This is a genomic window from Nocardioides ferulae, assembly GCF_003660455.1.
GTDB lineage: Bacteria > Actinomycetota > Actinomycetes > Propionibacteriales > Nocardioidaceae > Nocardioides > Nocardioides ferulae.
This window is the reverse complement of the sequence record NZ_QZVR01000015.1, coordinates 1-54,597: the sequence shown is the minus strand read 5'-3', so window position 1 is coordinate 54,597 and position 54,597 is coordinate 1. Positions and strand designations below refer to the sequence as shown.

The window sequence follows — 54,597 nt, the reverse complement described above, 5'->3', positions numbered from 1 at the left end:
TCGTGGAGCACGTTGTCGATCTTGATGCTGGTGACGGCGGCACCGGGGATCGACGACAGGAGGGTGCGACGCAGCGAGTTGCCGAGGGTGTAGCCGAAGCCGGGCTCGAGCGGCTCGATCACGAACCGGGAACGGAACTCGTCGACGGACTCTTCCGACAGGGTGGGGCGCTGTGCGATGAGCACTGGTTCTTTCCTTTCCGGGCCCACCCGCTATTTGACAGGCCCAGAGTGCAGTGGTGACGGAAGGAGCTGAAGCATCCCGCCGGGGCTTCTCCTGCGACCCCGCCGCGGACGGGTCCACGTGGACCGGTTGCCCGGATCGGGGTCTGGGGCGGAGCCCCAGCGGGGGTACACGGGGGCGGAGCCCCCGTGGGGTTACTTCTTGGAGTAGAACTCGACGATCAGCTGTTCCTGGACCGGGAGGTCGATCTGCGCCCGGGTCGGCACCTGGTGGACGAGGATCCGCATCCGGGAGGGGATGGCCTCGAGCCAGGCCGGGACGACGCGCTCGCCGTGGGTCTCGCGAGCCACGATGAACGGGGTCATCTCCAGCGACTTCTCCCGGACGTCGATGACGTCGTGGGCGGTCACCTGGAAGGACGGGATGTCGACCTTCTTGCCGTTGACCCGGAAGTGGCCGTGGGTGACCAGCTGGCGGGCGTGGCGGCGGGTCCGGGCGAAGCCGGCGCGGTAGACCACGTTGTCGAGGCGGCACTCCAGCAGCTGGAGCAGGTTGTCACCGGTCTTGCCGGGACGCCGCGATGCCTCGACGTAGTAGTTGTGGAACTGGCGCTCGAGCACGCCGTAGGTGAAGCGGGCCTTCTGCTTCTCCTGGAGCTGCGAGCGGTACTCGCTCTCCTTGATCCGCGCGCGGCCGTGCTGGCCGGGCGGGTAGGGGCGGCGCTCGTACGCAGCGTCGCCACCGACGAGGTCGACACCGAGGCGGCGCGACTTGCGGGTCATGGGTCCGGTGTAGCGGGCCATGTCAGTCTCTCCTTCTGCTCTCGGTGGTCAGACGCGCCGGCGCTTGGGCGGGCGGCAGCCGTTGTGGGGGGTGGGGGTGACGTCCTGGATGGTGCCGACCTCGAGGCCGATCGCACCCAGGGAGCGGATCGCGGTCTCGCGGCCCGAGCCCGGGCCCTTGACGAAGACGTCGATCTTCTTCATGCCGTGCTCCATCGCCCGTCGCCCGGCGGCCTCGGCGGCCATCTGCGCGGCGAACGGGGTGGACTTGCGCGAGCCCTTGAAGCCGACGGTGCCGGCGGAGGCCCACGAGATCACCGCGCCGGTGGGGTCGGTGATGGTGACGATGGTGTTGTTGAACGTGCTCTTGATGTGGGCTTCGCCCTGAGCGATGTTCTTCTTCTCCTTGCGGCGCACCTTCTTGGCGCCGGCCGCGGTGCGGCTCTTGGGAGGCATTCAGTTACTCCTGAGGGTCTGGTCTGGGGTGCTGCGAACGAGACGGTGAGCCGCGCCGGGGCGCAGGATCACTTGGCCTTCTTCTTGCCGGCAACCGTGCGCTTGGGGCCCTTGCGGGTGCGCGCGTTGGTCTTGGTGCGCTGTCCGCGGACCGGGAGGCCCATGCGGTGCCGGCGACCCTGGTAGCTGCCGATCTCGATCTTGCGGCGGATGTCGGCCTGCACCTCACGGCGCAGGTCACCCTCGATCTTGAAGTTGCCCTCGATCTCGTCGCGGAGCTTGACCAGCTCCTCGTCGCCCAGCTGGTGGACGCGCAGGTCGGGGTTGACCCCGGTGGCCTGCAGCACCTGCTGAGCGCGGGTACGGCCGATGCCGTAGATGTAGGTGAGTGCGATCTCGATGCGCTTGTCGCGCGGGAGGTCGACACCAACGAGGCGTGCCATGGAGGCGGTGTCCCTTCGGTTGCTCGCAGAGGTTTCTGGTCGTGCCGCGTCCCGTCCCTCGTCGGACGGGCTCCGGCCTGCTGCTCCGGAGGTGGTTTGGCGGGTCGTCCGGCTGCTGCCGGCGAGCCGCTAAGCGGTCACGTGGTCGATGTTCAGTTGTGCCTGCCGGGGCGTTCACACGCTCCGGCGGCGACTAGCCCTGGCGCTGCTTGTGACGCGGGTTCTCGCAGATCACCATGACGCGGCCGTGGCGACGGATCACCTTGCACTTGTCACAGATGGGCTTGACGCTGGGGTTGACCTTCACGGGAGGTCCTTTCGGGTGTCGGCTGCGCGGCACGCACCAGGACCCGACCCGAGGGCCGAGCCACTGTGCGGCTGCCTACTTGTAGCGGTAGACGATCCGGCCGCGAGTCAGGTCGTAGGGAGACAGCTCCACCACCACACGGTCCTCGGGGAGGATCCGGATGTAGTGCTGGCGCATCTTGCCGCTGATGTGGGCGAGGACCTTGTGCCCGTTGCTCAGCTCCACTCGGAACATGGCGTTGGGAAGGGCCTCCACGACGGTGCCCTCGATCTCGATCACGCCTTCTTTCTTCGGCATGTCCTCCGCAATCTGTCGGTTGGTTGTCTACCTTTGGTGCTCCGCCGGCGGAGCCGGCGGGTGGCCCGGGAACCTCCGGCCCGCTGGACCGGTGGACCTCGTGCGGCCGCTTGGGCACCTCATCCCGAGCGCACGACTCATCCGCTCACTTCAGCGTTGGAGGCGTGACTCGAGCAGCCGCGAGGCACCACGAAGCAGACCCACGTTGGGCCGACACGCCAGTTTAGTGGCATTCGTCGCTGAATCTCTAATCGGGCGGCGCGGCCCGGTGGCGGCCGCTCAGCCCGCGAGCAGCCGCAGCGTCTCCTCGCGTGCCGCGCTGGCCGCCGGGTCGGCGCCGCTGAACGCACCCGCCACCGGGTGCAGCATCACCTCGTCGACTGCGTACGCCGAGGCGAGCTCGCCGATGCGGGCGCGGGCCTCGTCGGGGGCGCCGATCACCCACCGCTGCGCCATCGCCTCGAGCAGCGGCTGGTGCTGTGGCGGCACCGGGAGGCGCTCGGCGTCCTCGACGAGGTGCTGCGGCAGCAGGGGCGCGCCGGTGCGCAGCGAGAGCATCGCGAGCAGCTGGGGCAGGGCCAGCCGGTCTGCCTCCGCGTGGGTCGGCGCGACGACCGCGTTCACGGTGAGGAAGGTGCGCGGCTCGGCCAGCTCGGCCGAGGGCTGGAACCGCGACCGGTAGAGCTCCAGCGCCTCCGCGGTGCCCTGGCCGGAGAAGTGGTGGGCGAACACGTAGGGCATCCCCTTCTCCGCGGCCAGCCGTGCGGAGTAGTCCGAGGATCCGAGCAGCCAGATGGTCGGGACCGACGAGGCGACCGGGGTCGCCCGGAGCGGGTGCGTGCGCCCTGCCACGGACAGCCCCACTCCGCCGGGCTCCATCATCGCCAGCACGTTGTCGACGTACTCCGGGAACCGGCTCACGGCCTGGTCGTCGACGCCGCCGGCTCCGTGTCGCAGCGCGTAGCTGGTCACGGGGTCCGACCCGGGCGCCCGGCCGATGCCGAGGTCGATCCGGCCCGGGTGCGCGGCCTCGAGGAGGGCGAACTGCTCGGCGATCACCAACGGGGCGTGGTTGGGCAGCATCACCCCACCCGAGCCGACCCTGATCCGCGACGTGGCCGCGGCCACCATCGCGATCAGCAGGGGCGGGTTGGTGGCCGCGACCGCCGGCATGTTGTGGTGCTCGGCCAGCCAGTAGCGGCGGTAGCCGAGCTCGTCGGCGACCCGCGCCAGGCGGACCGTGGCTGCGAGCGCATCGGCGGTGGTCTGGTCGCTGCGGACCGGGACCAGGTCGAGCACGGAGAGGGTCGGCGTCGTCACCCCGACCTCAGCAGTCAGCGCTCGTCGGATATTCCGTGCTCGGAGTCTGCCGGCTTGGGTGCCGGCGGCGTGGAGTCGGTGGCGGCGACCTCGACCTTCTCGTCGCGCTTGGTCTTGGCCAGGCTGGCGAACGCGGTGAGACCGAGGGTCACCAGGATCACGACGAGACTGATCTCGGTCGGCACCTCCCAGCTGAGCACCTCGCTCTTGTAGAGCGCGTGGATGAACAGCTTCACGCCGATCCAGGCCAGGATGAACGCGAGTCCGAGCGAGAGGTAGACCAGGCGCTCGAGCAGCCCACCGATGAGGAAGTAGAGCTGCCGCAGGCCCATCAGCGCGAACACGTTCGCGGTGAAGACCAGGTAGGGCTCCTGGGTGATGCCGAAGATCGCCGGGATGGAGTCCAGGGCGAACAGCACGTCGGTGGTACCGAGCGCGATGATCACGATCAGCATCGGCGAGGCGAAACGGACGCCGTTGTCCCGGTAGAAGAGCTTCAGGCCCATCCACTTGTCGCCCACGTTGAGGTGGTTCTGGGCGAACGTGACGACCCGGGAGTCCTCGGGGTGCTCCTCCTCGTGCTTGCGGTAGGAGCGCACCAGGTTCACCGCGGTGTAGACCAGGAACGCACCGAAGATGTAGAAGACCCAGCTGAAGTTCTCGACCAGCGTGTAGCCGATCGCGATGAAGATGCCGCGGAAGACCAGCGCCAGGATGATGCCCACCATCAGGGCTTCCTGCTGGTACTTGCGGGGCACCTTCAGAGCTGCCATCAGCACGATGAACACGAACAGGTTGTCGACCGAGAGGCTCTTCTCGACGACGAAGCCGGTGAAGTAGTCCAACCCGTAGGTCGAGCCGTGGAACCAGATGGTCCACAGCCCGAACGCGCCGGCGGCGGCCATGTAGACGATGAACCAGATCGTCGACTCCCGCATCGTCGGCTCGTGCGGGTTGCGGGCGATGACGATCACGTCGAAGAGCAGCACCGCGCAGGTGACGGTGAGCGTGATGGTCCATTCGAGACCGGAGACTTCCACAGGGTTCCTCCTGAAGGGGACGGCAGCGCGCCAGAGGTCTCTCCCGCCGCGATCGCGACCCGCGGTGCCGGACCGGCTCAAGGCACCGGACGTGCTGACGACTCCGCGACGGTAGGGATACTCCCCTCCTGCGGCCACCATCCTTGCACGGCGCTCCCAACGGCTCGCCGGCGCGGCGCCTCCGGCGGGGTCAGCCGCCGTACGCCGCCCCGAGCTCGCGGAGCCGGGCCTCGCCGCCGTCGAGCGCGGTGAGCACCCACGCGCCACGCTCGGTGAGCACGAAGGTGTGCTCGTAGTGGGCCGCCCAACTGCCGTCGCGGGTGACCACGGTCCAGTCGTCGTCGAGGAGGTCGGTCTGCTTGCCGCCGAGCGTCACCATCGGCTCGACCGCGAGCGCCAGCCCGCGCACCAGCTTGGGGCCGCGGCCGGCCCTCCCGTAGTTGGGCACGTCCGGCGGCTGGTGCATGGCGGAGCCGATGCCGTGGCCGGTGTAGTCCTCGAGGATGCCGTAGCCGCCCTGGGAGCGGACGTGCTGCTCGACGGCGTGGGAGATGTCGGAGACCCGGCCTCCCAGCCGCGCGGCCGCGATGCCGCGCCACATCGCCTCCTCGGTGACCCGCATCAGCTCGGTCACCTCGGCGGGCACACCGCCGACGGCGACGGTGATCGCGGCGTCGCCGTGCCAGCCGTCGACGATCGCTCCGCAGTCGATCGAGACGACGTCGCCGTCGGCCAGCACCCGGTCACCGGGGATGCCGTGCACCACCTCGTCGTTGACCGAGGCGCAGATGGACGCCGGGAACCCCTGGTAGCCCTGGAAGGAGGGCGTCGCGCCCCGGGAGCGGATGCTGTCCTCGGCCAGCGCGTCCAGGTCGGCGGTGCTCACTCCGGCGCGGACGGCGGCACGCAGCGTCTCCAGGGTCTCCCCCACGACCAGCCCGGCGCGGCGCATCGCCAGGATCTGCTCCGGGGTCTTGATCTCGATCCCTCGGTCACGCAGGCCCACGGCGCCGCCCCGCTAGCTCTCGGGGACGGCGTCCAGCGCGTCGAGGAGGCGCCGGGTGACCTCGGCGACCTCGCCCATGCCGTCGATCTCGTGGCAGATGCCGCGCTGCCGGTAGACCTCGATCAACGGCGCGGTCTGCTCGGCGTAGACGTCCTGCCGGTGCCGCACGACGTCCTCGGTGTCGTCGGCGCGTCCCTCGACCTGGGCGCGCTGGATCAGGCGCGTGACGACCTCGTCCTTGTCGACGGTCAGGCACAGCACGGCGTCGAGGGCGTGCCCCGCCGCCGAGAGCATGTCGTCGAGCTCCTCGACCTGGGCCAGCGTGCGCGGGTAGCCGTCGAGCAGGAAGCCGTTCGCGGCGTCCGGTTCGGCGATCCGGTTGCGCACCATCAGGTTGGTGACCTCATCGGGCACGTACTCTCCCGCGTCCATGAACCGCTTGGCCTCGACCCCGAGCTCGGTGCCTTCGGAGACGTTGGCGCGGAAGATGTCGCCGGTGGAGATCGCCGGGATGTCGAAGTGCTCGGCGATGAACTTCGCCTGGGTGCCCTTCCCTGCCCCCGGCGGGCCCATGATGATCAGTCTCATTGTTACCGCAGGAATCCTTCGTAGTTGCGCTGCTGGAGCTGGCTCTCGATCTGCTTCACCGTGTCGAGCGCGACGCCCACCATGATCAGGATGGAGGTGCCGCCGAACGGGAAGTTCTGGTTCGCGTTGATCAGCACCAGCGCGATGAGCGGGATGAGCGAGATGAGACCGAGGTAGAGAGCGCCTGGCAGCGTGATGCGGGACAGGACGTAGGACAGGTAGTCCTCGGTCGGCTTGCCCGCCCGGATCCCGGGGATGAAGCCGCCGTACTTCTTCATGTTGTCGGCCACCTCGTTGGGGTTGAAGGTGATCGACACGTAGAAGTAGGTGAAGAAGATGATGAGCGCGAAGAACGTCGCCATGTAGAGCGGGTGGCTGCCGTCGACGAAGTACTTGCTGATCAGCCGCACCCAGTCGGCGCTGCTGTTCTGGTTGAACTGGACGGCCATCGCCGGCAGGTAGAGCAGCGAGGAGGCGAAGATGACCGGGATGATGCCGGCCTGGTTGACCTTCAGCGGGATGTAGGTCGAGCTGCCGCCGAACATCTTGCGGCCCACCATCCGGCGGGCGTACTGCACCGGGATGCGGCGCTGTGCCTGCTCGATGAAGATGACGCCGGCGATGATCGTCAGACCGATCGCCATCACCACCGCGAACACGAACCAGCCCTGCTGCTGCTGGACGTCCCACAGCGAGGCGGGGAAGGTGGCGACCACCTGGGTGAAGATCAGCAGCGACATGCCGTTGCCGACACCGCGCTCGGTGATCAGCTCACCCAGCCACATGATCACGGCGGTGCCCGCGGTCATCGTGATGACCATGACCATGAAGGTCTGCGTGCCGTCGTCGTGGAGCAGCGGGAAGCGCTCGGAGTCGCAGTTCTGCAGCAGGTTGCCCGACCGGGCCAGGGCGACGATGCCGGTGGCCTGCAGCAGCGCGAGCCCGAGGGTGAGGTAGCGGGTGTACTGGGTGATCTTCGTCTGCCCGGCCTGACCCTCCTTCTTGAGGGCCTCGAGCCGGGGGATGACCACCACCAGCAGCTGCAGGATGATGCTCGCGGTGATGTAGGGCATGATCCCCAGCGCGAACACCGTCAGTTGGAGCAGTGCGCCACCGGAGAACATGTTGATCAGGCTGTACAGGCCCGAGTTCTCCTGCTGGTTCAGGCACTCCTGGACGTTCGCGACGTGGACGCCCGGCGCGGGGATCTGGGATCCGGCGCGGAAGATCACGAGGATCATCAGGACGAAGAGCAGCTTGCGCCGGAGGTCCGGAGTCCGGAAAGCGTTCGCGAACGCGCTCAGCACGGGATCCTCTTTCTACAGCGGTTACAGGTCCGCGGCGCAGCGGCCCGGGACGCCGGGAAGCCTAACAGGACCTGTCGGACGGTCGTGATGCGCCACAGGGGCGCGGCCGGGACCACCTGTCGGCGGTCCGTCCGCGCCCCTGGCGCACTACATGCGGGAGGTGGCGTCACACGACCGTGGTCGTGCCGCCCGCCTCCTCGATCTTCTGCTTGGCCGAGGCCGAGAACGCGTTCGCGCTCACCTCGACCTTGACGGTGATGTCGCCCTGGCCGAGCACCTTGACCGGCTGGTTGCGGCGCACCGCGCCGCGGGCCACGAGCTCGTCGACGGTGACGGCGCCACCCTCGGGGAACAGCTCGTTGATCCGGTCCAGGTTCACGACCTGGAACTCGACCTTGAACGGGTTCTTGAAGCCCTTCAGCTTCGGCAGCCGCATGTGCAGCGGCATCTGGCCACCCTCGAAGGCGGCCGGCACCTGGTAGCGGGCCTTGGTGCCCTTGGTGCCTCGGCCCGCGGTCTTGCCCTTCGAGGCCTCACCGCGACCCACACGGGTCTTGGCGGTCTTGGCACCCGGGGCGGGTCGCAGGTGGTGCAGCTTGAGCGTCATGTCACTCGACCTCCTCGACCGTCACCAGGTGACGGACGGTGTTGACCATGCCGCGGATCTCCGGGCGGTCTTCCTTCACGACAACGTCGCCGATCCGCTTGAGACCGAGCGTGCGCAGGGTCTCGCGCTGGTTGGCCTTGATGCCGACCGTGCCCCGCTTCTGCTTGACCTTGAGCTGCGCCATCAGGAAGACACCCCCGGAGCGGTCGCCGGCACCTCGGCCCGCGCCTTGAGGATCGCCGCCGGCGTGACCTCCTCGACGGTCAGCCCGCGTCGCGCGGCGACCTGCTCGGGCTGCTCGAGCATGCGGAGCGCTTCGACGGTCGCGTGCACGATGTTGATCTGGTTCGACGATCCGAGCGACTTGCTCAGGATGTCGTGGATGCCGGCACACTCGAGCACCGCACGCACCGGACCACCGGCGATGACACCGGTACCGGGCGAGGCGGGACGAAGCATGACGACGCCGGCCGCCTTCTCGCCCTGCACGGGGTGCGGGATGGTGCCCTGGATGCGGGGAACGCGGAAGAAGTGCTTCTTCGCCTCCTCCACGCCCTTGGCGATGGCGGCCGGGACCTCCTTCGCCTTGCCGTAGCCGACGCCGACGAGACCGTCACCGTCACCGACGACCACGAGGGCGGTGAAGCTGAAACGCCGACCACCCTTCACGACCTTGGCGACACGGTTGATCGCAACGACGCGCTCGATGTAGGCGGTCTTCTCGGCGCCCTGGCCACGACGATCGTCGCGGCCGCCTCGGCGCTCGCCACCGCGCTGTCCGCGCTGGGCTCCGCTCATGAGACTGTTCCTCTTCTCTTCAATGCAGTAAGTCGGGGGACCACGGGGGTGTCCCCCGTGCGCCAAGCGATCAGAAGCTGAGGCCGCCCTCGCGGGCGCCGTCGGCCAGGGCCGCGACGCGACCGTGGTACTTGTTGCCGGCGCGGTCGAAGACCACGCCGTCGATGCCGGCGGACTTGGCGCGCTCGGCGACGAGCTCACCGACCCGCTTGGCCTTGGCCGACTTGTCGCCCTCGAGGGAGCGCAGCTCCGACTCCATGGTCGAGGCGGACACCAGGGTCCGGCCGACCAGGTCGTCGACGACCTGCACGGAGATGTGCTTGGCGGAGCGGGTCACGACCAGGCGCGGACGCTCGGCAGTGCCGTGGACGCGCTTGCGGCCACGAGCCTGCCGGCGCAGCCGCGCCTTGACACGGGAGGCGGTGTGCTTCCGGTTGGACAGCGAGATCGCCATGATCACTTACCAGCCTTTCCGACCTTGCGGCGGATGTGCTCACCCGCGTAGCGAACGCCCTTGCCCTTGTAGGGCTCGGGCTTGCGCAGCTTGCGGATGTTCGCGGCCACCTCGCCCACGAGCTGCTTGTCGATGCCCTGGACGCCGAGGCGAGTGGGGCCGTCGACGGTGAAGGTGATGCCTTCGGGGGCGTCGAAGGTGATCGAGTGGGAGTAGCCGAGCTGGAACTCCAGCTGGGTCGGGCCCTTGGACAGGACCCGGTAGCCCACGCCCACGATCTCGAGACGCTTCTCGTAGCCGTCGGTCACCCCGACGACCATGTTGTTGACCAGCGTCCGGCTCAGACCGTGCAGCGCCTTGCTGCGGCGGTCGTCGTCGGGCCGCTTGACCTCGAGGACACCGTCGCCCTTCTCGATCGTGATCGGGGCGGCGATGGTGTGGTTCAGGGTGCCCTTGGGCCCCTTCACGGTCACCTGCTGGCCCTCGATCGAGACGTCGACGCCGGACGGGACCGGGACGGGGAGCTTGCCGATGCGCGACATGCTTATCTCTCTCCTTCTCGGTCTCTCGTCACCAGACGTAGGCGAGGACTTCCCCACCCACGCCCTTCTGGTTGGCCTGTCGGTCGGTCAGCAGGCCCTGGCTGGTCGAGATGATCGCGACCCCCAGGCCGCCGAGCACCTTCGGGAGCCCCGTGGACTTGGCGTAGACCCGCAGGCCCGGCTTGCTGATGCGGCGCACGCCGGCGATGGAACGCTCGCGGCTGCGGCCGTACTTGAGGGTGATCGTGAGCGTCTTGCCCACCTGGCCCTCGGTCGGCTCCTGCACCTCGAAGGAGGTGATGTACCCCTCCTGCTGGAGGATCTCGGCCACGCCCTGCTTGAGCTTGCTGTAGGGCATCGACACCGAGTCGTGGTACGCCTGGTTGGCGTTGCGCAGACGGGTGAGCATGTCTGCGATCGGGTCAGTCATCGTCATGAGTGGTTCTTTCCCTGCGGTTTCGACTCGTTCGCGACGAGCCGACCTGCAGCTATCGAGTTCATCGGACCGCAACCACGGTCCGGGGGGTAGTCGGGGGACGGAGCCCCCCGCCGTTTACCAGGAGGACTTGGTGACGCCGGGCAGCTCGCCGCGGTGGGCCATCTCCCGCAGGCAGATCCGGCACAGGCCGAACTTGCGGTAGACCGCACGGGGACGGCCGCAGCGCTGGCAGCGGGTGTACCCCTGCACCTTGAACTTCGGCTTGCGAGCAGCCTTGACCTTCAGGGCAGTCTTCGCCATGTCAGTTCTCCTTGAACGGGAAGCCGAGCTGCTTGAGCAGCGCCCGACCCTGGTCGTCGTTGGTGGCCGTGGTGACGACCGTGATGTCCATGCCCCGGGAGCGGTCGATCCGGTCCTGGTTGATCTCGTGGAACATGACCTGCTCGGTCAGCCCGAACGTGTAGTTGCCCCGTCCGTCGAACTGGTTGGGGTTCAGGCCACGGAAGTCACGGATGCGCGGCAGCGCCAGCGACAGCAGCCGGTCGAGGAACTCCCACATCCGGTCGCCGCGCAGCGTGACGTGTGCGCCGATCGGCATCCCCTCGCGGAGCTTGAACTGCGCGATGGACTTGCGGGCGCGGGTCACGGTCGGCTTCTGGCCGGTGATCGCGGTGAGGTCGCGCACCGCGCCCTCGATCAGCTTGGAGTCGCGAGCGGCCTCGCCGACACCCATGTTGACCACGATCTTGGTCAGGCCGGGCACCTGCATGACGTTCTTGATGTCGAAATCGGCCTGCAGCGCGGGGAGGATCTCCTCGCGGTAGCGGGTCTTCAGACGCGGTGCGACACGCGTCGTGGAGGTCTCGGTCATCAGATTTCCTTGCCGGTCTTGCGCGAGATGCGCACGCTGCGCTCAGCCTTGTACGTCGAGCCGTCCGGGCGGCGCTTGGTGACCTCGTCGCGGCGGAAGCCGATCCGGGTCACGCCGTCGCCCTCGACGAGCATCACGTTGGAGACGTGGATCGGGGCCTCGGTGGTGATGATGCCGCCGGTGTTGCCGGCCCGACCGCCCTGGTTCACCACCTTCGTGTGCCGCTTGATGCGGTTCACGCCCTCGACGATGACCCGCTGCTCCTCGCGGAGCACCGAGATCACCTTGCCCTCGGCGCCCTTGTCCTTGCCGGCGATCACCTTGACGGTGTCGCCCTTCTTGATGTTCACCGGGCTCTTCGAGCTCTTCTGGGACTTGTTGGCCATGACTCAGAGCACCTCCGGCGCCAGCGAGATGATCTTCATGAACTTCTTCTCGCGCAGCTCACGACCGACGGGGCCGAAGATGCGGGTGCCCCGCGGCTCGCCGTCGTTCTTGAGGATCACCGCGGCGTTCTCGTCGAAGCGGATGTAGGAACCGTCGGGACGGCGACGCTCCTTGACGGTGCGAACGACAACGGCCTTGACGACGTCGCCCTTCTTGACGTTGCCACCGGGGATCGCGTCCTTCACGGTGGCGACGATGACGTCGCCGATACCGGCGTAGCGCCGACCCGAGCCGCCGAGCACCCGGATGCAGAGGATCTCCTTCGCACCCGTGTTGTCGGCGACCTTGAGTCGCGACTCCTGCTGGATCACTGTTCTCTCCTTGTCACCACGGTTCTCGGTGCGGATCCGAGCCTGTGGGAACTAATACGTCCCGGCTGCGCCGGGGCTGTCTGGTCTGTTTCGTCGAACCAAGCTCGCTTCGCTCGCGTCCGAGGAGTTACTTGGCCTTCTCCAGGACCTCGATGACGCGCCAGCGCTTGGTGGCCGACAGGGGCCGGGTCTCCATGAGCAGCACCCGGTCGCCGATGCCGCACTCGTTGGCCTCGTCGTGCGCCTTGAGCTTGGACGTGCGGCGCATGACCTTGCCGTAGAGCGCGTGCTTGACGCGGTCCTCGACGGTCACGACGACGGTCTTGTCCATCTTGTCGCTGACCACGATGCCCTCGCGGACCTTGCGCGAGTTGCGCTCGACCTTCTGCTCGGTCGCGTTCTCGCTCATGCGGCACCGTCCTCGTTCTCGTCGCTGCCCGGGGTGTTGCGGATGCCGAGCTCGCGCTCACGCACCACGGTGTAGATCCGGGCGATGTCCTTCTTGACCGTGCGCAGACGGCCGTGGCTCTCCAGCTGACCGGTGGCGGCCTGGAACCGGAGGTTGAACAGCTCCTCCTTGGCCTCGCGGAGCTTCGCCTCGAGGTCGACGGCGTTCAGCTCGTCGAGCTCGTGGGCGGCCATTCCCTGACCAGCCATCAGAATTCACCTGCTTCACGGGTCACGAACCGGCACTTCATGGGGAGCTTGTGCATCGCCCGACGCATCGCCTCACGGGCGACGTCCTCGGTGACACCGGACAGCTCGAACATGACGCGGCCCGGCTTGACGTTGGCGATCCACCACTCCGGCGAGCCCTTGCCGGAGCCCATGCGGGTCTCGGCGGGCTTCTTGGTGAGCGGTCGGTCCGGGTAGATGTTGATCCAGACCTTGCCGCCACGCTTGATGTGGCGGGTCATCGCGATACGCGCGGACTCGATCTGGCGGTTGGTGACGTAGTGGCCCTCGACCGCCTGGATGCCGAACTCGCCGAACGCGAGCTTCGTGCCACCCTTGGCCGCACCCGTCCGCTTGGGGTGGTGCTGCTTGCGGTGCTTGACCCGACGGGGCATCAGCATGGGTCAGCCCTCCTGTCCGGACTCGGCGGGAGCGGTAGCGGCGGCCTCGGCCGGCGCCTGGCTCGCTGGGGTCTCGGTGCCGCGGTCGGCGCGCGTGGGACGGTCACCGCGCGAGCCACGGCTCGGACGGTCCCCACCCCGCGTCGGACGACCACCGCGACCGGGAACCCCGGCGCGGGCGGCAGCCTGGGCCTGGCGCTCGGCACGGGTGCCGGCGACCTCGCCCTTGTAGATCCAGACCTTCACGCCGATCCGGCCGAAGGTCGTGCGGGCCTCGTAGAAGCCGTAGTCGATGTCGGCACGCAGCGTGTGCAGCGGGACGCGGCCCTCGCGGTAGAACTCGGTGCGCGACATCTCGGCGCCGTTGAGCCGACCCGAGCACTGGATCCGGATGCCCTTGGCACCCGAGCGCATCGTGGTCTGCATCGCCTTGCGCATGGCGCGACGGAACTGCACGCGGCCCGAGAGCTGCTCGGCGACACCCTGGGCGACCAGCTGAGCGTCGACCTCGGGGTTCTTCACCTCGAGGATGTTCAGCTGCACCTGCTTGCCGGTGAGCTTCTCCAGCTCGCCGCGGATGCGGTCCGCCTCGGCGCCGCGGCGACCGATCACGATGCCCGGACGCGCGGTGTGGATGTCCACCCGGACGCGCTCACGGGTGCGCTCGATCTCGACGCGGGAGATGCCGGCGCGCTCCATGCCCTTGCTGAGCAGCTTGCGGATCGCGACGTCCTCGCCGACGTAGGACTTGTACAGCTTGTCGGCGTACCAGCGGCTCTTGTGGTCGGTCGAGATGCCGAGTCGGAAGCCGTTCGGGTTGATCTTCTGGCCCATCAGGCACTCTTCCTCTTCTTGGTCGACGCCTTGTTCTCCGCCACGACGGCCGCCGGTTGCACGACCAGGGTGATGTGGCTGGTGCGCTTGTTGATCCGGGTGGCCCGGCCCTGGGCGCGGGGGCGCCAGCGCTTCATCGTGGGGCCCTCGTCGACCTGGGCGACCGAGACCATCAGGTCGCCGCGGTCGAGACCCTCGGTGGTCTCGGCGTTGGCGATGGCGCTCTCGAGCACCTTGTAGACGGTCTCCGAGGCGGCCTGCGGTGCGAACTGCAGCAGCGCCAGGGCGTCGTCGACGGGCAGACCGCGGACCATGTCGACGACACGGCGGGCCTTGAGGGGGGTGATCCGCGTGTAGCGGGCGCTGGCGAACGCGCCCGGCTGGTCGCCGAGCAGCGACTCGCGGCGCGCGCTCACGCGCTGGCGGTCGGTGGTGCTCATCGACGGCGTCCCTTCCGGTCTTCCTTCACGTGCCCGCGGTAGGTGCGGGTGGGGGCGAACTCGCCGAGCTTGTGGCCGACCATCGAGTCGGTCACGAACACCGGCACGTGCTTGCGACCGTCGTGCACCGCGATCGTGTGGCCGATCATGGCCGGGACGATCATCGAGCGGCGCGACCAGGTCTTGATCACGTTGTGGCTGCCCTTGTCGTTCTCCGCGTCCACCTTCTTCATGAGGTGGCCGTCGACGAAGGGGCCCTTCTTCAGGCTGCGAGGCATGTCAGTTACTTCCTACCCTTGCCGGACTTGCGACGGCGGATGATCTGGGAGTCGCTGGCCTTGCGCTTGCGCGTGCGGCCCTCGGGCTTGCCCCAGGGCGAGACCGGGTGGCGACCACCGGAGGTCTTGCCCTCACCACCGCCGTGCGGGTGGTCGACGGGGTTCATGACGACACCGCGGACGGTCGGGCGCTTGCCCTTCCACCGCATCCGGCCGGCCTTGCCCCAGTTGATGTTGGACTGCTCGGCGTTGCCGACCTCGCCGACGGTGGCGCGGCAGCGCACGTCGACGAAGCGCATCTCGCCGGACGGCATGCGCAGCGTGGCGCGGCTGCCCTCACGGGCGACGAGCTGGGCCGAGTTGCCGGCCGAGCGGGCGATCTTCGCCCCGCCGCCGGGACGCAGCTCCACGCAGTGCACGGTGGTGCCCACGGGGATGTTGCGCAGCGGCAGGTTGTTGCCGGGCTTGATGTCGGCGTTCGGACCCGACTCGACCTGGATGCCCTGGCGCAGGTCCTTCGGCGCGACGATGTAGCGCTTCTCGCCGTCGGCGTAGTGCAGCAGCGCGATCCGAGCGGTGCGGTTGGGGTCGTACTCGATGTGCGCGACCTTGGCCGGCACCCCGTCCTTGTCGTAGCGACGGAAGTCGATGATCCGGTAGGCCCGCTTGTGGCCGCCGCCCTGGTGCCGGGTGGTGATCCGGCCCTGGTTGTTGCGGCCGCCCTTCTTGGGCAGCGGACGGGTCAGGGACTTCTCGGGGGTGGTGCGCGTGATCTCGACGAAGTCGGCGACCGACGAGCCGCGTCGGCCCGGCGTGGTCGGCTTGTACTTGCGGATAGCCATGTTCAGTCCTCGTTAGTCCAGCTGCCCGGTCAGGAGACCGGACCCCCGAAGATGTCGATGCGGTGGCCCTCGGCGAGGCTGACGATCGCCCGCTTGGTGTTGGCGCGGCGGCCGATCCCGTAGCGGGTGCGGCGCGCCTTGCCCTGGCGGTTGATCGTGTTGACCGAGGTGACCTTGACGTTGAACACCTTCTCGACCGCGATCTTGATCTCGGTCTTGTTGGCGTCCGGGCGCACCAGGAAGGTGTACTTGTTGGCGTCGAGGAGGCCGTAGCTCTTCTCCGACACCACCGGCGCGATCAGGATGTCGCGGTGGTCCTTGTGCAGGGTGCTCACTTCTCGGTCTCCTCGGCGGTCGCGGACTTGCCGTTCACGAACTGCTCGTAAGCGCCCTGGGTGAAGACCACGTCGTCGGAGGCCAGCACGTCGTAGGTGTTGAGCTGGTCGACCGCCACGATGTGCACCTGGGGTGCGTTGCGCAGCGAGAGCCAGGTGACGGCGTCGGTGCGCTCGAGCACCACGAGGAAGCGGTCGCGGTCCGACAGCCCGGCGAGGGCGGCCAGGCCGGCCTTCGTGGAGGGCTTGTCGCCGGTGACCAGCGACTCGACCACGTGGATCCGGTCGTTGCGAGCCCGGTCGGACAGGGCTCCGCGCAGGGCGGCGGCCTTCATCTTCTTGGGGGTGCGCTGGTCGTACTTGCGCGGCTGCGGGCCGTGGACGGTGCCACCGCCGGCGAACTGCGGCGCGCGGGTCGAGCCCTGGCGGGCGCGGCCGGTGCCCTTCTGCTTGTAGGGCTTGCGGCCACCACCGCGCACCTCCCCGCGGGTCTTCGTCGAGTGCGACCCCTGGCGGGCGGCGGCCTGCTGGGCCACGACCACCTGGTGGATCAGCGGGATGTTGACCTCGACGTCGAAGATCTCCGCCGGGAGGTCGACCTTGACGGTCTTGACCTTGGTCTGGGACTTGGTAGCCATGCTCAGGCCTCCTGCGTCTTCTTGGCAGCCGAGCGGAGCACGACCAGGCCGCCCTTGGGGCCGGGGACGGCGCCCTTGAGCAGGATCAGGCCCTTCTCGGTGTCGACCGAGTGCACGGTGACGTTCTGGGTGGTGACGGTGTCGTGACCCATCCGGCCGGCCATCCGCACGCCCTTGAAGACGCGGCCCGGGGTGGCGCACGCGCCGATCGAGCCGGGCTTGCGGTGGTTGCGGTGGGCGCCGTGCGAGGCGGACACGCCGGCGAAGCCGTGACGCTTCATCACACCGGCGAAGCCCTTGCCCTTGCTGGTGCCGGTGACGTCGATGTCCTCGCCCGCGGCGAAGGTGTCGACGGCCAGCTCCTGCCCGACCTCGTAGGAGGCGGCGTCGGCGGTGCGGATCTCGACCAGGTGACGACGGGGGGTCGTCCCGGCCTTGGCGAAGTGACCGGACTGCGGCTTGTTCACCTTGCGGCCCTCGATCTCGCCGAACCCGACCTGGACGGCGTTGTAGCCGTCGGTCTCGGGCTTGCGGATCTGGGTGACCACGTTGGTGGACGCGGCGATCACGGTCACCGGGACGATGCGGTTGTTCTCGTCCCAGAGCTGGGTCATGCCGAGCTTGGTGCCCAGCAGGCCCTTCACGTTGCGTTCGATAGTCATGGCTCGCAACCTCAGAGCTTGATCTCGATGTCGACACCGGCGGGCAGGTCCAGCCGCATCAGCGAGTCGACGGTCTTCGGCGTGGGGTCGATGATGTCGATGAGGCGCTTGTGGGTGCGCATCTCGAAGTGCTCGCGGGAGTCCTTGTACTTGTGGGGCGAGCGGATCACGACGTAGACGTTCTTCTCGGTCGGCAGCGGCACGGGGCCGGCGACGCGAGCACCCGTACGGGTGACGGTGTCCACGATCTTGCGCGCCGAGGTGTCGATCACCTCGTGGTCATAGGCCTTGAGCCTGATGCGGATCTTCTGTCCCGCCATAGGTCTCTCTCGTCCTTGTCATCAGTGCCGCGTGCTGGTCACGACGCGATCTCGGGTGAGACCGCACCGCCCGTGCTCCACCACTCCGAGCCGTTCCCCGCCTGAGCTCCGACCCCCGCGGTCGGGCGTGTCGCTCAGTCTGGGCGCAGCACGAGGCCGGGGCCTCGCTGTTCGTTTCTTTGGTGGCGCCCGACGGGTTCGTCGGGCTGATCGGGTCTCCTGGTCGGCACGGGCGCACGCCGGACCACCGAACTCACGGGAGACGCGATTCAATAGTCAAGATTGTGGCCGTGCCCCGGCGACCCGCCGAAGCAACCGGACCATCTTGGCAGAGATCAGGCCCGAGTCCAAATCGGTTGGGGAGCCCCATACCGACACCTGACAGGATACTCGGGACACGGTCGCCGCGGCCCGCTGCCGCCCCTCGGGAAGGACGCCATGCCCGACAGCTTCGAGCACGATCCCGGGGCCTACCCGCCGCCCGGAGGCGCCGTGCCGCCGGCCTCTGCTGCGTACCCCCCGCCCGCCGCGTACCCGCCCCCCGGCGCGGCGTACCCGCCCCCCGGCGCCGCGTACCCGCCCCCCCGCGCCGCCTATCCCCCGCCGGGTGCCCCGTACCCCCCGCCGAGCGCGCCCCACGGGTGGCCGGCGCCGCTCGCCGCCGCGCACAAGCCCGGAGCCATCCCACTGCGTCCGTTGGGGCTCGGCGACCTCTACGACGGGGCGTTCCGCATCATCCGCTTCAACCCCCGCGCCACCGTCGGGTCCGCGGTCCTCGTGGCGGCCGTGGCGATGTCGGTGCCGGTGCTGGTCACCGCCGTGCTGACCTGGGCGGTGAACCTGTCCCTGGACTCCTCCGACATGAGCGACGCCGACGCGGCCGGCCTGATCGGCTCGTTCGGCGCCCTCGGGCTGGGCACGCTGCTCCAGGGCCTGGGCATGATCCTGGTCACGGGCATGGTCGCCCACGTCGCCTCCGCGGCCGCCATCGGCCGCCGGCTCTCCCTCGGCGAGGCCTGGACGGCCACCCGGGGCAAGCGCTGGCGGCTGCTGGGGCTGGCGTTCCTGCTCGGGACGCTGGGCAGCCTGGCGCTGGTCCTCTACGCCGGCCTGTGGGTGCTGCTCGCGCTGGCGGACCCCGACGCCGTGGGCTACGTGGTCTTCGGGGTGGTCACGCTGCCGCTCTTCGCCGTCCTCATGTCCTGGTTCTGGATCCGCGTCTACTACCTCCCGGTGCCGGCGCTGATGCTCGAGGAGGTCGGCGTGTTCCGGGCGGTCGGGCGCGGCTTCGCCCTCACCCGCCGGCAGTTCTGGCGCACCTTCGGCATCGGGCTGCTGACGATCCTCATCGCCAGCGCCGCCAGCTATGCCCTGGCCCTGCCGCTGTCCTTCGCCGGGCCGCTGATCATGGTCGCCACCGGACCCGAGTACGCCGTGCTCGCCCTGATGGTGGTGCAGGCGCTCTCGTCGGTGGCCTCGGCGGCCTTCATCACGCCGTTCACCTCCACGGTCACCGCGCTGCAGTACCTCGACCAGCGGATGCGCAAGGAGGGCTACGACGTCGAGCTCCTGGCCCGCTCGGGCGTCGCCCCGTCGTGACCGGCCCTCTTCTCGGCATGCTCGGCGAGCCGCCCCTGGTGCCCACCCCCGACGAGGCCCGCTCGTCACTGCGCGAGGAGCTGCTCCGCCCGGAGTACCACGAGACCAACCTGGTGGCCCGGCTGCTGCGCTGGCTGCAACGCCAGGTGGACCGGGGCCTGCAGGCGGCCGCCGACCTCCCCTCCCTCTCCCAGGTCGCGGCGGTGGTGGTGCTGGCCCTGCTGGTCACCGCGCTGGCGTGGCTGCTCTCCCGGGCCCGCCGCACGCCGCGGGCCCGGCCGGCTGCTGGTCCGATGCTGGGTGCCGAGCGGCTCGACGCCGCCCAGCTGCGCGCCCGGGCGGAGGCGGCGCTGGCCGCGGGCCGGCCGGCGCAGGCCCTGGTCGACGCGTTCCGGTCCCTGGCGGTGCGCCAGGTCGAGCGCGGGCGTCTCGACGACGCACCCGGCGCCACCGCGCACGAGGTGGCGCGAGCGCTGGAGGCCGAGTTCCCCGACCACCGGGCCGCGCTGCGCCGGGCGGCGCTGCTGTTCGACGAGGTGCTCTACGGCCATCACCCGGCGACCGCGGAGCAGGCGCGCTCGGTGCTCGACCTCGACGACCGGATGGCGGTGCTGCGGTGAACACCTCCGCCACGGCGCGCCCCGGTCCCGACCGGTGGCGCCGCTGGCGGGCGCCCCTGCTGATCGGGAGCGCCGTGGCGGCGGCGATCACGCTCGTCGTGCTCTCCGCCGGGGGGCCCCGCACCTCCGAGCCTCTCGACCCGGACAACCCCGGCCCGGACGGCGCGCGCGCGGTGGCCCGGGTGCTGGCCGACCAGGGGGTCGAGGTGCACGTCGTCCGAGGCGAGGAGGAGCTGCGCGAGACCCGCCCCGGCCCCGGCACCACCGTGCTGGTCACCGCCACCTGGGCGCTGGGCGCCAGCACCGCCGAAGAGCTGCGGGGGCACAGTCAGGACGCCCGGCTGGTGGTGGCCGGCGCCGACGTCGGCGCCACCCGGGCACTCGGTCTGGGCCCGGCACCATCCTCCAGCGGGGCCCGTGGGGTGACCGCCCGCTGCGACGACCCGGCCCTCGAGGAGCTCCTCGGCGGGCTGACCCTCAGCGTCGACGCGGCGCTGGCCTACCCCGGCCGCGGCTGCTTCGGCGTGACGGACGGCGCGCTGCTGGCCGAGCGCGACGGCGTGCTGCTCCTCGGCGCCGCGGAGGCGCTCACCAACGACCAGGTGCTGCGTGCCGACAACGCGGCGCTGGCGCTGCGCCTGCTCGGCCGTGACCCGCAGCTGGTCTGGTACGTCCCGGACCCTGCCGACCTGAACGCCGACGACGGGGTGTCGCTGGGCAGCCTCCTCCCGCCGTGGCTGGCACCGGCCCTGCTGCTGGCGCTCGCGGCCGTCGCCGCCCTCGCGCTGTGGCGCGGCCGTCGGCTCGGCCCGCTGGTGACGGAGCCGCTGCCGGTGACGGTGCGGGCCATCGAGACCACGCTGGGCCGGGGACGGATGTATCGCAAGGCCGGCGACCGTCGGCACGCCGCCGAGGCGCTGCGCGAGGCCACCCGGGATCGCGTCGGCGCCCGGCTGCGGCTGGGTCGGGTCGACGCCGACACGCTCGTCGCCGCGGTCGCGGCGGGCACCGGGCGGCCGGCGGGCGAGGTCGCCGCACTACTCTCCCCCGCCGCCCCCTCCCCCGCCACCGACGACGACCTGATCAGACTGGCCGGCGAGCTGGCCACACTCGAGGAAGAGGTACGCCGCCCATGACCGAGCACCACCCGGAGGACCGCCCCGAGGGACCCGACGAGCCCGCGCCCACCGCCGACGAGGCCCGCGAGCGGCTCGGCGCCGTGCGGGAGGAGGTCGCCAAGGCCGTGGTCGGCCAGGACGCCGCGGTCAGCGGGCTGATGGTCGCACTGCTGTGCGGCGGCCACGTGCTGATGGAGGGCGTGCCCGGGGTGGCCAAGACCCTGCTCGTGCGCAGCCTGTCCGCGGCGCTCGCGGTGCGCACCCGACGGGTGCAGTTCACCCCCGACCTGATGCCCGGCGACATCACCGGGTCGATGGTCATCGACAACGAGCAGGGCGAGCTGGTCTTCCGCGAGGGGCCGCTGTTCACGAACCTGCTGCTCGCCGACGAGATCAACCGCACCCCGCCGAAGACCCAGTCGGCGCTGCTGGAGGCCATGGAGGAGGGGTCGGTGTCCGTCGACGGGACGACCCGCCCGCTGCCGCGGCCGTTCCTGGTGGCGGCGACCCAGAACCCCGTCGAGTACGAAGGCACCTACCCGCTGCCCGAGGCCCAGCTGGACCGGTTCCTGCTCAAGGTGGTGCTGCCGGTGCCCGAGCGCGACGACGAGCTCGAGATCCTGCGCCGGCACGCCACGGGCTTCGACCCTCGCGACGTCGCCGGCGCCGGGGTGAGCGCCGTGGCCGGGGCCGCCGACATCGCCGCCGGCCAGCGCGCCGTCGGCACCGTGCAGGTCGCGCCCGAGGTGGCGGCGTACATCGTCGACATCGCCCGGGCCACGCGGGTCTCGCCGTCGCTGGAGCTGGGGGTCAGCCCGCGCGGCGCCACCGCCCTGCTGCGCGCCAGCCGGGCCTGGGCCTGGCTGAACGGCCGCGACTTCGTCACCCCCGACGACGTGAAGGCGCTGGCACAGGCCGCCCTGGTGCACCGGCTCGGGCTGCGCCCCGAGGCCGAGCTCGAGGGCGTCGACGTCGGCCAGGTGCTGGGCGCAGCCCTGTCGTCGGTCCCGGTGCCCCGGTGACCGGTCACGAGCCGGCCCGCTGATGGCGATCACCGGCCGGGTCCCGGTCCTGGTGCTGCTCGGGATCGGCCCGCTGCTGCTGTTCCCATCGTTCGCGACCGCCTGGGTGTGGCTGCTCACCGTCGCCGCACTGGTGGGCCTGGACGTCGCCCTGGCGCCGCGGCCGCAGCGGCTGGAGGTGGCGCGCCGGCCGACCCAGGCGGTGCGCGTCGGCACGCCGGCGGCGTCGGAGCTGGTGGTCGAGAACCCGACCGACCGCCCCCTCCGGGGAACGCTGCGCGACGCCTGGCAGCCCACGGCCGGCGCCAGCGGCAACCGCCACCGGGTGGTCCTGGCCGCGGGTGACCGGGTGCGGCTGCGCACCCCGCTACTCCCCCACCGGCGCGGCGACCTGCGTGCCGCCGGGGTGACGGTGCGGGCCACCGGCCCGCTGGGCCTCGGAGCCCGGCAGCACACCCGGGAGGTGCCGGGCGTGGTGCGCGCGCTGCCGGCGTTCGAGTCCCGCAAGCACCTGCCCTCGAGGCTGGCCCGGCTGCGCGAGCTGGACGGACGCTCGGCGGTCCGGGTGCGCGGCCAGGGCACCGAGTTCGACTCGCTGCGCGAGTACGTCCGCGGTGACGACGTGCGCTCGATCGACTGGCGGGCCAGCGCCCGCAGCCGGGGCGTCGTGGTCCGCACCTGGCAGCCCGAGCGGGACCGCCGGGTGGTGTTGGTGCTCGACACCTCCCGCACGTCGGCGGCCAGGGTGCCCGACGTGCCGCTGCTCGACGCGACCATGGACGCCGCGCTGCTGCTCGGCGCGCTGGCCGCCCGTGCCGGTGACCGCGTCGACCTGGTCGCCGGCGACCGGCGGGTGCGCACCCGGCTCCGCTCGGCCGGGACCCGCGCCGTCCCCGAGCTCCAGGAGGCGATGGCCGACCTCGAGCCGGTGCTCGCCGAGGCCGACTGGACCGCGCTCGCGGGCGCGGTCAGCGGCCTGGGCAGACAACGTGCGCTGGTGGTCCTGCTCACCGCGCTGGAGCCCTCGGTGGTCGAGGAGGGGCTGCTGGCGGTCCTGCCGACCCTGACCCGCCACCACCGGGTGGTGCTCGCCGCGGTCCGCGACCCCGAGCTGGAGCAGCTGGCGGCCGCTCGCGGCGACCTCGAGCAGACCTACGCCGCCGCGGCCGCGGAGCAGGTGCTCGCGCGGCGTCGGCACACCGCGGCGACGCTGCGGGCGCTGGGCCTCGACGTCGTCGACGCCGACGCCGAGCGGCTGGCCCCCGCGCTGGCCGACCACTACCTGCTGCTGAAGTCGCGCGGCCTGCTGTAGCGCTCAGTCCGCGGTCGCGACCCGGTCCTCGAGCAGCATCGCGTCGACGTCCCCGGTGTGCCCCGCCTGGACGGCACGGCGTCCCAGCACGAACACGAAGCCGAAGAAGACCAGCTCCGCGAGCACCCCGATCCCGACCCGGGCCCAGGTCGGCAGCGGCGAGGGCGTGACGAAGGCCTCGATCACGCCGCTCACGAACAGCACGGCGACCAGTCCGAGCGCGACCGTCCCCGCGGTGCGGCCCTCCCGGGCCATCGCCGTGGCTCGGGGCACCCCCCGTGGCTCGACCCACGACCAGAACAGGCGCAGTCCCACACCGCCGGCCACGAAGACCGCGGTCAGCTCCAGCAGGCCGTGGGGCAGCAGCAACCCCCAGAAGTGCTGGCCGTGGTCGTGTCGGTGCATGATCGAGCCGATCACCGCCAGGTTCGCCAGGTTCTGGAACAGCAGGTAGGCCACGGGCAGCCCGAGCACCCCCAGCCCGAGGCAGAGCGCGGTCACCCAGGCGTTGTTGACCCAGACCTGGGCGGCGAAGTGGCTGGCGGCGTGCTCGCTGTAGTAGCCCTCGAAGTCCTCGTTGACCAGGCTGTCGACCTCGGCCGGGGAGAGCAGGCTCTGCTCGACGACCGGGTTGTCCAGCAGCCACCACATCATCACCGCGGTGACCACGACGTTCGCCGCCATCGTGGCCAGCCACCACCAGCGCAACCGGTAGAGCGCGGCGGGGAACCGCTGACCGAAGAAGCGGGCGACGCCGGCCCAGGTGCCGCTGCGGGTGCCGACCGAACGGTGCCGGGCCCGGGCCAGCAGCGAGGAGAGATAGGTGACCAGCGCCGGGTCGGGCGCGGAGGTGCGGACCACCGAGAGGTGGGTGGCCACCTGCTGGTAGCGGTCGACCAGCTCGTCGGCCTCGGCGCCTCCGAGCCGCCGCCGACGGACCAGCTGCTCGAGACGCTGCCAGTCCCCGGCGTGGGCGAGCACGTAGGCGTCCAGGTCCACGCAGGCGAGCCTATGCTGCCGGGGTGCCGCCCTCCACCGCGCCGGAGCACGCCACGCTCACCGCGGACGACCTCGTCACCGGCGAGGCCGTCGCGCTCGACCTGCCGCCGGCCGGTGTCGGCCCCCGGATCGCGTCCGGGCTGATCGACGTGGTCGCCACCCTCGCCCTGCTGGTCGGCATGGTGATGCTCACGATGGCTGCCGCGCTGCGCACCGACGCGGCGCTGACCTGGGTGGCCTGGATCGGCTCGCTCGCGACGGTGTTCCTGGTCTTCCCGACGGCCCTGGAGACCCTCACCCGCGGACGCTCGCTCGGCAAGCTCGCCCTGGGGCTGCGCACGGTGCGCGACGACGCCGGCCCGATCTCCTTCCAGCACGCCTTCGTGCGCGCGTTGGTGGGCATCGTGGAGATCTACGCGCTGTCCGGCGCCCCGGCCTTCTTCTCGGCGATCCTCAGCCACCGCGGCAAGCGGCTGGGCGACTACGCGGCGGGCACCTACGTGGTGCGCGAGCGGGCCCGGCTGCGGCTGCCCCCTCCGACGCCGATGCCGCCCCCGCTGGCCGGCTGGGCCCGCCGAGCCGACATCGCCCCGCTGCCCCCGGGACTGGCCCTGGCGGTGCGGCAGCTGCTCGGTCGCGCCGCGGCCCTCGACGCCGCCGCGCGCTCCGCGGTGGCCGGCCGGCTCGCCGGCCAGGTCGCGGCGTACGTCGCCCCGCCGCCGCCGCCGGGCACCCCACCCGAGGCGTTCCTGGCCGCGGTGATCGCGGCCAGGCGCGAACGGGACACCGCCCGGCTGGCCCGCGAGGCCGAGCTGCGCCGGCGGCTGACCGGCCGACGCGGTCCAGACCGCTTCGCATCCGGCCCGGAGGGCGCGTCCCGCCGGCCGGGCGGGGAGGCACCCTAGCGAGAGATCCACGCGGGGACAACGACTTCCGGCGGTGCCGGACCCACCAGCCCCCCGGGCAATATCGCCCACCTGCTGCGTTACAGCATCGTTACGACACCCGGTTGACGGCGGGAAGAGTAAACGTTTGCATCGGTAGTTGACGGACGCCGGTCCAGCCATAAGGCGAGGCGGACGTGACGACAAGGCAGAGAGGGATACGCATGCGAGCACGCAAGATTCGTCCCGGGATCGCCGCCGCAGCCGCACTGGCTGTCGCGGGCATGGTCCTGGCCGGCTGCGCCGAGGATGAGGGCGACGAAGGCACCAACACCGCCGAGGGCACCTCCCCCGGTGAGGGCAAGGCGGGGTGTGAACAACTGGTCCAGTTCGGCGACCTGACGGGTGAAGAGGTCAGCCTCTACACCTCCATCGTCGCCCCGGAGGACCAGCCCCACATCGACTCCTACGACCTGTTCGAGGAGTGCACGGGCGCCACCGTCAACTACGAAGGCTCCAAGGAGTTCGAGGCCCAGCTGGTGGTGCGCGCGAAGTCCGGCAACCCGCCGGACCTCGCCTACATCCCCCAGCCCGGCCTGCTGAACACGCTGGTCACCGACACCGACGCCGTCGTCGCCGCCCCCGGGCCGGTCGAGGAGAACGTCGACGAGTTCTTCGGTGAGGACTGGAAGGCCTACGGCACCGTCGACGGCACGTTCTACGCCGCTCCCCTGGGCGCCAACGTCAAGTCGCTGGTGTGGTACTCCCCGAGCATGTTCGCCGACAACGGCTGGGAGATCCCCCAGACCTGGGACGACATGATCGCGCTGTCCGACCAGATCGCCGACGAGGGCAAGGTCAAGCCCTGGTGCGCCGGCATCGAGTCCGGCGAGGCCACCGGCTGGCCGGCCACCGACTGGCTCGAGGACGTGCTGCTGCGCACCGGCGGCCCCGACGTCTACGACCAGTGGATGAACCACGAGATCCCGTTCAACGACGACGCCGTGGTCGAGGGCCTCGACACCGTGGGCGACATCCTCAAGAACGAGGACTACGTCAACGGTGGGTTCGGTGACGTGAAGTCGATCGCCACCACCGCCTTCCAGGACGGCGGTCTGCCGATCGTCGACGGCAAGTGCGCGATGCACCGCCAGGCGAACTTCTACGCCGCGAACTGGCCCGAGGGCACCAACGTGGCCGAGGACGGCGACGTGTTCGCGTTCTACCTCCCGCCGATCGGCGAGGACTTCGGCAACCCGGTCCTCGGTGGCGGCGAGTTCGTGGCCGCGTTCAACGACAACACCGTCACCCAGGCGTTCCAGACCTACCTGTCCAGCGACGTGTGGGCCAACGAGAAGGCCAAGGCCACCCCGGCCGGCGGTTGGGTCTCGGCGAACAACGGTCTCGACACCGCGAACCTGGTCAGCCCGATCGACCAGCTCTCCGCGGAGATCCTGGCCGACCCGGACGCCACCTTCCGGTTCGACGCCTCGGACCTGATGCCGGGTGAGGTCGGCGCCGGCTCGTTCTGGCGCGAGATGACCGCCTGGATCACCGGGCAGTCCACCGAGGAGAGCCTCGAGAAGATCGAGTCCTCCTGGCCGTGACCGGTGCGGCCTCGGCCGGCCGCTGAGCCGACCGGGGCCTCCCGTCACACCAAACCCGCAACACACGTCGCGGTCCCCGGGTCCACCCGGGGACCGCGACGCCCCGGCCCCTGTTCCTCCGCCACCGCCGCCCGACTCGGCCGCCGCCGCGCTGCGGCCCCCGCGCACCCGGAGTTCCGATGCCCGTTGAGCACGACCTGGACCCCACCGGCCCCGCCCCGGCAAGCGAATCGCCCCCCGGATCTTCGAGCGGAGAAGGCAGTTCGCTGCTGACCCGACTCCTCCCCATCCTCACCTTCGTGGTGACGCCGGTGGTCATCGTCGTCCTGCTGATCGTGCTGGCCACGCTGGCCGGTTCGATCGAGATCGACACCGTCAGCGGCAAGTTCCTCCAGATGTTCATCGCGGTCGCGCTGTTCGTGGTCGTGGTCGGCGGCATCCTGCTGATGACCTCGCGGATGCGCTCACGCTCCGGTGAACTCGTCCAGACCGCCGCCTTCGTGCTACCTGCGGTGCTGCTGATCTGTCTCGGCCTGCTCTATCCGGCCATCAACAACATCTACCAGTCGTTCTTCGACCGGCGTGGCGACGAGTTCGTCGGCTGGGACAACTACCGCGAGGTGTTCACCGACGAGGCGCTGCTGCTGGTGCTGCGCAACACCGCCCTGTGGGTGGCGCTGGTGCCGGTCCTCTCCACGCTGATCGGTCTCGTCTACGCCGTCCTCGTCGACCGCTCGCCGTTCGAGAAGTTCGCCAAGGCGCTGATCTTCCTGCCGATGGCGATCTCCCTGGTCGGAGCCTCGATCATCTGGAAGTTCGTCTACGACTACCGGGCCACCGAGAACGACCAGATCGGCCTGGCCAACCAGGTGTTGAAGAGCCTGGGCTTCGACACCTATCGGTTCCTGCTCACCGAGCCGTGGAACAACCTGTTCCTGATCGTGATCATGGTCTGGGTGCAGGCCGGGTTCGCGATGACGATCCTGTCGGCCTCGATCAAGGCCATCCCCGACGACATCGTCGAGGCCGCCCGGCTCGACGGCGTGGGCGGTCTGAAGATGTTCCGCTACATCACCGTGCCGAGCATCCGGCCCTCGCTGATCGTCGTGCTGACCACGATCAGCATCACCACGCTGAAGGTCTTCGACATCGTCCGCACCACCACCGGCGGCAACTACGACACCAGCGTGCTCGCCTACGAGTACTACGTGCAGAGCTTCCGGTCCTTCGACCAGGGTCTCGGTGCCGCGCTGGCGACCCTGATCTTCGTGCTGGTGCTCCCGATCGTGATCTACAACATCCGTCAGATGCGCAAGCTGGAGGCACGATGACAACCACGAACCCCCCGGCCGGGGTCGTCACCGGCGCGATCGCCAAGGAGTCCGCTGCCTCCACCGCCAAGAAGGCGCTGACCAACCCCTGGGCCTCGTTGGCCGCGGTCGTCATCGCGGTGCTGTGGACCGTCCCCACGGCCGGCCTGCTGATCTCCTCGTTCCGTCCCGAGAACGAGGTCAAGGGCAGCGGCTGGTGGACGGGCCTGGGCGGGCCCTACACCCTCGAGAACTACCGCGAGGTGCTCACCGGCGGCAGCAGCGCCGAGTTCGGCACCTACGTGATCAACTCGATCGTGATCACGCTGCCGTCCGTGTTGATCCCGATCACCCTGGCGACCCTCGCGGCCTACGCCTTCGCATGGATGCGCTTCCCGGGTCGCAACCTGCTGTTCATCGGCGTCTTCGCGCTCCAGATCGTGCCGATCCAGATCACGATGATCCCGCTGCTCAGCGCCTACGTGAAGCCGCCCTTCAACCTGATCTCACTGGCCGGCGGCGAGGCGCCCGGCGGAGGTTTCTACACGATCTGGCTCTCCCACTCGATCTTCGCGCTCCCGCTGGCGATCTACCTGCTGCACAACTTCATGCGCGAGATCCCCGGCGAGCTGATCGAGTCGGCCCGCGTCGACGGCGCCGGCCACGTGCAGATCTTCAGCCGGATCATGCTGCCGCTGATGATGCCCGCCATCGCCGCGTTCGGCATCTTCCAGTTCCTGTGGGTGTGGAACGACCTGCTGGTGGCGCTGGTCTTCGGTGGCGGCAGCCTCGACATCTCGCCGGTCACCGTCCGTCTGGCCGAGCTCTCCGGAACTCGCGGGGCCGATTGGCACCTGCTGTCCGCGGGCGCGTTCGTGTCGCTGGTCGTCCCGCTGATCGTGTTCCTCTCCCTGCAGCGCTACTTCGTCCGCGGCCTGCTCGCGGGCAGCGTCAAGGGCTAGGAACCGTGGCCGGAACAGCCGGCCGAGCCCCCCTACCGGACCCGGTCTGCGAACCAGGCGTACGAGGCCTTCGGCGTGCGCGTCTGGTCGTCGGGGTCGACGTGCACGATGCCGAACGTCTTCGTGTAGCCCTCTGCCCACTCGAAGTTGTCGAGCAGGGTCCACACGAAGTAGGCGCGGACGTCGGCCCCGGCGGCGCGGGCGCGCTCGGTGGCGTCGATGTGACCGCGCAGGTAGTCGATCCGGTCCTGGTCGTCGATGGTGCGCCCGTCAGGCCCGTCGACCACCTCGTCGGCGTAGGCGGCACCGTTCTCGGTGACGATGAGAGGCAGGCCGGAGCGGCGGTGGGTCTCCACGAGCAGCTCCTCGAGACCGCGGGGCTCGACCTCCCAGCCGATGTCGGTGCGGGGCTCGCGGACCACGAACGCGACCGGGTCGACGCCCGGGTAGGCGCCGGCCTCGGGGTGCGCCTCGCCGGCGGGCAGCCCCTCGGGCAGGTCCGGGCGCACGGGCGTGTAGTAGTTGATCCCCATCCAGTCGGCGGAGCCGCGGACCAGCTCGAGGTCGCCGTCGCGGACCAGCTCGGGGTCGCGCAGCACCGGTGCGACCGACAGCAGTCCCTCGTCGTAGGCGCCGTCGACGAGCGGGCCCAGCCAGACCCGGTTGCGCACGGCGTCGACGCCGTCGGCGACCCGCTCGGCCTCGGGTCGCTCGGGCCAGATGGGCGCCAGGTTCAGCGCGATGCCGACGTCGCCGGCGTTGGCCTCGTGCAGTCGGGCGGCGGCGAGGCCGTGGGCGAGGTTGAGGTGGTGGGCCGCCCGGTGGGCGTCGCCGCCCTCCCGCCGGCCCGGGGCGTGCACGCCGCCGGCGTAGCCGAGGTAGGCGGCACACCACGGCTCGTTGAGGGTGGTCCACAGCCCCACCCGGTCGCCGAGGCGCTCGTGCACGACCATCGCGTAGTCGGCGAAGGCCTCGGCGGTGTCACGCACCAGCCAGCCGCCGGCGTCCTCGAGCGCCTGCGGCAGATCCCAGTGGTAGAGCGTGGGCGAGGGGCCCACCCCGCGGGCGAGCAGCGAGTCGACGAGCCGGTCGTAGTAGTCCAGGCCGCGCGTCTCGACCCGGCCACGGCCCTCCGGGAGCACCCGCGGCCACGCGATCGAGAAGCGGTACCAGTCGACGCCGAGCCCGGCGAGCAGGTCGGCGTCCTCGTCGAAGCGGTGGTAGGAGTCGCAGGCCACCGCGCCGTCGGAGGCGTCCTTGATCGCGCCGGGGCGCTCGGTGAAGGTGTCCCAGATCGAGCGGCCGCGGCCGTCTTCGGCGACCGCCCCCTCCACCTGGTAGGACGCGGTCGCGGTGCCGAAGGAGAGGGGCCCGGCGGCGGGCAGGCGGGTCGTCATGGACACCAACCTATTGCCTCGCGCGGTGCCGCACGAAGGGGCCGGCCGTGACCAGCATCAAGGACGTCGCCCGCGAGGTGCACATGTCCACCGCGACCGTGTCGCGGGCGCTGCGCGGCCTGCCCGGGGTCTCCGAGCAGACCCGCGCCAGGGTGATGGAGACCGCGCTGCGCCTCGGCTACGTCGCCTCCCCCAGCGCAGCCGGGCTGGCCAGCGGACAGACCCGCACAGTCGCCGTGGTCGTGCCGTTCGTGACGCAGTGGTTCTTCTCCTCGGTGGTGCACGCCGCCGAGCAGGTGCTGCGCGGTCACGGCTACGACCTGCTGCTCTACAACCTCGCCGGCGACCACGACGCCCGGCACCGGGTCTTCCAGACGCACCTGCTGCGCAAGCGGGTCGACGCGGTGCTGATCCTGGCCCTCACCCCCAGCCAGGACGAGCAGGACTGGCTCGCGCGGCTCGGCCTCCCGGTGGCGGTGGTCGGCAGCGAGGTGCCGGGCTGGGCCAGCGTAGGCATCGACGACGAGCAGGCCGCGCGAACCGCGGTCGAGCACCTGCTCGGGCTCGGTCACCGCCGCATCGCCTACGTCGGTGGCAACACCGAGCACGCCCTCGACTTCACCGCGCCCATCGGGAGGCAGCGCGGCTACCGGGGGGCCCTGGCCGAGGCCGGGATCGATCCGGACCCCGGTCTCGAGGCCGACAGCGACTTCACCGTGACCGGCGGCTACCAGGCCGGCTTGGCGTTGCTCGGTCGCCGGCCGCGCCCGACGGCGGTCTTCGCCGCCTCCGACGAGATGGCGATCGGGGTGCTGCACGCGGCCCGGACGCTCCACCTGCGCGTGCCCGACGACGTCTCGGTGATCGGACTCGACGACCACGAGATGGCCGCGTTCTTCGACCTGAGCACGGTCGCCCAGCCGGTGCAGGAGCAGGGCAGACTGGCCGCCCAGGCGGTGCTCGCGGCGCTGGGACAGCTCGGCGCCGAATCGGGACCGGCCGCCCACGACCGGATCGTGCTGGCGACCCGACTGGTGCCGCGCGGCAGCACCGGACCGGTGGGCCTGGCGACCTGCTGACTAGGGCGAGTCGACCCGCCGGTAGCACAGGTCGGTGATCTGCCGCCCCGCGTTGCGCCCCTTGCGCTCGAACTTGGTCACCGGTCGCTCCTCCCAGCGGGCGACCGGGCCCCCGGCCAACCGGGGCTCGGCGTCGAGCACCTCGCGCATCTGCGCGGCGTACTGCTCCCAGTCGGTGGCCAGCCGCCAGGCCGCGCCGGGCGCGAGCCGCGAGGCCGCGAGCGCGGCGAATCGGGGCCCGACCAACCGCCGCTTGTGATGGCGCGCCTTGTGCCAGGGGTCGGGGAAGAACGTCCACAGCTCGGCCACCGATCCGGCAGCGAAGAGGTGCTCCAACGACCAGACCGCGTCGACCGAGCAGAGCCGGACGTTCTCCGCACCCGCGTCGGCGAGCCGGCCGAGCGTCTCGGCCACCCCCGGACGCCACACCTCGAAGGCGACCACGTCGAGGTCCGGGTGTCCCGCGGCCAGCGCTGCCGTCGCCTCTCCGACACCGGAGCCGATCTCCACGACCAGCGGCGCTTCGCGTCCGAAGACCTCGGGCCAGGAGAACCCGGGCCGGTCCATGGCCTCCTCGGGCACCACCCAGCGCGCCGCGTGCGCCTCCCAGGCGGCGGCCTGCGAGGTGCTGAACCGGCTGCCCCGTCGGGAGTAGGTCAGCACCTCGCGCATCCGGCGTCCGTCGTCGGTCAGCCGGTGGTGGGGTCGGGCCGGGCGGACGCCGGCAGGCTCCTCCTGCATGAGGACCATCCTCTCCCAGCCGGCAGGGTCCCTGGCCGCCGGGCCCTTGGGCCCTACAGCCGCCCTGCGCGCCGGACCTAGCCTCCAAGTGAACCGCCGGGAGGAAAGAGACGATGAACCAGACAGTCAGCATCACCCATGAAGTGGGCCGCCACCTCGCCGTGACCACCTTCGAGTGGCACCACGAGGAGCTGGGCGACCGGATGGCCGCCGCCTTCGGCACCGTGGCCAGGTTCCTGACCGAGCACGGGATCGCCATCACCGGCCCCGCGGTCGGCTTCTACCATCGGATCGACGGGGGGCTCTTCCGGGCCTCGGCCGGGTTCGTGGTCGACGAAGAGGTGGTCGGCGACGGGGTGGTGGAACCGCTCGTGCTCCCGACCGGCGACGCGCTGACCACCTTGCACATCGGCCCGTACGAACGGTTGCCCGAGACCTACACCGTGCTGCAGGACCACGCCGCCGCCCGCGAGCTCGTGCTCAACCAGGAGGTGATGTGGGAGGAGTACTACTCCGACCACGCGGCCCCCGCTGAGCAGGCTCGCACCCGCGTCTACTGGCCGATCGTCGCCCAGCACGCGCGCTCCGACGCGATGGCCTGAGACCGGCCGCGGGAACGGCGAAGGGCCCCCAGCCTTGCGGCTGGGGGCCCTTCGCTGTGTGTCAGACGACCCGGTCGACCGAGCCTGCCGAGATCACTTGGTGATCTTGGTGACCCGACCGGCGCCGACGGTGCGGCCGCCCTCGCGGATCGCGAACCGCAGACCCTCGTCCATCGCGATCGGCTGGATCAGCTCGACGGCCATCTCGGTGTTGTCACCGGGCATCACCATCTCGGTGCCCTCGGGCAGGGTCACGACGCCCGTCACGTCCGTGGTGCGGAAGTAGAACTGCGGGCGGTAGTTGTTGAAGAACGGCGTGTGCCGGCCGCCCTCCTCCTTCGAGAGGATGTAGACCGAGGCCTCGAAGTTGGTGTGCGGGGTCGTGGTGCCCGGCTTGGCGAGAACCATGCCGCGCTCGACGTCCTCGCGCTTGGTGCCGCGAAGCAGCAGACCGACGTTCTCACCGGCCTGACCCTCGTCGAGCAGCTTGCGGAACATCTCGACACCGGTGACCGTGGTCTTCGCCGAGGTGTCGCGGATGCCGAGGATCTCGATCTCCTCGCCGACCTTGACGATGCCGCGCTCGATGCGGCCGGTGACGACCGTGCCACGACCGGTGATCGTGAAGACGTCCTCGACCGGCATCAGGAACGGCTTGTCGGTGTCGCGCGCCGGGGTCGGGATGTAGTCGTCGACGGCCTGCATCAGCTCGGCGATCGAGTCGCCCCACTTGGCGTCGCCGTTGAGGGCCGGGAACGCGGCCACGCGCACGACCGGGATGTCGTCGCCCGGGAACTCGTACTCGCTGAGGAGCTCGCGCACCTCCATCTCGACGAGCTCGATGAGCTCCTCGTCGTCGACCATGTCGCACTTGTTGAGCGCGACGACCAGAGCCGGCACGCCGACCTGGCGGGCGAGGAGCACGTGCTCGCGGGTCTGCGGCATCGGGCCGTCGGTGGCGGCCACCACCAGGATCGCGCCGTCCATCTGCGCCGCGCCGGTGATCATGTTCTTGATGTAGTCGGCGTGACCGGGGCAGTCGACGTGCGCGTAGTGGCGCCCCTCGGTCTGGTACTCGACGTGCGCGATCGAGATCGTGATGCCGCGCTGCCGCTCCTCGGGCGCCTTGTCGATCTCGTCGAACGGCGTGAAGGGGTTCAGGTCCGGGTACTTGTCGTGCAGGACCTTGGTGATCGCTGCGGTCAGCGTCGTCTTGCCGTGGTCGATGTGACCGATGGTGCCGATGTTGACGTGCGGCTTGGTCCGCTCGAACTTCGCCTTAGCCACGGTGGGCTCCTCCTGGTGTGTGTGTTACTTGACTCGTACTAGCAGTGGTGGTGCGAGGTTCCGCTGCGCTATTCGCCGCGAACCTTCTTGATGATCTCGTCGGCGATGTTCGAAGGAACCTCGGCGTACGAGTCGAACTCCATCGAGTACGAAGCCTGGCCGGAGGTCTTCGACCTCAGGTCGCCAACGTACCCGAACATCTCGGACAGCGGCACGAGGGCGGAGACGACCATGTCGCCGTGCCGCTCCTCCTGCGCCTGAATGTGGCCGCGCCGGCTGTTGATGTCACCGATGACCGTGCCGAGGAAGTTCTCGGGCGTGGTCACCTCGACCGCGAACATCGGCTCGAGCAGCACCGGCTTGGCCATCCGGGCGGCCTCCTTGAAGGCCTGGTTGCCGGCGATCTTGAAGGCCAACTCGGAGGAGTCGACGTCGTGGTAGGCGCCGTCCTCGAGGGTGAACTTCACGTCGACCATCGGGTAGCCGGCGAGCACGCCGAACTCCATGGCCTCCTGGCCGCCCTGGTCGACCGAGGGGATGTACTCGCGCGGCACGCGACCACCGGAGACGTTGTTCTCGAACACGTAGCCCGCGCCGACACCGGTCTCGGGGTCGATGTTGGGGCCGAGCGAGACGACGACCTTCGCGAACTGGCCGGAGCCACCGGTCTGCTTCTTGTGGGTGTAGCTGTGGTTCTTGACCTCCTTGCGGAGGGTCTCCCGGTAGGCCACCTGGGGCTTGCCGACGGTGGCCTCGACGCGGAACTCGCGCTTCATCCGGTCGACCAGGATCTCCAGGTGGAGCTCGCCCATGCCGGCGATGATCGTCTGACCGGTCTCCTCGTCGGACTTGACCGTGAAGGTCGGGTCCTCGTCGGAGAGCCGCTGGATCGCCATGCCCAGCTTCTCCTGGTCGCTCTTGGTCTTGGGCTCGATCGCGACCTCGATCACCGGGGCCGGGAACGTCATCGACTCGAGGACGACCTGGTTCTGCTGGTCGCACAGGGTGTGGCCGGTCTTGGTGTCCTTCAGGCCCATCACGGCCACGATCTGGCCGGCGCCGACCGAGGCGATCTCCTCACGCTTGTTCGCGTGCATCTGGTAGACCTTGCCGATCCGCTCCTTGCGGCCGTTGACCGAGTTGACCACGGTCGAACCGGCCTCGAGCTTGCCGGAGTAGACCCGGACGTAGATCAGCTTGCCCAGGTGCGGGTCGGAGGCGATCTTGTAGGCCAGGCCGGAGAACGGCTCGTCGTCGGAGGGCTTGCGGGCGATCTCGGTCTCCTCGTCACCGGGCTTGTGACCGATGATCGCGTCGATGTCGAGCGGCGAGGGGAGGAACTTCACGACCGCGTCGAGCAGCGGCTGGACGCCCTTGTTCTTGAACGCGGTGCCGCACAGCACCGGGTTGACCCGGTCGGCCAGCGTGGCCCGGCGGATCGCGGCCTCGAGCTCCTCGACGGTGAACTCCTCACCCTCGAGGTACTTCTCCATGATCGCGTCGTCGGCCTCGGCGAGCGTCTCGAGGAACTTCTCGCGGTACTCGGCGGCCTTGTCGGCCAGCTCGGCCGGGATCTCCTCGACCTCGTAGTCCTCACCCATCTTGGTCTCGCCGCGCCAGGTGAGGGCGCGCATGCCGACCAGGTCGACGACGCCGAGGAAGTCGGACTCGGCGCCGATCGGGATCTGCAGGACCAGCGGGGTGGAGTTGAGGCGGTCGACCATCATGTCGACGCAGCGGAAGAAGTCCGCGCCGGTGCGGTCGAGCTTGTTGACGAAGCACATCCGGGGGACGGAGTACTTGTTCGCCTGGCGCCACACGGTCATCGTCTGCGGCTCGACGCCGGCGACACCGTCGAAGACGGCCACCGCGCCGTCGAGCACCCGCAGCGAGCGCTCGACCTCGGCGGTGAAGTCGACGTGCCCGGGGGTGTCGATGATGTTGATCTGGTGGTTCTTCCACCAGCAGGTCGTCGCGGCGGACGTGATCGTGATGCCGCGCTCCTGCTCCTGCTCCATCCAGTCCATCGTGGCGCCGCCCTCGTGGACCTCACCGATCTTGTAGGTGATCCCCGTGTAGAACAGGATCCGCTCGGTGGTGGTGGTCTTGCCGGCGTCGATGTGCGCCATGATGCCGATGTTGCGGACCTTGTTGAGGTCCGTGGTGATGTCGACAGCCACTAAGTCTCAGTCCTTCGAAAGTTGGGCCTGCTGATTGGGCCGGGGCAGGTGTGGGCCGGAGCCGGCGGGTGACGCCGGCCCCGGGCCGGTCACCAGCGGTAGTGGGCGAAGGCCTTGTTGGACTCGGCCATCTTGTGGGTGTCCTCGCGCTTCTTCACCGCGGCACCGAGGCCGTTGGAGGCGTCGAGGATCTCGTTCATGAGCCGCTCGGCCATCGTCTTCTCGCGACGGTCCTGGGCGTAGCCGACCAGCCAGCGCAGCGCGAGCGTGGTGCCGCGGGTGCCCTTGACCTCGATCGGGACCTGGTAGGTCGCACCGCCGACGCGGCGGGACTTGACCTCGATGGCGGGCTTGACGTTGTCGAGCGCGCGCTTGAGCGTCACGACCGGGTCGGTGCCGGTCTTCTCGCGGCAGCCCTCGAGCGCGGTGTAGACGATGCGCTGCGCGACCTGCTTCTTGCCGTCCTGCAGCACCTTGGAGACGAGCTGGGTGACCAGCTGCGACCCGTAGACCGGGTCGACGTCGATCGGCCGCTTGGGAGCGGGACCCTTGCGCGGCATATCAGCTCTTCTCCTTCTTGGCTCCGTAGCGGCTGCGAGCCTGCTTGCGGTTCTTCACGCCCTGGGTGTCGAGCGTGCCGCGGATGATCTTGTAGCGGACACCGGGGAGGTCCTTGACCCGGCCACCGCGCACGAGCACGATCGAGTGCTCCTGGAGGTTGTGGCCGACGCCCGGGATGTAGGCCGTGACCTCGACGCCGCTGGAGAGGCGCACACGGGCGACCTTGCGCAGGGCGGAGTTCGGCTTCTTGGGGGTCGTGGTGTAGACGCGGGTGCACACACCGCGTCGCTGGGGCGAACCCTTGAGGGCAGGCGTCTTGTTCTTCGACACCTTGTCCTGGCGGCCCTTGCGGACCAACTGCTGGATGGTGGGCACCGGGCGGTTCCCCTTCTTCGTGGCTCTCAGTGCTCGGCGATCTGCCGCGCACGGTGGTGATGCTGCGTGTCCGGGCGGTGCTGGTTCAACCGGCGCCGCTCGCCCCCGAGGTCGGGCGTGTCGCCCACCGTGAGACTGGTCCTCGGCAGGAGCTGACGTGGGGATGTGTCGACGGCCTGATCCGCCTACAGTTTCCGAGCACGCGCAACGGCCTGGTTGTCCCAGACACGAGGAAAAAGGCTACCCGGCCCGTTAGCAGGGGTCAAAACGGCCCGCAAGCCCCCTCGGGCGGGCGCGTCGAGCCTGGTGAAGACCGCCACGGCGAGCAGGGCCCCGAGAATCGTCAGCGCGCCACCGATTACCAGGGTCCAGCGGGCACCGAGGCTCTCCCCGATCCAGCCGATGATCGGCGACCCGATCGGCGTGCCGCCCATCACGATCGTCATGTAGAGCGCCATCACCCGGCCCCGGAAGGCGGGGTCGGACTCGAGCTGCAGGGTCGCGTTGGCGGAGTTGAGCAGGGTCAGCGTGAAGAAGCCGATCACCGGGGCGAACACCGCGAACGTGACGTAGTTGGGCAGCACCCCGGCCACGATCTCGGCGACACCGAACCCGAGCGCCGCCCCGACCAGCAGCCGCAGCCGGATGCGCACCCTCCGGGCCGCCAGCAGCGCCCCCGTCAGCGATCCCACGGCCAGCGCGGAGCCGAGCAGGCCGAACTCGCTGGCCCCCTTGCCGTAGACCTCGGTGGCCATCAGCGCCGAGGTGATCTGGAAGTTCATGCCGAAGGTGCCGGCGAAGAAGACCATGATCAGCACCAGGACCATGCGTGGCTGGCTGCGCACGTAGGCGACCCCCTCGCGCAGCGCGCCCGGCACCCGGGCGACCGGGTCCGGCGAGTGCAGCAGCCGGATGTCCATGCGCTGGAGCTGCCAGATCACCGCCCCGTAGGACAGGGCGTTGAGCAGGATCACCCAGCCGGTGGCGGTGGCACCGCCGCCGAGCGCGCCGATCATCAGGCCCGCGATCGCCGGCCCGAGCAGCCGGGCCGCGTTGAACGTCGCCGAGTTCAGGCCCACCGCGTTCGTGAGGTCGTCGGGCTCCACCATCTCGGAGACGAACGACTGCCGGGCGGGACCGTCGAACGCCGCGCCGATCCCGAACACGAACGCGATCAGGTAGACGTGCCAGATCTCGGCGGCCCCGGTGACCGCGATCACGCCGAGCGCCAACGAGGCCAGCGCCATGGTGAGCTGGGTCAGCTGCAGCAGCCGGCGCTTGGGGAAGCGGTCGGCGACCACCCCGGCGTACGGCGAGAGCAGCAGCACCGGCAGGAACTGCAGCCCGGTGGTGATGCCGAGCGCGGTCCCGTTGCCCCCCGGGAGCGTGAGCACCAGCCAGTCCTGCGCGACCCGTTGCATCCAGGTGCCGGTGTTCGACACCGCACTCCCGGCGACGTACTTGCGGTAGTTGGGGTTCGCGAGCGAGCGGAAGGTGGGGCTCAAGTGGTTCTCAGTCCTCCTGGGCGAGTCGTTGGAGCAGCGGGGCGGCCTTGCGGAGCAGGGCGCGCTCGTCGGGCGCGAGGCCGCGTAGCCGGCAGGCCAGCCACTCGTCGCGGCGGGCACGGTCGGCCAGCAGGGTCCGGCGGCCGAGGTCGGACAGCGCCACCACGACCTGCCGCCCGTCGGTGTCGTGTGGGCGGCGCGCGACGTAGCCGCCCTCCTCGAGGGCGTTCACCATGCGCGTCATGCTCGGCGGCTGCACCCGCTCGTGGGCGGCCAGCTCTCCCAAGGTGAGGTCGCCGCTGCGGTGCAGCGCCCCGAGCACGGCCATCGCGTTCATGCTGAGCTCGTTGGCGGGGTCGCGCTCGACCGCCAGCCGGCGCCGCAGCCGCATCACGGCGAGCCGCAGCTCGGAGGCGAGGCCGGCGTCGCTGCGGACGGTCTGCTGGGCGGAAGGCATATCGTTAGCGTAACTCATTACTTCTGCTAAGGATTCCCGCAAATGACGGACGGCCCGGGTGAGCATGGTCACCCGGGCCGTCGGCGACCGGCTCAGCTGAGCGCGTCGGTGATCGGGTCGATCCCGAAGTAGACCAGGAACAGCGCCGCGATCAGCCACAGCAGCGGGTGCACCTCGGGGGCCTTGCCGCGGACCACCTTGATCAGCACGAACGCGAGGAAGCCGGCGCCGATCCCGACCGAGATCGAATAGGTGAACGGCATCAGCACGATCGTGAGGAACGCCGGGATGGCGATCTCGGCGTCGGCCCACTCGATGCCGCGGACCTGCTGCATCATCAAGAAGCCGACCAGCACCAGCGCCGGAACCGCGGCCTCGGAGGGGATCATCCCGACCAGCGGCGCGGCCACCATCGAGCACAGGAACAGCACGCCGGTCACCACCGACGCGAGGCCGGTGCGGGCCCCCTCCCCCACACCCGACGCGGACTCGATGTAGGAGGTGTTCGACGAGACGCCGGCCGCGCCGCCCGCGGCCGCCGCGATCGAGTCGACGACCAGGATCCGCCGGGTGCTCGGCGGCGCCCCCTCCTCGTCGAGCAGGTCCGCCTCGGCGCCGATCGCGGTCATCGTGCCCATCGTGTCGAAGAAGTCGGCCAGCATGAGCGTGAAGACCAGGAGCATCGCGGTGACGATGCCGGCGGAGGAGAACGAGCCGAGCAGCGAGAACTCGCCGACCGTGCCGAAGTCGGGCATCGCGAACAGGTCGTCGGGCCAGGCCGGGACCGTCAGGCCCCAGCCGGTCGGGTTCTCGGCGCCCGCACGGCCCAGGTCGAGCAGCGCCTCGACGACCACCGCCACGACCGTGGTGAGCACGATCGAGAGCAGGATCGCGCCGCGCACCCCGCGCACCCACAGCGTGATCACCAGCACCAGTCCGAGCGCGAAGACCACCACCGGCCAGCCCTCGAGCTGTCCACCGAGACCCAGCTGGACCGGCACGGTCGAGTTCGCCGCGTCGGGGACGCGGCGCACGAAGCCGGCGTCGACGAACCCGATCAGCGCGATGAACAGGCCGATGCCCACCGAGATCGCGATCTTCAGCTGCGCCGGCACCGCGTGGAAGACCGCCTCCCGGAAGCCGGTCAGCACCAGCACCAGGATGACCAGTCCCTCGATCACGACCAGGCCCATCGCGTCGGCCCAGGTCATCTGCGAGGCGATCGAGAACGCCACGAACGCGTTCAGGCCCAGCCCCGTGGCCAGCGCCAGCGGGAAGTTGGCGACCACCCCCATCAGGATCGTCATCACGCCGGCGACCAGGGCGGTGCCCGCGGCGATCATCGCGATGTTCGCCCCGGGCTCGGTGCCGCCGCCGAGGACCTGCCCGTCGGCGTCGGTCGCGTAGCCGAGGATCAGCGGGTTCAGCACGATGATGTAGGCCATCGTGAAGAACGTGACGATGCCGCCGCGCACCTCACGGCCGACGGTGGAGCCGCGCTGGCTGATCTTGAAGAAGCGGTCGACGACCGAGGACTCAGGACTCGTGGTGCTCACGGGGCGGCAGCATAGAGCCCCGCGCCGCCCGTGACGCCGGTGCACTAGCGTGGCCGTGTGGAGTTGCGCGACGAGCAGCCGGATCGGCACGAGATCGGCAACCGGACCTTCTTCGTCGCCGACGTCGAACCGCTCGACGTCGACGGCGTGCGCACCGTCGAGGTCGGCACCCTGCTGTGGCTGGTCGCCTTCGTCGCCCTGCTGCCGTTCTACGGCAGCCTCGAGGACGACGGCCGGCTGTGGTGGCTGTGGACCTGCCTGGCCGGCTTCGGGCTCGGCGCGTTCGGCGTGGAGTACTGCCGCCGGCGGCGCAAGGCGCGCGAGGCCGCGCGGCGGCACTGACCAGGAGGCTCAGCCGAGCGGGGTCACCCCAGCGGGTCGAGGTCGTCGAGGCTGATCGTGTCGACGACCGGCTCCGGCAGCGGCTGCGGCTCGTGCCGCTTGGCCAGCCGCACCTCCGAGTGCGCCCCGCAGCCGTGGTCGAACGAGACCACTCGTCCGTCGTCGTTGGCGTCACCGTTGGCGCAGACGCCGAACAGCTCCGAGAGCGGCCCGTTCAGGCGGGTCAGGAACCCGCAGGTGTGGCACTGGTCGGGCGCGGACTGGGCGAGGGGCGAGCCCGGCCCCGCGTCGCCGTCGTACCACCGCTGCGCGGCGAGCTCGCGGCCCTCGGGCGAGAGCGTGCGCACCCGGCCGAGCCCGAGGTCCTTCGCGACCGTGCGGATCTGGGCCTTCTCGTCCGGGTCGAGCGGGTCGTCGCCGAATGCGTAGGTCGGCACCAGCCGCGGGTCGTCGTCGGCGACCGGCAGCAGGTCGCCCGGCGAGAGGTCGCCGGGCTGGATGCGCTCGCGGTAGGGGACCCACGGCGGGGCGACGATGGCCTCGTCGCCGGGAACGAGCACCATCTCGTCGATCGTGACGTGCTTCTGCCGGGGGGCCCGGGCCACGGTCACCGACCAGCGCCACCCGACGTAGCCGGGGCGGGTGCAGGCGAACTGGTGGGTGACGACGCGCTCGCCCTCGACCACGTGGCCGAGGTGCTCACCGACGTCGGCGGCGTCGACCTCCTCGACCAGCGCGGCACGAGCCGCGTCCACCGCGGCCACGGCAGCGGCGTCGGGCTTGGGGCGCACGAGAGTCATCACGCGCGAAATCATGACCCATGGCGGGCATCCCTGTCAGGCCGGGCCGTGTCCTGGTGACCTCCGACCCCCCGGAAGGGGGCAGGATGGTGCCCATGAGCGATCCGCGACCGGACTCCCCCGGCCGGGGCCTCGGCACGTCGGCGCGGGCCACCGCGCGGGGCGTGCGCGGGGCCGCGCGGGCCACCGGACGGGCCGGCCGCTACACCGTCCAGCAGGCGCGCCGCGCCGCCAGCGCCCAGGGCGCCGGCAAGTCCGGGCTGAACCGCCTGCTCGAGATGCACGCGTTCAACACCGCCGGCGACGCCGCGGTGGCGATCTCCCTGGCCGGCACCCTGTTCTTCCAGGTGCCGACCGGCGAGGCCCGGGGCCAGGTCGCGCTGTTCCTCGGCCTGACCATGCTCCCGTTCGCGATCGTCGCGCCGCTGATCGGTCCGTTCCTCGACCGGTTCAGCCACGGCCGGCGGTGGGCCATCGGCACCACGATGGCGGTGCGCGCCTTCCTCTGCTGGGTGCTGGCCGGGGCGGTGGCCACCGAGTCGGTGTGGCTGTTCCCGGCGGCGCTGGGGGTGCTGGTCGCCTCGAAGGCCTACGGAGTCACCCGGGCCGCGGCCGTGCCCCGGCTGCTGCCCGAGGAGTTCACGCTGGTCAAGGCGAACGGCCGGGTGTCGCTGTCGGGCGTGGTCGGGACCGTCGTGTCCGCGCCGATCGCGGGCCTCGCGGCCACCGTCGGCTCCGAGTGGGCGCTGCGCTACGCCTTCGTGCTGTTCGTGATCGCCACCATCGCCGCGATCCGGCTGCCCGCCCAGGTCGACTCCAGCGCCGGCGAGGAGGAGATGGTCTTCCTGGGCGGCGCGAGCACCGGCCGCAAGGGGCGGCGGAAGGTGCGCATCCCGGGGCCGGTCGCGTTCGCGCTGCGCGCCAACTGCGGTCCGCGCTGGCTCTCGGGGTTCCTCACGATGTTCATGGCCTTCCTGCTCCGGGAGAACCCGATCGGCGGCTGGAGCACCGAGTGGCTGCTGGCGCTCGTCATCGGCGCCGCCGGCCTGGGCAACACCCTGGGCATCGTCACCGCGTCGCTGGTGAAGAAGATCAACCCCGCCGTCACCGTGGTGGTCACGCTCGTCGCCGCGGCCTCGATGGCGCTGGTCGCCGCGCTGTTCTACGGCGTGCTGACCGCGGCGCTGCTGGGCCTGACCGCGGGCCTGGCGCAGTACCTCGCCAAGGTCTCGCTGGACTCGACGATCCAGCGCCACGTGCACGAGCGCGTGCAGACCAGTGCCTTCGCGCGCAGCGACACCCTGCTCCAGCTGGCCTGGGTGGCCGGCGGGTTCGTCGGCATCGCGCTGCCCCTGGACCCACCGCGCCTCGGTCTCGGCGTGGCCGCGGCCGCCCTGGCCGCCTGGACCGTGTTCGTGCTCGCCAACGGCCCGCGCAACGCGGCCCGGGCCCGGCCCGTCGCCTCCGACGGCACCGCGCACGGCGTCGCCGAGGGCGTCAGGTAGGCCCGGTCAGAGTTCGAGCTCGTCGGCGAGCGCCCGCAGCACCTTCGCCACCGGGGCGGCGGTGCGGCCATCGGGGTGGTGACCGCGCCGGTAGCTCTCGCCGACGCCGTCGAGCATCCGGATCAGGTCCTCGACGATCGGGACCATCTCCTCGGGGCGCTTGCGACGGGCGTGCGACTGCGCCCGCGCGACCTTCGGCGGGGCGTCGAGGACGCGCACCTGCAGGGCCTGGTCGCCGCGCCGTCCCTGGGCGATGCCGAACTCCACCCGGGTGCCGGCCTTGAGCGTGGTCACGCCCTCGGGGAGCGCCTCGGACCGCACGTAGACGTCGGGACCGTCGGGCTGCGAGAGGAAGCCGAAGCCCTTCTCGGCGTCGAACCACTTGACCTTGCCAGTGGGCACGGCTGATCTCTCCTACGAGTGCGTTGGACCGCGCAGCTGCTCTGCGCCGCCCAAGCCTAGGCCCGGGCTGCCGGGGGTCGCCAACCAGATGCCGCTGCACGAACGCCTGTCACTGCGGAGACGGGTGGGGCACAATGGACGGTCCCCTCCGCTGGCGGCGGGGGACCGGACGCGCCGAGAGGAGTGTGGAGTCGACATGGCAGGCAAGCTGGGACCGACGCTGGCGCGGCCGGCCGTGGCGCTGCTCGCGGCCGCGGCCATGCTGACGCCCGCCGCAGCCCCGTCCGCCGCCGCCCCCGCCTCTCCCGCCCCGGCTGCCAAGGCGGGACCCACCCACCTCTATCTGGTCACGCTGGTCGGTCCCGGCGCCGCGGACGACGACCGGCTGCCCGGACCGCTGGCCCGCTTCCGCGCCCATCAGCAGCAGACGAACGCCCTCGCCGCGGTCGGCGCCCCGGCCCCGGTCTACCGGTGGACCACGGCGCTCAACGGTGTCGCCGTCCGGCTGACCGCGCGCCAGGCCGACGAGCTGGCCGCGCAGCCCGGCGTGGCGCTGGTCGAGCGCGACCGCGTGCACCGGCTCGCCGCCGCCGAGCGGGTGGCCACCCAGCCCCAGCCCCGGGCGCGCACCCGCGGTGGCGCCGGGGTCGTGGTCGGGGTCGTCGACACCGGCATCGACCCCGACAGTCCACTGTTCAGCGACGCGCCGGGCCTGGGACGCCGACCGGCCGACTTCGACGGCGACTGCCAGCCCGGGGAGCAGTTCAGCACCAGCAGCTGCGACGCGAAGCTGGTCTCCGCCCGGTGGTACGCCGCCGGGTTCGGCGAGGAGCGGGTCCGCAGCACCGACGCGCTCTCCGTCCGCGACGACCACGGCCACGGCACCCAGGTGGCCTCACTGGCCGCCGGCAACCCCGGTCTGACCGTGCGGGTCGCCGGGCGGCGCTACGGCCGGTTCTCCGGCACCGCCCCGCAGGCCCGGGTCGCCGCCTACAAGGCCTGCTGGACCGCGCCCGACCCCGCCGACGACGGCTGCTCCACGGCCGACCTGGTCAGCGCCGTCGACGACGCGGTCGCCGACGGCGTCGACGTGCTGACCCTCGCGGTCTCCGCCTCCGGCGAGCTCGACACGCTCCAGCGCGCCCTGCTCGGCGCGGCCGAGTCCGACGTCGTCGTGGTCGCCGCCGCCGGCAACGCCGGAGCCCGCCGTTTCGCCGGCCACCCGAGCCCGTGGGTGACCACGGTGGGCGCCGCGACCCGGGCCCGCCGGCTGGGCCGGGTGACCGCCCCCGGCCTGACCCTGACCGGAGCCAGCGCCGCCCGCGCCGCGGTCGGCCCGGCGCGCCTGGTGGTGGGTGCCGACGCGCCCGCCCCCGGCGCCCAGAGAGACGACGCCCGGATCTGCGCCCCCGGCTCGCTCGACGCCGCCCGGGTCGCCGGGGCCGTCGTCCTCTGCGAGCGCGGCCAGGTCGGGCGGGTGGACAAGTCGGCCGCCGTGCACCGCGCCGACGGCGTGGGCATGGTGCTCGCCAATGTCGGGCCCGGCTCCACCTACCCCGACTTCCACAGCGTCCCGACCGTGCATCTCGACCGGTCCGGGGCCGAGCGCCTGCGCAGCTGGCTGGCCGAGCACCCCGCGGGCCGGGTGCGGGTGGAGCCCGCCGGCCGGCAGCGCAGCGTGCCCGGGGTGGCGCCCTGGTCCAGTGGCGGCGACCCGGCCGCCAGCGTGGTGAAGCCCGACCTGGTCGCAGGTGGCGTCGGCGTGGTCGCGGCGGTGCCGGCCCGGGTCCGCGCCGACCGCTGGGACGTCCTCACCGGCACCTCCGCGGCGGCCGCCCGGGTGGCCGGCGCCGCCGCCCTGATCCGCTCCCGGCACCCCGACTGGCCGGCCACCACCGTCCGCTCGGCGCTGGTCGGCTCCGCCGGCCGGGTCCGGGCCACCTCCGTGCTGCGCTCCGGTGCGGGCAGCGTGAACGCAGCCCGCGCCAACCGCCCCGGTCTGGTGCACGAGCTGGACGCCGGCGACTACCGCGCCTGGCTCGAAGGTGGCCGGGTGCGGCTCAACACCCCCTCGGTCCTGCTGCGCCCCGGCACCACCGAGGGCCCGACGCACGGTCACGAACACCCTGCCGCGGGCCCGCTACTTCTCCGTCGACGTCAGGGGCTTCGCCCACCACACGGTCACCGTCACCCCGGCCGCCGTCCGACTCGGCCCTGGCGAGAGCGCGAACTACACCATCCGCGTGGACGACACCGCGACCGTGCGCCCGGTCGACGACGGCTGGGTGGTCTGGCGCGGTGCCACCGGCACGGTGACCCGGGTGCCGGTGCTGCTCGGGCGCTGAGCCCGGAGCGTCCCGGCCGCCTCAGCCCTCGCGGGAGACGCTCATCTCGCGGTCGCCGAACCGCACCCGGTCGCCGTCGGCCAGGCTGGTCCCGCGTCCGGCGGGCAGCGGACGCGCCGCGCCCTGCCGCACCAGGAAGGTGCCGTTGGTCGAGCCGCGATCGAGCACCACCAGCACGCCGTCGTCGGCGACCTGCAGCTGGGCGTGCGTCTTCGACAGCGACATGTCCTGCGACCGCAGCGGCATCAGGTGGCGCACCGGCTCACCCGGGCGCGGCTCGGGGCGCCGGCCGACCAGGGTGAGGCCCTCCACCACCAGCGACTCGCCGGTGTCGAAGCTGACCCGCCACCGGGTGGCCGCGTTCGGACGCTGCCCGGCCTCGCGCTCGGCCGTGGTCTCGGCCCGGCGCCGGCCGCCACGAGTGCGGTGCCCGCCCGGGCGGGACGCAGGCGACGCCGTTCCGGGCGGGGCGGCGTGGGCCCCCGGCGCCCCGGACGGCGGAGGCGGGGGCGGCGACGTCGGTGCGGGCAGCAGCGGCCACCCCAGCCGCTGCCGCTTGCCGGGGGCCGCTGGAGGTTCGCCGGGGGGCGGTCCCGGTGGGCCCGCAGGCGCCGGGACCGGTGCCCGAGGGGTGGCTGGGACCGACGGGGGCGAGGCGGCCACCGGGGTCGCTGGGATCGACGGCGGCGTGGCGGCCACCGGGGTCGCCGGGGTCGCCGGCATCATCGGCATCGAGGGGGCCGGCATCAGCCGCATCGCGGTCAGGTTGACGACCTGCTGGGTCGCCGCCTCCGCCTCGACCTCCTCGACGGGAGGTGGCCGCTCGTCGACGACCAGGCCGTGGGCGAGCAGGTCGTGCACGCCGCGGCGGCGCCCGGAGCGATCGGCGAGCGCGGTCCAGGCGAGGGCTGCGGTCGCCAGACCCAGGGTGGGCAGCGCGGCCGCACCGAGCAGCAGGGTGCGCAACAGCGCCGCCGGCACGCCCACCGGACGGCCGGTCGCCGGATCCACCAGCCTGAGCCCGAGCGCGGCCTTGCCGAGCGAGGTGCCGCGCAGGCCCAGCGCCAGCGCCGAGGCCAGGCCCACCGCCGCCACCACGCCGGCCACCACGGCGACCGTGGTCCAGACGTCGTCGAGCAGGAGGTACGCAGCGGCGCCCGCGGCGGCGTACAGGCCCCAGGCGGCCAGCCGGTCGACGACGAACGCGTAGAAGCGCCGGTCCACGGGCGCGGGCGGGAGCTCGGACATCGGTTCCACGGGCGGGTCAGGGGTTGGTGACGTGGACGGTCACGCCGTCGCCGAGGTCGATGACCGCACCGGGAAGGAGTTGGACCGGGATGCCCGGACGCAGCTCCTCCGGTCCGAGTCCTGGCTGGACCACCACGGTGCCGTTGGTCGAGCCCAGGTCGGTCGCCACCGCGAGACCGTGGTCGGCGCCGGCGCCCGGTCGCACCTCGACGTGGGTCGCCGAGATCTCCTGGTGCAGGCTCGGCACGGTGACCAGCCGCGGCTGGTCGTGCGGCTCGAAGCGGCGGGCCTCGGGGGCGCGGCCGATCACCACCGGGCGGTCGACATCGACGGTCTCGCCGTGCGAGAACGCCAACCGCGCGACCGGCCGGCTCGTCGCCGGCGACGGCTCCACCGCAGGCCCACGGCCGGTCTCGGTCAGGCCGTCGTGGTCGCCCGCCTGATCGGCGTCGAAGGCCGGTGGCGGGAACGGGGGCGGAGGCGGCACCGCGGCACCGCCCGGGGCCGGCGGCGGCACCGGAGGCAGGTCGTCGGGCTCGGGCAGCACCACGACCGGCTCGGTGAGCAGCTCCTCGACCAGGTCGAGTCCGCTGGCCTCCTGCGGCGCGGGCTCCGGCTCGGGCTCGGGGACCCGGAGCGCTTCGGGCAGCGGCTCGGGGAGTGGCTCGGGAACGGCCGCGGCGGCCGGCTGCTGGAGGCGCGAGACCCGGACCAGCCCGTCGCCGGCGGGCAGCTGCGGCCCGGCGGCGACCGGTTCGGCGACCAACACCATCTCCTGGACGGTGGCGAACGTGCGCTCGACCCAGGTGACGGCCGCATCGCCGTCGACGGCCACGGTCTCGCCGTCGGCGGTGAACGAGGCCCGCACCGGTCCGCGCAACAGCGCGGTGACCGCCGAGCGCGCCGGGTCGCGCCGGCCGACCAGCGCGAAGGCCGGCAGGCCGCGCAGCCCGTCGGCCAGCACCGCGTCGAGGACCTCGTCGAACCCGGCGCCGGCGTCCACCGCGGACCAGGTCGCGGCGGCTCGCTGCCGCTGCGACGGCGGCAGCAACACGACCACGTGCGGTCCGAGGACGGCGTACCAGTCCCCGGGCTGGAAGGACCGGGCGGCGCCTTCGCGCTCCCAGGTGCTCGGCTCGCTCACGGCAACGCTCCCAGCTTCTCCTCGAGGCTCCCGCGCTGACGCTCGGCGTCGTAGGCGTCCTGACGGACCAATCCCACCACATCGACCACGACCGCCGTCGCGTTGTCCCTGCCGCCCGCGGCCACCGCGGCCGCGACGACGGCGTCCGCGGCGTCGCGGGGGTCCTCCAGGCGACCCAGGATCTCGGCGATCTCGGCCGCCTCGAGCATGCCGCTGACCCCGTCGGAGCAGAGCAGCAGCCGCTCGGCGGACGGCAGCGGCAGCAGGAAGTAGTCGGCCCGGGCGTCGTTGCGGTGCTCGGGGACGCCGAGGGCGCGGGTGATCACGTGCCGCTCCGGGTGCACCGCGGCGTCGGCCTCGGTGATCGCCCCCGAGTCGACCAGCTCCTGCACGAGGCTGTGGTCGACGCTGACCTGGTCGAGCTCGCCGTCACGGAACCGGTAGGCCCGGGAGTCGCCGAGGTTCGCGAGCAGCCACTGCGGGGTGCCGGCGTCCTCGACCAGCATCGCGACGACCGCGGTGGTGCCGGCCCGGAAGCCGGTGGCTCCCCGGGCGCGCTGCGCGGCGGCGTACTCGACGATCCGGCCTTGGCAGGCCTGGAGCGTCTCGGCGATCACGGCGGCGCCGTGCTCGGGGTCGTAGCCGTTCGTGGCCAGCCGGCCGAACTCCTCGACCACGATCCGGCTGGCGACGTCGCCTCCGTCGTGGCCGCCCATGCCGTCGGCGACCACGAAGACCGGCGGGGTCGCGAGGTAGGAGTCCTCGTTGACCTCGCGCACCAGGCCTACGTCGCTCGCCGCGCCATGGTGGAGCTCGACGGCGGTCACCGCCGCCGCTCCGCCTGCGCGGGGACGGGGGATAGCGTTGGGGGGATGGCCAGGTCGAGCGGCTTCCGATCCCTCGCCGACCAGCTGCGTGGCTGGTCGGACGATCGGCTGTCCCGACTGCTCCTCGAGCGTCCCGATCTCGCCACTCCCGCCCCTCACGACTCCGGCCAGCTGGCCTCGCGTGCGGCCACCCGGTCATCTGTTCTGCGTGCTCTCGACGGGCTGAACCGGCTCGAGCTCTTCGTCCTTGATGCCCTCGTCGTCGCCGGCCAAACCACACGTTCGGGCCTGACCGACATCGTCCGGGCGGACCCGGAGTCTGTCAGCACCGCGCTGGACCACCTGCTGGACCTCGCCCTGGCGTGGGAGTCAACCACGGGTCTGCGTGCGCTGACAGGGGTCGCCGACGGGCTCGCGGGAGTCCGCGAGGCGCCGGTCAGCGGCCTGCGGCCGCGGTCGGCGGAGCCACCGTCCGTCGCGGAGGTGGGCCGGCGGCTGGCGGAGATCTCGGCGCCGGCCCGGGCCCTGCTCGAGCACGTGGCCGAGCAGGGTGGCGAGGCGACGACGGGCACCTCGCGCCACACCGTGCTGCCCGACGAGGCCGCGACACCGGCCGAGGAGCTGCTGTCACGCCAGCTGCTGGTGCCCCGCGGCGGTGGCGTGGTGGTGCTGCCCGGAGAGGTCGGTCTCGCCCTCCGCGGCGGGTGCACCACCGTCGAGCCCGTCGACGACCTGCCCGAGCTGGCGACCTCGGAGCGCTCGGCCGCCCTGGTCGACCGTGCGGCCGCGGGCGCGGCCTTCGAGGCGGTACGCCGGGTCGAGCTGCTGCTGGACCACTGGAGCACGACGCCTCCCGGCGCGCTGCGCAACGGCGGGTTGGCGGTCCGCGACCTGAAGGCGGCGGCGCTGCACCTGCACGTCGACGAGGCGACCGCGGCGCTGCTGGTCGAGGCGGCGTCCGCCGCCGGGCTGCTCGCGACGGGGTCCGGCGCCGACGGCACCGCGTCGTGGCTGCCGACCGACGCCTTCGATGCCTGGCTGGCCACCGAGCCGGCCGAGCGGTGGCTCACGTTGGTGCGGGCCTGGCGCGACAGCCCGCGGATGCCGGCACTGGTGGGCACCCGGGATCCGCAGGGCCGCACCTGGAACGCCCTGACCCCGGATCTGGCGAGCCGGATGCTGCCGGAGACCCGGGCGATGGTGCTGGCCGCGCTGGCGGAGCTGGCGCCGGGTCTCACGCTGGCCGCGGGCACCGGACCGCCGTCGCTCGTCGCTCGGCTGTCCTGGCAGCGGCCGCGCCGGCCACGCACCCGTGCCGACCAGGTGGCGTGGACGCTGGCCGAGGCCGCGGCGCTCGGGGTGACCGGGCTCGACGCCGTCTCCTCCCCCGCCCGCGCCTGGCTGGCCGGCGACGACGCCGCGGCCCGCGCCGGGCTCGCGGAGCTGATGCCGTCGCCGGTCGACCACGTGCTGGTGCAGGCCGACCTGACCGCGGTGGCCCCGGGCCCGTTGGAGTCGTCGCTGGCTCGGCGGCTGCAGCTGGTGGCCGATGTCGAGTCCCGTGGCGGCGCGACCGTCTACCGGTTCTCGCCGGGGTCGGTGCGGCGGGCGCTCGACCTGGGCTGGTCGGCGGTCGAGGTGCACGACTTCCTCGCGTCGGTGTCGCGGACGCCGGTGCCGCAGCCGCTGAGCTATCTCGTCGACGACACCGCGCGCACCTTCGGGGCGATCCGGGTCGGCGCCGCGGAGGCGTTCCTGCGGGCCGACGACGAGGCGTCGCTGACCGAGCTGCTGCACCATCCGAAGGCCGCGTCGCTCGGGCTGCGCCGGATCGCGCCGACCGTGCTGGTCTGCGACACCCCGATCGACGTGCTGCTCCCCCGGCTGCGCGAGCTCGGCGCGGCACCCGTCGTGGAGGCGGCGGACGGGACCGTGCGGGTGGCCCGACCGGACCAGCTGCGGGCGCGGACGCCGCGCGAGCACCGACGAGGCGGGGCCGCCGTGGGGCGCGCCCGCGACGCAGCGCGGGTGTCTGCGGTGGTCACCGCGGTGCGGGCCGGCGACCGGGTCGCGGAGACCCGTCCCGCGGCTCCTGCTGCGCCGCTGTCTCCGAGCGGCTCGCTGGCGCTGCTGCGCGAGGCCGTCGAGACCGGCCGGCCGGTGCTGATCCGCTACGTCGACAACCACGGCAGCAGCAGCGAGCGGGTGGTGGAGCCGAAGACCGTGGAGGGCGGGCGGCTCACCGCGTTCGACCGGCGCAGCGACGACGTGCGCACGTTCGCCGTCCACCGGATCACGACGGTCAGCCCGGTGGAGGAGCGTCCGTAGAATCGAGGGCGTGGACTTCCTCCGGTACGCCGACCAGTCGGCGGGGCTGCTCAACGCGGACCTGCCCGACGTCGACGCGCTCGTTGCGTACCTCGCCGGCCGGGAGTGGCTGCACGCAGTCAGCACCGACCGCGACTGCATCGTGTTGCGGCGGTTCCAGCGCGAGCTGCGCCCGGTGTTCGAGGCGTCCGCCGCGGACGACGCGCAGCAGGTGGTCGACCTGCTCAACGAGCTGCTAGTGCGCCACCCGATCACACCGCGGATCGCCTCCCACGACGGGCAGGACCTCCACCTGCACGCCGCGTCGAAGTCGGCCTCGGTCGCCGAGCTTCTGATGGGCGAGGCGCTGATGGGACTGGCCTCGCTGGTGATCGACCTGGGTCCGACCCGGATGGGCGTGTGCGCGGCTACTCCGTGCACGAACGTCTTCGTCGACACCTCCCCGAACGCCTCGCGCCGCTACTGCTCGGACCGGTGCTCCTCGCGGGCCAACGTCGCGGCGTACCGCGCCCGTCAACGGGCCGAGGCCACCGCATGAGCACGAGGACCGCATGAACGACGGCCCCCTGATCGTCCAGTCCGACAAGACGCTGCTGCTGGAGGTCGAGCACGAGCGCGCCTCGGACTGCCGCAAGGCGATCGCACCGTTCGCGGAGCTGGAACGCTCTCCGGAGCACGTGCACACCTATCGGCTCACGCCGTTGGGGCTGTGGAACGCGCGGGCCGCGGGGCACGACGCCGAGCAGGTGGTCGACACGCTGCTGGAGTACAGCCGCTACGCCGTGCCGCACGCGCTGTTGGTCGACGTGGCCGAGACGATGGCCCGCTACGGCCGGCTGCGGCTGGAGAAGCACCCCACCCATGGGCTGGTGCTGTCGTCGACCGACCGGCCGGTGCTCGAAGAGGTGCTGCGGGCGAAGAAGGTGCAGGGCATGCTCGGCGCCCGCATCGACGACGACGCGGTCGCCGTGCACCCCTCCGAGCGCGGCAATCTCAAGCAGGCGCTGCTGAAGCTGGGCTGGCCGGCCGAGGACTTCGCCGGCTACGTCGACGGCGAGGCGCATGCGATCGCGCTGGCCGAGGACGGGTGGCACCTGCGCGACTACCAGCGGCAGGCCGCGGAGTCGTTCTGGCACGGCGGTTCGGGGGTGGTGGTGCTGCCCTGTGGGGCCGGCAAGACCCTGGTCGGTGCGGCCGCGATGGCGCAGGCGCAGGCGACGACGCTGATCCTGGTGACCAACACGGTCTCGGCGCGCCAGTGGAAGGACGAGCTGGTGCGGCGCACCTCGCTGACCGAGGACGAGATCGGCGAGTACTCCGGCGCGGTCAAGGAGATCCGGCCGGTGACGATCGCGACGTACCAGGTGCTGACGACCAAGCGGAAGGGCGTCTATCCGCACCTGGAGCTGCTGGACGCCCGCGACTGGGGCCTGATCGTCTATGACGAGGTGCACCTGCTGCCGGCCCCGATCTTCCGGATGACCGCCGACCTGCAGGCGCGGCGGCGGATCGGGCTGACCGCGACGCTGGTGCGCGAGGACGGCCGCGAGGGCGACGTGTTCTCGCTGATCGGGCCCAAGCGCTACGACGCCCCGTGGAAGGACATCGAGGCGCAGGGCTGGATCGCGCCCGCGGACTGTGTCGAGGTGCGGGTCACCCTGCCGACGGCCGAGCGGCTCGCCTACGCGACGGCCGAGCCGGAGGAGCGCTATCGGCTGGCGTCGTGCACCCACCACAAGATCGACGTGGTGCGCGACCTGGTCGCCCAGCACCCTGGCCAGCCCACATTGGTGATCGGGCAGTACATCGAGCAGCTCGACGAGCTCGCCGAGAAGCTCGACGCTCCCGTCATCAAGGGCGACACCCCCGTGAAGGAGCGGCAGCGGCTGTTCCAGGCGTTCCGCACCGGCGAAGTCGGCCTGCTGGTGGTCTCGAAGGTCGCGAACTTCTCCATCGACCTGCCCTCGGCCGAGGTCGCGATCCAGGTGTCGGGCTCGTTCGGGTCGCGCCAGGAGGAGGCCCAGCGGCTGGGCCGGCTGCTGCGACCCAAGAGCGAGGGCAAGACCGCGCACTTCTACACGGTGGTCTCCCGCGACACCGTCGACGCCGACTTCGCGCAGAACCGGCAGCGGTTCCTGGCCGAGCAGGGGTACGCCTACCGGATCGTGGACGCCGACGACCTGCGGGACCTGACCACCTGAGCGCACCCCCAGGTGAACTCCACCCCTCCGGGTGGTGTATCGGGGCGTCGGGGCGGGCATCGGTGGATGACCCGACTTCCCCTGGAGGGCTCATGTCGACCACCTCGCTCCACGAGCACGACCTGTCCGCCTCGCCGCTGCGTGCCTCCGCCGGACACTGGCGACGACTCCTGGCCACCGGCTCGGACTGGGGCACCGCCGCCCGCCTGGCCCTCGGCACCTGCGCGCTCGTCGCGGCGGCCGTGCTGGCGGTGCTCACCTGAGGCGCCGCAGGGCTCACCCGACCTTCGTCAGTGTTCGCTCGGCGCCCCACCACGGGCGGGGCAGCCGACCACCTGGGAGCCGGCTTCGACAGCGTCAGCGGGCGTAGTACCGGGTACGAGTGGGTGCGTCATCGAGGGCAACTGGACGGCGGCATCCACTTCGCGTCGACACCACAGCTGCGACAGGACAACCCGCGGGTGCTCTTCCAGAGCATCATCCACGACGGTCTCATCGGCAGGGAGCACCTGGACCGGTTCCGCTACACCGTCGATGTTCAACGCGAGCAACTCCTGCTGACCCCCTTCGCAGGATCCTGATCGGAACCAGCCGTTCAGCTCAGCCGGTGAGGGCGCTTCGGATGCGGTCGAGGGCTGCGTGGAGGTCGGGGGCGCGAC

Annotated in this window: 64 protein-coding genes and 2 pseudogenes (1 of these 66 only partly in view); 19 read left to right on the top strand and 47 right to left on the bottom strand. The window is 71.5% G+C overall.

Translation table 11 applies throughout. The annotated features are described in order from the left end of the window. The 32 genes and pseudogenes from D6B71_RS15710 to rpsJ all read right to left on the bottom strand — a co-directional run. Positions 1-185, bottom strand: the beginning of a protein-coding gene (locus D6B71_RS15710; RefSeq protein WP_121256746.1) for a DNA-directed RNA polymerase subunit alpha. Its footprint begins 832 nt before the window's first position; 185 of the gene's 1,017 nt are visible here — the first part of the coding sequence; it begins with the start codon at positions 183-185; its stop codon lies off the left edge, out of view. A 192-nt stretch (positions 186-377) separates the two neighbouring features. Beyond that, positions 378-986 (bottom strand): 30S ribosomal protein S4, encoded by a 609-nt coding sequence (gene rpsD / locus D6B71_RS15705; protein WP_121256744.1) that lies wholly within the window; start codon positions 984-986, stop codon positions 378-380. Between the two features lie 27 nt (positions 987-1,013). After that, positions 1,014-1,421: a 30S ribosomal protein S11 gene (rpsK, locus tag D6B71_RS15700; protein WP_121256741.1), complete on the bottom strand. Its 408-nt coding sequence runs from the start codon at positions 1,419-1,421 to the stop codon at positions 1,014-1,016. Between the two features lie 68 nt (positions 1,422-1,489). Then, positions 1,490-1,864 (bottom strand): 30S ribosomal protein S13, encoded by a 375-nt coding sequence (rpsM, locus tag D6B71_RS15695; RefSeq protein WP_121256739.1) that lies wholly within the window; start codon positions 1,862-1,864, stop codon positions 1,490-1,492. A gap of 193 nt (positions 1,865-2,057) precedes the next feature. After that, positions 2,058-2,171, bottom strand: coding sequence for a 50S ribosomal protein L36 (gene rpmJ / locus D6B71_RS15690; RefSeq protein ID WP_004008316.1), 114 nt, complete (start codon positions 2,169-2,171; stop codon positions 2,058-2,060). A 75-nt stretch (positions 2,172-2,246) separates the two neighbouring features. Beyond that, positions 2,247-2,468: a translation initiation factor IF-1 gene (gene infA, locus D6B71_RS15685; RefSeq protein WP_011757309.1), complete on the bottom strand. Its 222-nt coding sequence runs from the start codon at positions 2,466-2,468 to the stop codon at positions 2,247-2,249. A 279-nt stretch (positions 2,469-2,747) separates the two neighbouring features. Next, on the bottom strand, positions 2,748-3,788 hold the full coding sequence (locus D6B71_RS15680) for an LLM class flavin-dependent oxidoreductase (RefSeq protein WP_121256737.1): 1,041 nt from the start codon (positions 3,786-3,788) through the stop codon (positions 2,748-2,750). Between the two features lie 14 nt (positions 3,789-3,802). After that, positions 3,803-4,828: a TerC family protein gene (locus tag D6B71_RS15675; protein WP_121256734.1), complete on the bottom strand. Its 1,026-nt coding sequence runs from the start codon at positions 4,826-4,828 to the stop codon at positions 3,803-3,805. Positions 4,829-5,018: 190 nt separating this feature from the next. After that, on the bottom strand, positions 5,019-5,834 hold the full coding sequence (map, locus tag D6B71_RS15670; RefSeq protein WP_121256731.1) for a type I methionyl aminopeptidase: 816 nt from the start codon (positions 5,832-5,834) through the stop codon (positions 5,019-5,021). A 12-nt stretch (positions 5,835-5,846) separates the two neighbouring features. After that, positions 5,847-6,422 (bottom strand): adenylate kinase, encoded by a 576-nt coding sequence (locus D6B71_RS15665; protein ID WP_121256729.1) that lies wholly within the window; start codon positions 6,420-6,422, stop codon positions 5,847-5,849. 2 nt (positions 6,423-6,424) lie between these two features. Continuing rightward, positions 6,425-7,729 carry a preprotein translocase subunit SecY gene (secY, locus tag D6B71_RS15660; protein ID WP_121256726.1) on the bottom strand — a complete coding sequence of 435 codons (1,305 nt, stop codon included), beginning with the start codon at positions 7,727-7,729 and terminating at the stop codon, positions 6,425-6,427. 166 nt (positions 7,730-7,895) lie between these two features. Further along, positions 7,896-8,336 carry a 50S ribosomal protein L15 gene (rplO, locus tag D6B71_RS15655; RefSeq protein WP_121256724.1) on the bottom strand — a complete coding sequence of 147 codons (441 nt, stop codon included), beginning with the start codon at positions 8,334-8,336 and terminating at the stop codon, positions 7,896-7,898. A 1-nt stretch (position 8,337) separates the two neighbouring features. After that, the gene (gene rpmD, locus D6B71_RS15650; RefSeq protein WP_121256721.1) at positions 8,338-8,520 is read right to left on the bottom strand and encodes a 50S ribosomal protein L30; all 183 of its coding nucleotides are present in this window, start codon (positions 8,518-8,520) and stop codon (positions 8,338-8,340) included. After that, a complete protein-coding gene (gene rpsE, locus D6B71_RS15645; protein WP_121256718.1) occupies positions 8,520-9,134 on the bottom strand; it encodes a 30S ribosomal protein S5 in 615 nt (204 codons plus the stop codon). Before rpsE ends, rpmD begins: the two co-directional genes overlap by 1 nt. Before the next feature lie 70 nt (positions 9,135-9,204). After that, positions 9,205-9,588 (bottom strand): 50S ribosomal protein L18, encoded by a 384-nt coding sequence (rplR, locus tag D6B71_RS15640; RefSeq protein ID WP_121256931.1) that lies wholly within the window; start codon positions 9,586-9,588, stop codon positions 9,205-9,207. Positions 9,589-9,590: 2 nt separating this feature from the next. Beyond that, complete coding sequence (rplF, locus tag D6B71_RS15635) at positions 9,591-10,130, bottom strand: 50S ribosomal protein L6 (protein WP_121256717.1); 540 nt, start codon at positions 10,128-10,130, stop codon at positions 9,591-9,593. Positions 10,131-10,158: 28 nt separating this feature from the next. Next, complete coding sequence (gene rpsH, locus D6B71_RS15630) at positions 10,159-10,566, bottom strand: 30S ribosomal protein S8 (RefSeq protein ID WP_121256714.1); 408 nt, start codon at positions 10,564-10,566, stop codon at positions 10,159-10,161. Between the two features lie 117 nt (positions 10,567-10,683). Beyond that, a complete protein-coding gene (locus tag D6B71_RS15625; RefSeq protein WP_121256712.1) occupies positions 10,684-10,869 on the bottom strand; it encodes a type Z 30S ribosomal protein S14 in 186 nt (61 codons plus the stop codon). A 1-nt stretch (position 10,870) separates the two neighbouring features. Continuing rightward, complete coding sequence (gene rplE, locus D6B71_RS15620) at positions 10,871-11,440, bottom strand: 50S ribosomal protein L5 (protein WP_121256709.1); 570 nt, start codon at positions 11,438-11,440, stop codon at positions 10,871-10,873. Further along, entirely contained in the window at positions 11,440-11,826 is a 387-nt protein-coding gene (rplX, locus tag D6B71_RS15615; protein WP_121256707.1) for a 50S ribosomal protein L24, read from the bottom strand. Before rplX ends, rplE begins: the two co-directional genes overlap by 1 nt. A 3-nt stretch (positions 11,827-11,829) precedes the next feature. Continuing rightward, the gene (rplN, locus tag D6B71_RS15610) at positions 11,830-12,198 is read right to left on the bottom strand and encodes a 50S ribosomal protein L14 (RefSeq protein WP_011757324.1); all 369 of its coding nucleotides are present in this window, start codon (positions 12,196-12,198) and stop codon (positions 11,830-11,832) included. A 127-nt stretch (positions 12,199-12,325) separates the two neighbouring features. Then, positions 12,326-12,607 (bottom strand): 30S ribosomal protein S17, encoded by a 282-nt coding sequence (gene rpsQ / locus D6B71_RS15605; RefSeq protein WP_121256704.1) that lies wholly within the window; start codon positions 12,605-12,607, stop codon positions 12,326-12,328. Next, complete coding sequence (gene rpmC / locus D6B71_RS15600) at positions 12,604-12,855, bottom strand: 50S ribosomal protein L29 (protein ID WP_276311010.1); 252 nt, start codon at positions 12,853-12,855, stop codon at positions 12,604-12,606. The genes rpsQ and rpmC overlap by 4 nt, the downstream gene beginning before the upstream one ends. Further along, on the bottom strand, positions 12,855-13,274 hold the full coding sequence (rplP, locus tag D6B71_RS15595; protein WP_121256699.1) for a 50S ribosomal protein L16: 420 nt from the start codon (positions 13,272-13,274) through the stop codon (positions 12,855-12,857). Before rplP ends, rpmC begins: the two co-directional genes overlap by 1 nt. Positions 13,275-13,277: 3 nt before the next feature. Next, positions 13,278-14,108, bottom strand: coding sequence for a 30S ribosomal protein S3 (gene rpsC, locus D6B71_RS15590; protein ID WP_121256698.1), 831 nt, complete (start codon positions 14,106-14,108; stop codon positions 13,278-13,280). After that, positions 14,108-14,548, bottom strand: a complete 441-nt coding sequence (gene rplV / locus D6B71_RS15585) for a 50S ribosomal protein L22 (RefSeq protein ID WP_121256696.1) — start codon at positions 14,546-14,548, stop codon at positions 14,108-14,110. Before rplV ends, rpsC begins: the two co-directional genes overlap by 1 nt. After that, positions 14,545-14,826, bottom strand: coding sequence for a 30S ribosomal protein S19 (gene rpsS, locus D6B71_RS15580; protein ID WP_101525247.1), 282 nt, complete (start codon positions 14,824-14,826; stop codon positions 14,545-14,547). Before rpsS ends, rplV begins: the two co-directional genes overlap by 4 nt. A 5-nt stretch (positions 14,827-14,831) precedes the next feature. Next, complete coding sequence (gene rplB / locus D6B71_RS15575; protein WP_121256694.1) at positions 14,832-15,668, bottom strand: 50S ribosomal protein L2; 837 nt, start codon at positions 15,666-15,668, stop codon at positions 14,832-14,834. 29 nt (positions 15,669-15,697) lie between these two features. Further along, complete coding sequence (rplW, locus tag D6B71_RS15570) at positions 15,698-16,003, bottom strand: 50S ribosomal protein L23 (protein WP_121256693.1); 306 nt, start codon at positions 16,001-16,003, stop codon at positions 15,698-15,700. 11 nt (positions 16,004-16,014) lie between these two features. After that, a pseudogene (rplD, locus tag D6B71_RS15565) lies at positions 16,015-16,641 on the bottom strand (50S ribosomal protein L4); the annotation flags it as partial. Positions 16,642-16,643: 2 nt separating this feature from the next. After that, positions 16,644-17,303, bottom strand: coding sequence for a 50S ribosomal protein L3 (rplC, locus tag D6B71_RS15560; protein WP_121256688.1), 660 nt, complete (start codon positions 17,301-17,303; stop codon positions 16,644-16,646). Between the two features lie 11 nt (positions 17,304-17,314). Then, on the bottom strand, positions 17,315-17,623 hold the full coding sequence (rpsJ, locus tag D6B71_RS15555; RefSeq protein ID WP_121256686.1) for a 30S ribosomal protein S10: 309 nt from the start codon (positions 17,621-17,623) through the stop codon (positions 17,315-17,317). Between the two features lie 696 nt (positions 17,624-18,319). On the opposite strand from rpsJ, the gene D6B71_RS15550 reads away from it, so the two are divergent. From D6B71_RS15550 to D6B71_RS15530, 5 genes are read left to right on the top strand one after another with little or no spacing between them, the layout of a single operon-like run. Next, complete coding sequence (locus D6B71_RS15550; RefSeq protein WP_121256684.1) at positions 18,320-19,222, top strand: hypothetical protein; 903 nt, start codon at positions 18,320-18,322, stop codon at positions 19,220-19,222. Continuing rightward, the gene (locus D6B71_RS15545) at positions 19,219-19,842 is read left to right on the top strand and encodes a DUF4129 domain-containing protein (protein ID WP_121256682.1); all 624 of its coding nucleotides are present in this window, start codon (positions 19,219-19,221) and stop codon (positions 19,840-19,842) included. Before D6B71_RS15550 ends, D6B71_RS15545 begins: the two co-directional genes overlap by 4 nt. After that, complete coding sequence (locus D6B71_RS15540; protein WP_121256680.1) at positions 19,839-20,978, top strand: DUF4350 domain-containing protein; 1,140 nt, start codon at positions 19,839-19,841, stop codon at positions 20,976-20,978. Before D6B71_RS15545 ends, D6B71_RS15540 begins: the two co-directional genes overlap by 4 nt. Then, positions 20,975-21,982, top strand: a complete 1,008-nt coding sequence (locus tag D6B71_RS15535) for an AAA family ATPase (protein ID WP_121256678.1) — start codon at positions 20,975-20,977, stop codon at positions 21,980-21,982. The genes D6B71_RS15540 and D6B71_RS15535 overlap by 4 nt, the downstream gene beginning before the upstream one ends. A gap of 22 nt (positions 21,983-22,004) precedes the next feature. Continuing rightward, complete coding sequence (locus tag D6B71_RS15530) at positions 22,005-23,294, top strand: DUF58 domain-containing protein (RefSeq protein WP_121256676.1); 1,290 nt, start codon at positions 22,005-22,007, stop codon at positions 23,292-23,294. A gap of 3 nt (positions 23,295-23,297) precedes the next feature. Here the strand turns inward: D6B71_RS15530 and D6B71_RS15525 are convergent, their stop codons facing one another. Beyond that, entirely contained in the window at positions 23,298-24,293 is a 996-nt protein-coding gene (locus tag D6B71_RS15525) for a stage II sporulation protein M (RefSeq protein WP_121256673.1), read from the bottom strand. A 23-nt stretch (positions 24,294-24,316) separates the two neighbouring features. On the opposite strand from D6B71_RS15525, the gene D6B71_RS15520 reads away from it, so the two are divergent. The 4 genes from D6B71_RS15520 to D6B71_RS15505 all read left to right on the top strand — a co-directional run bounded on the left by D6B71_RS15520 (position 24,317) and on the right by D6B71_RS15505 (position 29,056). Continuing rightward, on the top strand, positions 24,317-25,198 hold the full coding sequence (locus D6B71_RS15520; RefSeq protein WP_121256671.1) for an RDD family protein: 882 nt from the start codon (positions 24,317-24,319) through the stop codon (positions 25,196-25,198). Between the two features lie 203 nt (positions 25,199-25,401). Continuing rightward, complete coding sequence (locus tag D6B71_RS15515) at positions 25,402-26,784, top strand: ABC transporter substrate-binding protein (protein ID WP_121256669.1); 1,383 nt, start codon at positions 25,402-25,404, stop codon at positions 26,782-26,784. Positions 26,785-27,083: 299 nt separating this feature from the next. Continuing rightward, positions 27,084-28,115, top strand: coding sequence for a carbohydrate ABC transporter permease (locus D6B71_RS15510; protein ID WP_240641451.1), 1,032 nt, complete (start codon positions 27,084-27,086; stop codon positions 28,113-28,115). Then, complete coding sequence (locus tag D6B71_RS15505) at positions 28,112-29,056, top strand: carbohydrate ABC transporter permease (RefSeq protein ID WP_121256666.1); 945 nt, start codon at positions 28,112-28,114, stop codon at positions 29,054-29,056. The genes D6B71_RS15510 and D6B71_RS15505 overlap by 4 nt, the downstream gene beginning before the upstream one ends. Before the next feature lie 32 nt (positions 29,057-29,088). On the opposite strand, the gene D6B71_RS15500 is transcribed toward D6B71_RS15505, so the two are convergent. Further along, a complete protein-coding gene (locus D6B71_RS15500) occupies positions 29,089-30,453 on the bottom strand; it encodes a GH1 family beta-glucosidase (protein WP_121256663.1) in 1,365 nt (454 codons plus the stop codon). Positions 30,454-30,500: 47 nt separating this feature from the next. Here D6B71_RS15500 and D6B71_RS15495 point away from each other — a divergent pair, with 47 nt between their 5' ends. Further along, positions 30,501-31,532, top strand: coding sequence for a LacI family DNA-binding transcriptional regulator (locus D6B71_RS15495; RefSeq protein ID WP_121256661.1), 1,032 nt, complete (start codon positions 30,501-30,503; stop codon positions 31,530-31,532). Here the strand turns inward: D6B71_RS15495 and trmB are convergent, their stop codons facing one another. Continuing rightward, complete coding sequence (gene trmB / locus D6B71_RS15490) at positions 31,533-32,273, bottom strand: tRNA (guanosine(46)-N7)-methyltransferase TrmB (RefSeq protein WP_240641450.1); 741 nt, start codon at positions 32,271-32,273, stop codon at positions 31,533-31,535. A 113-nt stretch (positions 32,274-32,386) separates the two neighbouring features. Here trmB and D6B71_RS15485 point away from each other — a divergent pair, with 113 nt between their 5' ends. Next, entirely contained in the window at positions 32,387-32,875 is a 489-nt protein-coding gene (locus tag D6B71_RS15485; protein ID WP_121256656.1) for a GyrI-like domain-containing protein, read from the top strand. Between the two features lie 93 nt (positions 32,876-32,968). Here the strand turns inward: D6B71_RS15485 and tuf are convergent, their stop codons facing one another. The 7 genes from tuf to D6B71_RS15450 form a co-directional block, all read right to left on the bottom strand. Continuing rightward, positions 32,969-34,162 carry an elongation factor Tu gene (gene tuf / locus D6B71_RS15480; protein ID WP_121256654.1) on the bottom strand — a complete coding sequence of 398 codons (1,194 nt, stop codon included), beginning with the start codon at positions 34,160-34,162 and terminating at the stop codon, positions 32,969-32,971. A gap of 68 nt (positions 34,163-34,230) precedes the next feature. Next, positions 34,231-36,342 carry an elongation factor G gene (fusA, locus tag D6B71_RS15475; RefSeq protein ID WP_121256652.1) on the bottom strand — a complete coding sequence of 704 codons (2,112 nt, stop codon included), beginning with the start codon at positions 36,340-36,342 and terminating at the stop codon, positions 34,231-34,233. Between the two features lie 89 nt (positions 36,343-36,431). Further along, positions 36,432-36,902, bottom strand: a complete 471-nt coding sequence (rpsG, locus tag D6B71_RS15470) for a 30S ribosomal protein S7 (RefSeq protein ID WP_121256649.1) — start codon at positions 36,900-36,902, stop codon at positions 36,432-36,434. Position 36,903: 1 nt separating this feature from the next. Beyond that, positions 36,904-37,278, bottom strand: a complete 375-nt coding sequence (gene rpsL, locus D6B71_RS15465; protein WP_011757353.1) for a 30S ribosomal protein S12 — start codon at positions 37,276-37,278, stop codon at positions 36,904-36,906. 185 nt (positions 37,279-37,463) lie between these two features. Then, positions 37,464-38,783 carry an MFS transporter gene (locus D6B71_RS15460; RefSeq protein WP_121256647.1) on the bottom strand — a complete coding sequence of 440 codons (1,320 nt, stop codon included), beginning with the start codon at positions 38,781-38,783 and terminating at the stop codon, positions 37,464-37,466. A gap of 7 nt (positions 38,784-38,790) precedes the next feature. Next, on the bottom strand, positions 38,791-39,240 hold the full coding sequence (locus D6B71_RS15455; protein WP_240641448.1) for a MarR family winged helix-turn-helix transcriptional regulator: 450 nt from the start codon (positions 39,238-39,240) through the stop codon (positions 38,791-38,793). A gap of 92 nt (positions 39,241-39,332) precedes the next feature. Next, positions 39,333-40,796 carry an NCS2 family permease gene (locus D6B71_RS15450; protein ID WP_121256642.1) on the bottom strand — a complete coding sequence of 488 codons (1,464 nt, stop codon included), beginning with the start codon at positions 40,794-40,796 and terminating at the stop codon, positions 39,333-39,335. A 57-nt stretch (positions 40,797-40,853) separates the two neighbouring features. Here D6B71_RS15450 and D6B71_RS15445 point away from each other — a divergent pair, with 57 nt between their 5' ends. Beyond that, a complete protein-coding gene (locus D6B71_RS15445) occupies positions 40,854-41,138 on the top strand; it encodes a DUF2530 domain-containing protein (RefSeq protein ID WP_240641447.1) in 285 nt (94 codons plus the stop codon). A 23-nt stretch (positions 41,139-41,161) separates the two neighbouring features. Here the strand turns inward: D6B71_RS15445 and D6B71_RS15440 are convergent, their stop codons facing one another. After that, entirely contained in the window at positions 41,162-41,938 is a 777-nt protein-coding gene (locus D6B71_RS15440) for a DUF3027 domain-containing protein (RefSeq protein WP_240641463.1), read from the bottom strand. Between the two features lie 95 nt (positions 41,939-42,033). On the opposite strand from D6B71_RS15440, the gene D6B71_RS15435 reads away from it, so the two are divergent. Then, entirely contained in the window at positions 42,034-43,443 is a 1,410-nt protein-coding gene (locus tag D6B71_RS15435; RefSeq protein ID WP_121256636.1) for an MFS transporter, read from the top strand. A 6-nt stretch (positions 43,444-43,449) separates the two neighbouring features. On the opposite strand, the gene D6B71_RS15430 is transcribed toward D6B71_RS15435, so the two are convergent. After that, the gene (locus tag D6B71_RS15430; RefSeq protein ID WP_121256634.1) at positions 43,450-43,845 is read right to left on the bottom strand and encodes a cold-shock protein; all 396 of its coding nucleotides are present in this window, start codon (positions 43,843-43,845) and stop codon (positions 43,450-43,452) included. An 88-nt stretch (positions 43,846-43,933) separates the two neighbouring features. On the opposite strand from D6B71_RS15430, the pseudogene D6B71_RS23185 reads away from it, so the two are divergent. Then, a pseudogene (locus D6B71_RS23185) lies at positions 43,934-45,772 on the top strand (S8 family serine peptidase); the annotation flags it as partial. 439 nt (positions 45,773-46,211) lie between these two features. Here the strand turns inward: D6B71_RS23185 and D6B71_RS23835 are convergent. Genes D6B71_RS23835 through D6B71_RS15410 form a run of 3 tightly spaced genes read right to left on the bottom strand, consistent with a single transcriptional unit; the run spans position 46,212 to position 49,409 of the window. Continuing rightward, entirely contained in the window at positions 46,212-47,438 is a 1,227-nt protein-coding gene (locus D6B71_RS23835; RefSeq protein ID WP_121256629.1) for an RDD family protein, read from the bottom strand. A gap of 16 nt (positions 47,439-47,454) precedes the next feature. Beyond that, on the bottom strand, positions 47,455-48,582 hold the full coding sequence (locus tag D6B71_RS15415) for an FHA domain-containing protein (protein ID WP_121256626.1): 1,128 nt from the start codon (positions 48,580-48,582) through the stop codon (positions 47,455-47,457). Next, positions 48,579-49,409: a PP2C family protein-serine/threonine phosphatase gene (locus D6B71_RS15410; RefSeq protein WP_121256624.1), complete on the bottom strand. Its 831-nt coding sequence runs from the start codon at positions 49,407-49,409 to the stop codon at positions 48,579-48,581. Before D6B71_RS15410 ends, D6B71_RS15415 begins: the two co-directional genes overlap by 4 nt. Before the next feature lie 45 nt (positions 49,410-49,454). Here D6B71_RS15410 and D6B71_RS23830 point away from each other — a divergent pair, with 45 nt between their 5' ends. The 5 genes from D6B71_RS23830 (at position 49,455) to D6B71_RS22495 (ending at position 54,519) form a co-directional block, all read left to right on the top strand. Beyond that, positions 49,455-51,737: a helicase C-terminal domain-containing protein gene (locus D6B71_RS23830; protein ID WP_121256622.1), complete on the top strand. Its 2,283-nt coding sequence runs from the start codon at positions 49,455-49,457 to the stop codon at positions 51,735-51,737. Between the two features lie 10 nt (positions 51,738-51,747). Continuing rightward, complete coding sequence (locus D6B71_RS23555; RefSeq protein ID WP_121256619.1) at positions 51,748-52,275, top strand: CGNR zinc finger domain-containing protein; 528 nt, start codon at positions 51,748-51,750, stop codon at positions 52,273-52,275. Between the two features lie 13 nt (positions 52,276-52,288). Continuing rightward, complete coding sequence (locus D6B71_RS15395) at positions 52,289-53,938, top strand: DNA repair helicase XPB (protein ID WP_121256617.1); 1,650 nt, start codon at positions 52,289-52,291, stop codon at positions 53,936-53,938. Between the two features lie 92 nt (positions 53,939-54,030). Beyond that, positions 54,031-54,201, top strand: a complete 171-nt coding sequence (locus D6B71_RS22870) for a hypothetical protein (protein WP_164519696.1) — start codon at positions 54,031-54,033, stop codon at positions 54,199-54,201. 123 nt (positions 54,202-54,324) lie between these two features. Continuing rightward, positions 54,325-54,519, top strand: a complete 195-nt coding sequence (locus D6B71_RS22495; RefSeq protein WP_126688291.1) for a hypothetical protein — start codon at positions 54,325-54,327, stop codon at positions 54,517-54,519. Positions 54,520-54,597 lie beyond the last annotated feature (78 nt).

Bases quoted from the DNA above. Each gene is read 5' to 3' on its own strand.
- D6B71_RS15395 (WP_121256617.1), top strand. From the start codon at position 52,289: ATGAACGACGGCCCCCTGATCGTCCAGTCCGACAAGACGCTGCTGCTG.
- D6B71_RS15500 (WP_121256663.1), bottom strand. From the start codon at position 30,453: ATGACGACCCGCCTGCCCGCCGCCGGGCCCCTCTCCTTCGGCACCGCG.
- rpsC (WP_121256698.1), bottom strand. From the start codon at position 14,108: ATGGGCCAGAAGATCAACCCGAACGGCTTCCGACTCGGCATCTCGACC.
- D6B71_RS15455 (WP_240641448.1), bottom strand. From the start codon at position 39,240: ATGCCTTCCGCCCAGCAGACCGTCCGCAGCGACGCCGGCCTCGCCTCC.
- rpsJ (WP_121256686.1), bottom strand. From the start codon at position 17,623: ATGGCGGGACAGAAGATCCGCATCAGGCTCAAGGCCTATGACCACGAG.
- D6B71_RS15665 (WP_121256729.1), bottom strand. From the start codon at position 6,422: ATGAGACTGATCATCATGGGCCCGCCGGGGGCAGGGAAGGGCACCCAG.
- D6B71_RS15485 (WP_121256656.1), top strand. From the start codon at position 32,387: ATGAACCAGACAGTCAGCATCACCCATGAAGTGGGCCGCCACCTCGCC.
- rplE (WP_121256709.1), bottom strand. From the start codon at position 11,440: ATGACCGAGACCTCCACGACGCGTGTCGCACCGCGTCTGAAGACCCGC.
- rpmC (WP_276311010.1), bottom strand. From the start codon at position 12,855: ATGGCTGGTCAGGGAATGGCCGCCCACGAGCTCGACGAGCTGAACGCC.
- D6B71_RS15515 (WP_121256669.1), top strand. From the start codon at position 25,402: ATGCGAGCACGCAAGATTCGTCCCGGGATCGCCGCCGCAGCCGCACTG.
- rplV (WP_121256696.1), bottom strand. From the start codon at position 14,548: ATGAGCACCACCGACCGCCAGCGCGTGAGCGCGCGCCGCGAGTCGCTG.
- rplC (WP_121256688.1), bottom strand. From the start codon at position 17,303: ATGACTATCGAACGCAACGTGAAGGGCCTGCTGGGCACCAAGCTCGGC.
- D6B71_RS23835 (WP_121256629.1), bottom strand. From the start codon at position 47,438: ATGTCCGAGCTCCCGCCCGCGCCCGTGGACCGGCGCTTCTACGCGTTC.
- rplP (WP_121256699.1), bottom strand. From the start codon at position 13,274: ATGCTGATGCCCCGTCGGGTCAAGCACCGCAAGCAGCACCACCCCAAG.
- rplB (WP_121256694.1), bottom strand. From the start codon at position 15,668: ATGGCTATCCGCAAGTACAAGCCGACCACGCCGGGCCGACGCGGCTCG.
- D6B71_RS15440 (WP_240641463.1), bottom strand. From the start codon at position 41,938: ATGACTCTCGTGCGCCCCAAGCCCGACGCCGCTGCCGTGGCCGCGGTG.
- rpsQ (WP_121256704.1), bottom strand. From the start codon at position 12,607: ATGAGCGAGAACGCGACCGAGCAGAAGGTCGAGCGCAACTCGCGCAAG.
- D6B71_RS22870 (WP_164519696.1), top strand. From the start codon at position 54,031: ATGTCGACCACCTCGCTCCACGAGCACGACCTGTCCGCCTCGCCGCTG.
- rpsD (WP_121256744.1), bottom strand. From the start codon at position 986: ATGGCCCGCTACACCGGACCCATGACCCGCAAGTCGCGCCGCCTCGGT.
- D6B71_RS23830 (WP_121256622.1), top strand. From the start codon at position 49,455: ATGGCCAGGTCGAGCGGCTTCCGATCCCTCGCCGACCAGCTGCGTGGC.
- rpsK (WP_121256741.1), bottom strand. From the start codon at position 1,421: ATGCCTCCCAAGAGCCGCACCGCGGCCGGCGCCAAGAAGGTGCGCCGC.
- rpsE (WP_121256718.1), bottom strand. From the start codon at position 9,134: ATGAGCGGAGCCCAGCGCGGACAGCGCGGTGGCGAGCGCCGAGGCGGC.
- D6B71_RS15625 (WP_121256712.1), bottom strand. From the start codon at position 10,869: ATGGCGAAGACTGCCCTGAAGGTCAAGGCTGCTCGCAAGCCGAAGTTC.
- D6B71_RS15535 (WP_121256678.1), top strand. From the start codon at position 20,975: ATGACCGAGCACCACCCGGAGGACCGCCCCGAGGGACCCGACGAGCCC.
- rplF (WP_121256717.1), bottom strand. From the start codon at position 10,130: ATGTCGCGCATCGGCAAGCTCCCCGTCCCGGTCCCGTCCGGCGTCGAC.
- rpmD (WP_121256721.1), bottom strand. From the start codon at position 8,520: ATGGCGCAGCTCAAGGTCAAGCAGAAGCGGGGCACGGTCGGCATCAAG.
- D6B71_RS15530 (WP_121256676.1), top strand. From the start codon at position 22,005: ATGGCGATCACCGGCCGGGTCCCGGTCCTGGTGCTGCTCGGGATCGGC.
- rpsS (WP_101525247.1), bottom strand. From the start codon at position 14,826: ATGCCTCGCAGCCTGAAGAAGGGCCCCTTCGTCGACGGCCACCTCATG.
- rplX (WP_121256707.1), bottom strand. From the start codon at position 11,826: ATGGCCAACAAGTCCCAGAAGAGCTCGAAGAGCCCGGTGAACATCAAG.
- trmB (WP_240641450.1), bottom strand. From the start codon at position 32,273: ATGCAGGAGGAGCCTGCCGGCGTCCGCCCGGCCCGACCCCACCACCGG.
- D6B71_RS15435 (WP_121256636.1), top strand. From the start codon at position 42,034: ATGAGCGATCCGCGACCGGACTCCCCCGGCCGGGGCCTCGGCACGTCG.
- rpsM (WP_121256739.1), bottom strand. From the start codon at position 1,864: ATGGCACGCCTCGTTGGTGTCGACCTCCCGCGCGACAAGCGCATCGAG.
- rpsG (WP_121256649.1), bottom strand. From the start codon at position 36,902: ATGCCGCGCAAGGGTCCCGCTCCCAAGCGGCCGATCGACGTCGACCCG.
- rpsH (WP_121256714.1), bottom strand. From the start codon at position 10,566: ATGACGATGACTGACCCGATCGCAGACATGCTCACCCGTCTGCGCAAC.
- infA (WP_011757309.1), bottom strand. From the start codon at position 2,468: ATGCCGAAGAAAGAAGGCGTGATCGAGATCGAGGGCACCGTCGTGGAG.
- rplO (WP_121256724.1), bottom strand. From the start codon at position 8,336: ATGACGCTCAAGCTGCACCACCTGCGACCCGCCCCGGGTGCCAAGACC.
- rplR (WP_121256931.1), bottom strand. From the start codon at position 9,588: ATGGCGATCTCGCTGTCCAACCGGAAGCACACCGCCTCCCGTGTCAAG.
- D6B71_RS15505 (WP_121256666.1), top strand. From the start codon at position 28,112: ATGACAACCACGAACCCCCCGGCCGGGGTCGTCACCGGCGCGATCGCC.